66 protein-coding genes (2 of these 66 running past the window's edge) are annotated in these 54,011 nt (G+C 63.2%); 26 read left to right on the forward strand and 40 right to left on the reverse strand.

All coding sequences use genetic code 11. The features are described 5' to 3' along the window. Together HGI47_RS15325 and HGI47_RS15330 are read left to right on the forward strand one after the other, a co-directional pair. Positions 1 to 374, forward strand: partial view of a nuclear transport factor 2 family protein gene (locus HGI47_RS15325; protein ID WP_168853640.1) — the 3' portion only. The gene continues 79 nt to the left of window position 1, outside the view; 374 of the gene's 453 nt are visible here — the last part of the coding sequence; the start codon falls outside the window, past its left edge; it ends in the stop codon at positions 372 to 374. Between the two features lie 3 nt (positions 375 to 377). Then, positions 378 to 1,121: an SDR family oxidoreductase gene (locus HGI47_RS15330; RefSeq protein WP_168853641.1), complete on the forward strand. Its 744-nt coding sequence runs from the start codon at positions 378 to 380 to the stop codon at positions 1,119 to 1,121. On the opposite strand, the gene HGI47_RS15335 is transcribed toward HGI47_RS15330, so the two are convergent. The 9 genes from HGI47_RS15335 to HGI47_RS15375 all read right to left on the reverse strand — a co-directional run bounded on the left by HGI47_RS15335 (position 1,122) and on the right by HGI47_RS15375 (position 5,932). Then, complete coding sequence (locus tag HGI47_RS15335) at positions 1,122 to 1,331, reverse strand: hypothetical protein (protein ID WP_168853642.1); 210 nt, start codon at positions 1,329 to 1,331, stop codon at positions 1,122 to 1,124. It abuts the gene before it with no gap. Positions 1,332 to 1,340: 9 nt separating this feature from the next. After that, positions 1,341 to 1,700 carry a hypothetical protein gene (locus HGI47_RS15340; RefSeq protein WP_168853643.1) on the reverse strand — a complete coding sequence of 120 codons (360 nt, stop codon included), beginning with the start codon at positions 1,698 to 1,700 and terminating at the stop codon, positions 1,341 to 1,343. Between the two features lie 84 nt (positions 1,701 to 1,784). Continuing rightward, positions 1,785 to 2,225: an SRPBCC family protein gene (locus tag HGI47_RS15345; protein ID WP_168853644.1), complete on the reverse strand. Its 441-nt coding sequence runs from the start codon at positions 2,223 to 2,225 to the stop codon at positions 1,785 to 1,787. Positions 2,226 to 2,244: 19 nt separating this feature from the next. Continuing rightward, entirely contained in the window at positions 2,245 to 2,901 is a 657-nt protein-coding gene (locus HGI47_RS15350) for a glutathione S-transferase family protein (RefSeq protein ID WP_206066226.1), read from the reverse strand. Continuing rightward, a complete protein-coding gene (locus HGI47_RS15355; RefSeq protein ID WP_168853646.1) occupies positions 2,901 to 3,395 on the reverse strand; it encodes a VOC family protein in 495 nt (164 codons plus the stop codon). Before HGI47_RS15355 ends, HGI47_RS15350 begins: the two co-directional genes overlap by 1 nt. Further along, complete coding sequence (locus HGI47_RS15360) at positions 3,392 to 4,189, reverse strand: VOC family protein (RefSeq protein ID WP_370521747.1); 798 nt, start codon at positions 4,187 to 4,189, stop codon at positions 3,392 to 3,394. The genes HGI47_RS15355 and HGI47_RS15360 overlap by 4 nt, the downstream gene beginning before the upstream one ends. Next, the gene (locus HGI47_RS15365; protein WP_168853647.1) at positions 4,186 to 4,551 is read right to left on the reverse strand and encodes a DUF1428 domain-containing protein; all 366 of its coding nucleotides are present in this window, start codon (positions 4,549 to 4,551) and stop codon (positions 4,186 to 4,188) included. Before HGI47_RS15365 ends, HGI47_RS15360 begins: the two co-directional genes overlap by 4 nt. A gap of 6 nt (positions 4,552 to 4,557) precedes the next feature. After that, entirely contained in the window at positions 4,558 to 5,196 is a 639-nt protein-coding gene (locus HGI47_RS15370) for a TetR/AcrR family transcriptional regulator (protein ID WP_370521748.1), read from the reverse strand. 88 nt (positions 5,197 to 5,284) lie between these two features. Further along, positions 5,285 to 5,932 (reverse strand): glutathione S-transferase family protein, encoded by a 648-nt coding sequence (locus tag HGI47_RS15375; protein ID WP_168853649.1) that lies wholly within the window; start codon positions 5,930 to 5,932, stop codon positions 5,285 to 5,287. Positions 5,933 to 6,011: 79 nt separating this feature from the next. Between HGI47_RS15375 and cobS the strand changes: the two genes are divergently transcribed. After that, positions 6,012 to 6,992 carry a cobaltochelatase subunit CobS gene (gene cobS / locus HGI47_RS15380; RefSeq protein ID WP_168853650.1) on the forward strand — a complete coding sequence of 327 codons (981 nt, stop codon included), beginning with the start codon at positions 6,012 to 6,014 and terminating at the stop codon, positions 6,990 to 6,992. A gap of 59 nt (positions 6,993 to 7,051) precedes the next feature. Here cobS and HGI47_RS15385 read toward each other — a convergent pair whose 3' ends face one another. The 3 genes from HGI47_RS15385 to fmt are packed head-to-tail and all read right to left on the reverse strand — an operon-like array spanning position 7,052 to position 9,824. Beyond that, on the reverse strand, positions 7,052 to 8,167 hold the full coding sequence (locus HGI47_RS15385) for a zinc-binding dehydrogenase (protein WP_168853651.1): 1,116 nt from the start codon (positions 8,165 to 8,167) through the stop codon (positions 7,052 to 7,054). 2 nt (positions 8,168 to 8,169) lie between these two features. After that, positions 8,170 to 8,922, reverse strand: a complete 753-nt coding sequence (gene truA / locus HGI47_RS15390; protein WP_168853715.1) for a tRNA pseudouridine(38-40) synthase TruA — start codon at positions 8,920 to 8,922, stop codon at positions 8,170 to 8,172. Next, entirely contained in the window at positions 8,919 to 9,824 is a 906-nt protein-coding gene (fmt, locus tag HGI47_RS15395) for a methionyl-tRNA formyltransferase (protein WP_168853652.1), read from the reverse strand. Before fmt ends, truA begins: the two co-directional genes overlap by 4 nt. 51 nt (positions 9,825 to 9,875) lie before the next feature. Here fmt and recR point away from each other — a divergent pair, with 51 nt between their 5' ends. From recR to HGI47_RS15420, 5 genes are all read left to right on the forward strand, one after another. Continuing rightward, positions 9,876 to 10,472: a recombination mediator RecR gene (recR, locus tag HGI47_RS15400; RefSeq protein WP_168853653.1), complete on the forward strand. Its 597-nt coding sequence runs from the start codon at positions 9,876 to 9,878 to the stop codon at positions 10,470 to 10,472. 41 nt (positions 10,473 to 10,513) lie between these two features. Then, positions 10,514 to 11,080 (forward strand): peptide deformylase, encoded by a 567-nt coding sequence (def, locus tag HGI47_RS15405; RefSeq protein ID WP_168853654.1) that lies wholly within the window; start codon positions 10,514 to 10,516, stop codon positions 11,078 to 11,080. Positions 11,081 to 11,389: 309 nt separating this feature from the next. Next, on the forward strand, positions 11,390 to 11,551 hold the full coding sequence (locus HGI47_RS15410) for a hypothetical protein (protein WP_168853655.1): 162 nt from the start codon (positions 11,390 to 11,392) through the stop codon (positions 11,549 to 11,551). A gap of 86 nt (positions 11,552 to 11,637) precedes the next feature. Next, positions 11,638 to 13,128 (forward strand): DNA recombination protein RmuC, encoded by a 1,491-nt coding sequence (rmuC, locus tag HGI47_RS15415; protein ID WP_240950219.1) that lies wholly within the window; start codon positions 11,638 to 11,640, stop codon positions 13,126 to 13,128. Continuing rightward, the gene (locus HGI47_RS15420; RefSeq protein WP_168853657.1) at positions 13,125 to 13,895 is read left to right on the forward strand and encodes a hypothetical protein; all 771 of its coding nucleotides are present in this window, start codon (positions 13,125 to 13,127) and stop codon (positions 13,893 to 13,895) included. The genes rmuC and HGI47_RS15420 overlap by 4 nt, the downstream gene beginning before the upstream one ends. Here HGI47_RS15420 and HGI47_RS15425 read toward each other — a convergent pair whose 3' ends face one another. From HGI47_RS15425 to HGI47_RS15460, 8 genes are all read right to left on the reverse strand, one after another. Beyond that, entirely contained in the window at positions 13,896 to 14,291 is a 396-nt protein-coding gene (locus HGI47_RS15425; RefSeq protein ID WP_206066227.1) for an META domain-containing protein, read from the reverse strand. It abuts the gene before it with no gap. Between the two features lie 67 nt (positions 14,292 to 14,358). After that, complete coding sequence (locus HGI47_RS15430) at positions 14,359 to 15,162, reverse strand: RNA methyltransferase (protein WP_168853659.1); 804 nt, start codon at positions 15,160 to 15,162, stop codon at positions 14,359 to 14,361. A gap of 188 nt (positions 15,163 to 15,350) precedes the next feature. Beyond that, the gene (locus HGI47_RS15435; RefSeq protein ID WP_168853660.1) at positions 15,351 to 15,647 is read right to left on the reverse strand and encodes an HPr family phosphocarrier protein; all 297 of its coding nucleotides are present in this window, start codon (positions 15,645 to 15,647) and stop codon (positions 15,351 to 15,353) included. A 1-nt stretch (position 15,648) separates the two neighbouring features. Further along, on the reverse strand, positions 15,649 to 16,053 hold the full coding sequence (locus tag HGI47_RS15440) for a PTS sugar transporter subunit IIA (RefSeq protein ID WP_168853661.1): 405 nt from the start codon (positions 16,051 to 16,053) through the stop codon (positions 15,649 to 15,651). A gap of 166 nt (positions 16,054 to 16,219) precedes the next feature. After that, entirely contained in the window at positions 16,220 to 17,137 is a 918-nt protein-coding gene (rapZ, locus tag HGI47_RS15445; RefSeq protein WP_168853716.1) for an RNase adapter RapZ, read from the reverse strand. A 63-nt stretch (positions 17,138 to 17,200) separates the two neighbouring features. Continuing rightward, complete coding sequence (locus HGI47_RS15450) at positions 17,201 to 17,635, reverse strand: HPr kinase/phosphorylase (RefSeq protein WP_168853662.1); 435 nt, start codon at positions 17,633 to 17,635, stop codon at positions 17,201 to 17,203. Further along, the gene (locus HGI47_RS15455; protein ID WP_168853663.1) at positions 17,632 to 19,236 is read right to left on the reverse strand and encodes a stimulus-sensing domain-containing protein; all 1,605 of its coding nucleotides are present in this window, start codon (positions 19,234 to 19,236) and stop codon (positions 17,632 to 17,634) included. Before HGI47_RS15455 ends, HGI47_RS15450 begins: the two co-directional genes overlap by 4 nt. Further along, entirely contained in the window at positions 19,205 to 19,960 is a 756-nt protein-coding gene (locus HGI47_RS15460; RefSeq protein ID WP_168853717.1) for a response regulator transcription factor, read from the reverse strand. The genes HGI47_RS15455 and HGI47_RS15460 overlap by 32 nt, the downstream gene beginning before the upstream one ends. A 267-nt stretch (positions 19,961 to 20,227) precedes the next feature. Between HGI47_RS15460 and HGI47_RS15465 the strand changes: the two genes are divergently transcribed. After that, positions 20,228 to 21,832, forward strand: a complete 1,605-nt coding sequence (locus HGI47_RS15465) for a phosphoenolpyruvate carboxykinase (RefSeq protein ID WP_168853664.1) — start codon at positions 20,228 to 20,230, stop codon at positions 21,830 to 21,832. A gap of 73 nt (positions 21,833 to 21,905) precedes the next feature. Here the strand turns inward: HGI47_RS15465 and HGI47_RS15470 are convergent, their stop codons facing one another. Continuing rightward, a complete protein-coding gene (locus HGI47_RS15470; RefSeq protein WP_168853665.1) occupies positions 21,906 to 22,871 on the reverse strand; it encodes an adenylate/guanylate cyclase domain-containing protein in 966 nt (321 codons plus the stop codon). 155 nt (positions 22,872 to 23,026) lie between these two features. After that, on the reverse strand, positions 23,027 to 23,617 hold the full coding sequence (locus tag HGI47_RS15475) for a J domain-containing protein (RefSeq protein WP_168853666.1): 591 nt from the start codon (positions 23,615 to 23,617) through the stop codon (positions 23,027 to 23,029). 40 nt (positions 23,618 to 23,657) lie between these two features. On the opposite strand from HGI47_RS15475, the gene HGI47_RS15480 reads away from it, so the two are divergent. The 6 genes from HGI47_RS15480 (at position 23,658) to HGI47_RS15505 (ending at position 27,983) form a co-directional block, all read left to right on the forward strand. Continuing rightward, the gene (locus HGI47_RS15480; RefSeq protein ID WP_168853667.1) at positions 23,658 to 23,930 is read left to right on the forward strand and encodes a BolA family transcriptional regulator; all 273 of its coding nucleotides are present in this window, start codon (positions 23,658 to 23,660) and stop codon (positions 23,928 to 23,930) included. Beyond that, positions 23,923 to 24,369 (forward strand): NUDIX domain-containing protein, encoded by a 447-nt coding sequence (locus tag HGI47_RS15485; protein WP_168853668.1) that lies wholly within the window; start codon positions 23,923 to 23,925, stop codon positions 24,367 to 24,369. The genes HGI47_RS15480 and HGI47_RS15485 overlap by 8 nt, the downstream gene beginning before the upstream one ends. After that, positions 24,366 to 25,256 (forward strand): pirin family protein, encoded by an 891-nt coding sequence (locus tag HGI47_RS15490; RefSeq protein ID WP_168853669.1) that lies wholly within the window; start codon positions 24,366 to 24,368, stop codon positions 25,254 to 25,256. The genes HGI47_RS15485 and HGI47_RS15490 overlap by 4 nt, the downstream gene beginning before the upstream one ends. A 109-nt stretch (positions 25,257 to 25,365) precedes the next feature. Beyond that, the gene (locus HGI47_RS15495) at positions 25,366 to 26,133 is read left to right on the forward strand and encodes an aspartate/glutamate racemase family protein (RefSeq protein WP_370521749.1); all 768 of its coding nucleotides are present in this window, start codon (positions 25,366 to 25,368) and stop codon (positions 26,131 to 26,133) included. A 147-nt stretch (positions 26,134 to 26,280) separates the two neighbouring features. Then, positions 26,281 to 27,099: an SDR family NAD(P)-dependent oxidoreductase gene (locus HGI47_RS15500; protein WP_168853671.1), complete on the forward strand. Its 819-nt coding sequence runs from the start codon at positions 26,281 to 26,283 to the stop codon at positions 27,097 to 27,099. Beyond that, entirely contained in the window at positions 27,096 to 27,983 is an 888-nt protein-coding gene (locus tag HGI47_RS15505) for an alpha/beta fold hydrolase (RefSeq protein ID WP_168853672.1), read from the forward strand. Before HGI47_RS15500 ends, HGI47_RS15505 begins: the two co-directional genes overlap by 4 nt. A gap of 3 nt (positions 27,984 to 27,986) precedes the next feature. On the opposite strand, the gene HGI47_RS15510 is transcribed toward HGI47_RS15505, so the two are convergent. Together HGI47_RS15510 and HGI47_RS15515 are read right to left on the reverse strand one after the other, a co-directional pair. Next, the gene (locus HGI47_RS15510; protein WP_168853673.1) at positions 27,987 to 28,706 is read right to left on the reverse strand and encodes an extensin family protein; all 720 of its coding nucleotides are present in this window, start codon (positions 28,704 to 28,706) and stop codon (positions 27,987 to 27,989) included. 31 nt (positions 28,707 to 28,737) lie between these two features. After that, positions 28,738 to 29,793: a DUF2332 domain-containing protein gene (locus tag HGI47_RS15515; protein WP_168853674.1), complete on the reverse strand. Its 1,056-nt coding sequence runs from the start codon at positions 29,791 to 29,793 to the stop codon at positions 28,738 to 28,740. A gap of 42 nt (positions 29,794 to 29,835) precedes the next feature. Here HGI47_RS15515 and hisG point away from each other — a divergent pair, with 42 nt between their 5' ends. Genes hisG through nusB form a run of 3 tightly spaced genes read left to right on the forward strand, consistent with a single transcriptional unit; the run spans position 29,836 to position 32,239 of the window. Beyond that, positions 29,836 to 30,507: an ATP phosphoribosyltransferase gene (gene hisG, locus HGI47_RS15520; protein WP_168853675.1), complete on the forward strand. Its 672-nt coding sequence runs from the start codon at positions 29,836 to 29,838 to the stop codon at positions 30,505 to 30,507. After that, positions 30,507 to 31,796, forward strand: a complete 1,290-nt coding sequence (gene hisD / locus HGI47_RS15525; protein ID WP_168853676.1) for a histidinol dehydrogenase — start codon at positions 30,507 to 30,509, stop codon at positions 31,794 to 31,796. The genes hisG and hisD overlap by 1 nt, the downstream gene beginning before the upstream one ends. After that, positions 31,793 to 32,239: a transcription antitermination factor NusB gene (nusB, locus tag HGI47_RS15530; protein ID WP_168853677.1), complete on the forward strand. Its 447-nt coding sequence runs from the start codon at positions 31,793 to 31,795 to the stop codon at positions 32,237 to 32,239. The genes hisD and nusB overlap by 4 nt, the downstream gene beginning before the upstream one ends. Before the next feature lie 203 nt (positions 32,240 to 32,442). On the opposite strand, the gene fghA is transcribed toward nusB, so the two are convergent. From fghA to copC, 4 genes are all read right to left on the reverse strand, one after another. Continuing rightward, complete coding sequence (gene fghA / locus HGI47_RS15535) at positions 32,443 to 33,291, reverse strand: S-formylglutathione hydrolase (RefSeq protein ID WP_206066228.1); 849 nt, start codon at positions 33,289 to 33,291, stop codon at positions 32,443 to 32,445. After that, entirely contained in the window at positions 33,291 to 33,662 is a 372-nt protein-coding gene (locus HGI47_RS15540; protein ID WP_168853678.1) for a VOC family protein, read from the reverse strand. Before HGI47_RS15540 ends, fghA begins: the two co-directional genes overlap by 1 nt. Positions 33,663 to 33,758: 96 nt before the next feature. Beyond that, entirely contained in the window at positions 33,759 to 34,568 is an 810-nt protein-coding gene (locus HGI47_RS23125) for a CopD family protein (protein WP_168853679.1), read from the reverse strand. 37 nt (positions 34,569 to 34,605) lie between these two features. Further along, the gene (gene copC / locus HGI47_RS15550) at positions 34,606 to 34,977 is read right to left on the reverse strand and encodes a copper homeostasis periplasmic binding protein CopC (RefSeq protein ID WP_168853680.1); all 372 of its coding nucleotides are present in this window, start codon (positions 34,975 to 34,977) and stop codon (positions 34,606 to 34,608) included. Positions 34,978 to 35,121: 144 nt separating this feature from the next. Between copC and HGI47_RS15555 the strand changes: the two genes are divergently transcribed. From HGI47_RS15555 to HGI47_RS15575, 5 genes are read left to right on the forward strand one after another with little or no spacing between them, the layout of a single operon-like run. Beyond that, a complete protein-coding gene (locus HGI47_RS15555; RefSeq protein WP_168853681.1) occupies positions 35,122 to 35,376 on the forward strand; it encodes a hypothetical protein in 255 nt (84 codons plus the stop codon). After that, on the forward strand, positions 35,376 to 35,813 hold the full coding sequence (locus tag HGI47_RS15560; protein ID WP_168853682.1) for a Spy/CpxP family protein refolding chaperone: 438 nt from the start codon (positions 35,376 to 35,378) through the stop codon (positions 35,811 to 35,813). Before HGI47_RS15555 ends, HGI47_RS15560 begins: the two co-directional genes overlap by 1 nt. Before the next feature lie 26 nt (positions 35,814 to 35,839). Continuing rightward, complete coding sequence (locus HGI47_RS15565) at positions 35,840 to 36,403, forward strand: RNA polymerase sigma factor (RefSeq protein WP_168853683.1); 564 nt, start codon at positions 35,840 to 35,842, stop codon at positions 36,401 to 36,403. Positions 36,404 to 36,429: 26 nt separating this feature from the next. Next, the gene (locus tag HGI47_RS15570; protein ID WP_168853684.1) at positions 36,430 to 38,199 is read left to right on the forward strand and encodes a copper resistance system multicopper oxidase; all 1,770 of its coding nucleotides are present in this window, start codon (positions 36,430 to 36,432) and stop codon (positions 38,197 to 38,199) included. After that, positions 38,196 to 39,119, forward strand: coding sequence for a copper resistance protein B (locus HGI47_RS15575; RefSeq protein WP_168853685.1), 924 nt, complete (start codon positions 38,196 to 38,198; stop codon positions 39,117 to 39,119). The genes HGI47_RS15570 and HGI47_RS15575 overlap by 4 nt, the downstream gene beginning before the upstream one ends. A gap of 157 nt (positions 39,120 to 39,276) precedes the next feature. Here HGI47_RS15575 and HGI47_RS15580 read toward each other — a convergent pair whose 3' ends face one another. The 6 genes from HGI47_RS15580 to HGI47_RS15605 all read right to left on the reverse strand — a co-directional run bounded on the left by HGI47_RS15580 (position 39,277) and on the right by HGI47_RS15605 (position 45,923). Continuing rightward, entirely contained in the window at positions 39,277 to 40,425 is a 1,149-nt protein-coding gene (locus HGI47_RS15580) for a M20 aminoacylase family protein (RefSeq protein WP_168853686.1), read from the reverse strand. Position 40,426: 1 nt separating this feature from the next. Next, on the reverse strand, positions 40,427 to 40,924 hold the full coding sequence (locus tag HGI47_RS15585) for an Lrp/AsnC family transcriptional regulator (protein WP_168853687.1): 498 nt from the start codon (positions 40,922 to 40,924) through the stop codon (positions 40,427 to 40,429). A gap of 22 nt (positions 40,925 to 40,946) precedes the next feature. Further along, positions 40,947 to 42,374, reverse strand: coding sequence for an aspartate aminotransferase family protein (locus tag HGI47_RS15590; protein WP_240950220.1), 1,428 nt, complete (start codon positions 42,372 to 42,374; stop codon positions 40,947 to 40,949). A gap of 128 nt (positions 42,375 to 42,502) precedes the next feature. Next, positions 42,503 to 43,594 (reverse strand): tartrate dehydrogenase, encoded by a 1,092-nt coding sequence (locus HGI47_RS15595; RefSeq protein ID WP_168853688.1) that lies wholly within the window; start codon positions 43,592 to 43,594, stop codon positions 42,503 to 42,505. A gap of 14 nt (positions 43,595 to 43,608) precedes the next feature. Beyond that, complete coding sequence (locus HGI47_RS15600) at positions 43,609 to 45,063, reverse strand: NAD-dependent succinate-semialdehyde dehydrogenase (RefSeq protein ID WP_168853689.1); 1,455 nt, start codon at positions 45,061 to 45,063, stop codon at positions 43,609 to 43,611. Positions 45,064 to 45,065: 2 nt separating this feature from the next. Next, positions 45,066 to 45,923 (reverse strand): GNAT family N-acetyltransferase, encoded by an 858-nt coding sequence (locus HGI47_RS15605; RefSeq protein WP_168853690.1) that lies wholly within the window; start codon positions 45,921 to 45,923, stop codon positions 45,066 to 45,068. A 203-nt stretch (positions 45,924 to 46,126) separates the two neighbouring features. Between HGI47_RS15605 and HGI47_RS15610 the strand changes: the two genes are divergently transcribed. Genes HGI47_RS15610 through HGI47_RS15620 form a run of 3 tightly spaced genes read left to right on the forward strand, consistent with a single transcriptional unit; the run spans position 46,127 to position 48,165 of the window. Further along, the gene (locus tag HGI47_RS15610; protein ID WP_168853691.1) at positions 46,127 to 47,599 is read left to right on the forward strand and encodes an aldehyde dehydrogenase; all 1,473 of its coding nucleotides are present in this window, start codon (positions 46,127 to 46,129) and stop codon (positions 47,597 to 47,599) included. A 48-nt stretch (positions 47,600 to 47,647) separates the two neighbouring features. Next, positions 47,648 to 47,902, forward strand: coding sequence for a type II toxin-antitoxin system prevent-host-death family antitoxin (locus HGI47_RS15615; protein ID WP_168853692.1), 255 nt, complete (start codon positions 47,648 to 47,650; stop codon positions 47,900 to 47,902). Beyond that, entirely contained in the window at positions 47,899 to 48,165 is a 267-nt protein-coding gene (locus tag HGI47_RS15620; protein ID WP_168853693.1) for a Txe/YoeB family addiction module toxin, read from the forward strand. The genes HGI47_RS15615 and HGI47_RS15620 overlap by 4 nt, the downstream gene beginning before the upstream one ends. A 1-nt stretch (position 48,166) precedes the next feature. On the opposite strand, the gene HGI47_RS15625 is transcribed toward HGI47_RS15620, so the two are convergent. The 6 genes in view from HGI47_RS15625 to HGI47_RS15650 are tightly spaced (each overlapping or abutting the next) and all read right to left on the reverse strand, a layout consistent with a single transcriptional unit that may run on beyond the window. Next, positions 48,167 to 49,303 (reverse strand): FAD-binding oxidoreductase, encoded by a 1,137-nt coding sequence (locus HGI47_RS15625; protein WP_168853694.1) that lies wholly within the window; start codon positions 49,301 to 49,303, stop codon positions 48,167 to 48,169. Further along, a complete protein-coding gene (locus HGI47_RS15630) occupies positions 49,300 to 50,673 on the reverse strand; it encodes an NAD(P)/FAD-dependent oxidoreductase (RefSeq protein ID WP_168853695.1) in 1,374 nt (457 codons plus the stop codon). Before HGI47_RS15630 ends, HGI47_RS15625 begins: the two co-directional genes overlap by 4 nt. Further along, the gene (locus tag HGI47_RS15635; RefSeq protein ID WP_168853696.1) at positions 50,670 to 50,978 is read right to left on the reverse strand and encodes a (2Fe-2S)-binding protein; all 309 of its coding nucleotides are present in this window, start codon (positions 50,976 to 50,978) and stop codon (positions 50,670 to 50,672) included. Before HGI47_RS15635 ends, HGI47_RS15630 begins: the two co-directional genes overlap by 4 nt. Beyond that, positions 50,975 to 52,723 carry an ABC transporter ATP-binding protein gene (locus tag HGI47_RS15640; protein ID WP_168853697.1) on the reverse strand — a complete coding sequence of 583 codons (1,749 nt, stop codon included), beginning with the start codon at positions 52,721 to 52,723 and terminating at the stop codon, positions 50,975 to 50,977. The genes HGI47_RS15635 and HGI47_RS15640 overlap by 4 nt, the downstream gene beginning before the upstream one ends. Beyond that, the gene (locus HGI47_RS15645) at positions 52,720 to 53,544 is read right to left on the reverse strand and encodes an ABC transporter permease (protein WP_168853698.1); all 825 of its coding nucleotides are present in this window, start codon (positions 53,542 to 53,544) and stop codon (positions 52,720 to 52,722) included. The genes HGI47_RS15640 and HGI47_RS15645 overlap by 4 nt, the downstream gene beginning before the upstream one ends. Then, on the reverse strand, positions 53,541 to 54,011 hold the final stretch of the coding sequence (locus tag HGI47_RS15650) for an ABC transporter permease (RefSeq protein ID WP_168853699.1). 513 nt of this gene lie beyond the right edge of the window; only the last 471 of its 984 coding nucleotides appear in the window; the start codon falls outside the window, past its right edge — the gene reads right to left on this strand; the stop codon is at positions 53,541 to 53,543. The genes HGI47_RS15645 and HGI47_RS15650 overlap by 4 nt, the downstream gene beginning before the upstream one ends.

The raw sequence follows: 54,011 nt of genomic DNA on the forward strand, positions 1-54,011 counted from the left end.
AAGAGGTCGTCAGCCAGTTCATGGACGAGTTCTACATGCAGAAGAAGGTGCGCTCCTCCTTCGAAAAGTGGGTCGATCCCGGCTATATCCAGCACAACCCCTTTGCAGCCACCGGGCGCGATGCGGCGATTGCCTTTCTCGAACCGTTCGTGGCGAACAACCCTACGCAGAAAACCAAGATCCACCGGATCATCGCTGACGGCAACCTCGTCGCCGTGCATAGCCACGGGTGGAACGAAACGGGTGATGCGGCGGCCAAGCGCGGGTTTGCCGTGGTCGATATCTTCCGTGTGGAAGGGTGTAAGGTGATGGAGCACTGGGACGTGCTGTCTCCGGTGCCGGAAGCTTCGGCCAACACCAACACGATGTTCTGACCGGTGAAGCGGTTCGACAACACGTGCGTGGCGATCCTTGGCGGCACCGCCGGGATCGGCCTCGCCGCCGCGCGCATGTTCGCAGCTGAAGGGGCTAAGCTGGCGATCACCGGGCGTAATACCGACGCTCTGCGCGAGATTGCGGAGGAACTGGACGCCATCTGCATCCGCTCTGACATCGGAATCCTGAACGACACAGAGAACGCCCTGAACGACACCAAGGAGGCTTTAGGCGGCATCGATGTGCTGTTCGTGAACGCTGGCGTGGGCGGTTTTGCGATGGTGCCCGACGTCACGCCGGAGTTCTGGGACAATATCCACACGGTCAACTTGCGCGGTGCGTTCTTCGCCATCCAGAAGGCCCTGCCGATGATGCGCGATGGCGGATCGATCATCATCACCGGCTCCATCGGATCGATGGCGGCCGTGCCCGGCAATGTCGCCTATGCCGCCGCGAAGGCCGGTTTGCGGGCGATGGCGCGCATCGTGGGCAAGGAACTTCTGCCCCGCCGCATCCGCGTCAACATGGTCAGCCCCGGCCCGACCGACACCGAAATTTTCAAGCGCGATGCCAGCGACGCGGAAATTCAGGGGATGCGCGACATGCTCTCATCCGTCGTCCCCATCGGGCGCATGGGCACGAGCGAGGAAGTGGCGCGCGCGGTTCTGTTCCTCGCCAGCGAGGAAGCCAGTTTTATCAATGGAATAGACTTGTGCGTCGATGGCGGCTGCATCGAACTGGGGTAATTACGGCTGCGGCCCTGTCTGCGCGGCGCCGGCCAGCGTGCTGCCGCTCTTGTCGGGCAGGGTCCAGATGATCAGGTTCATCAGCATGACGCCCGCCAGCGTCAGCATCAACACAGGACGCTTGCGCTCTCCCCGCCGGAACAGGAACGCCGCGCCTGCAACAAGGGCGATGGCGGCGAGCATCAGCAGGGAGAGCGCAGTATCGAGCATCAGGGGCCGTTAGCTGCCGAAAATGCCCTTGGCCATACCGGCAAGGTCGTTCAGCGGATTGCCATCGCCGTCCTTGTCGAGAAAAGCCGTGACCTTGCTCAACGCACCCGGGTTCTGGCCGAGCATCGACGCAAAGTTGCCCAGTGAGCCTTCTCCGCCGATGTGGCCGACAATTTCCTGCAGCTTCGAGGCATCAAGGCCCGTGTTTGCCGCTGCCGTTTCAATCGTGTCGCCCTTTGACTGATGGCCGGCCGCCAGTGCCGCAATGGCGTTTTCAGCCATGTCGGGATCGATACCGACCTTGGCCGCGAGGTTCTTCACATCGACGTTTCCGGCCACCTGGCCAAGGATCGAATCAAACAGGCTCATTGCAGTTCCCTCCAAAGCGGAAGGCTGCAGCTTAGCGGCGACCTGTGCGTTTGCCAGCAAGGGATGGGGCCAAACCGGTCCGCTTCAGGCCTGCTCGCACAGCGCCTGCAACTGGTCGGCGCAGGCGTTCCAGCCTGCCTCGAAACCCATTTCGGCGTGGTTGTTCATCGCCTCTTCGGTCCAGTGCCGGGCGCTGGCAGTGTAGCGGGTGCCCTCACCTTCGGGCGCGATTTCCCAGATGCCGATCATGAAGGGGCCGGAAGGCTGAAAATCAGCCGTCACGGCATCGGTCGTGACAAAGCGCCGCCCTTCTTCCCAGGCCAGAAAAATGCCTTCCTGTGGCATTTCCTCGCCATCAGGACCGTGCATCACCATCGCGCTACGGCCGCCCGGGCGGCGATCCTGTTCGATCATGGTGATCCACCACGGTTTGGGGCACCACCATTCCTCCTGCCGATTGGCAAGGACGTCCCACACCTTTTCAGGCGAGGCGGCGATGTAGCGGGTGATCGAAAGCTCGTTCATCTTCAAAAATCCTGTCGGCTCAATCGCGATCGGGCGCGCCAAGCGGGAAGTAGTGGCGGAAGCGGCGTGCATCTTCGACACAGCGCGCAACAGGCGGCATGGCCAGAAGCTGCGCGCGCCATCCGCGCAACCGTGGGCAATCTTCGGGAATGGGCGTGACCCAATCGGCATAGAACAACGCCGGTGCCGCAGCGCATTCGATCAGGCTAACACTATCGGGCATGGCATAGGTGGCCAGCCAGCCTTCGATCCAGCGATAGGCCCGCGTTACCCTTTCATCCACCCGCGCCTGCGTTTCCGGCGAGACGGAGCCGGTGCTGATCGCTTCGTCCACACACTCCTGCATTGCGTTCATCACGTAGTTGTCAAACACGCGGTCGATCATGCGCGTGCGGATCGCCGCGTCAGGATCGGCAGGTATCAGCGGCGCTGCGCCGGGGTGGTGCAGCGCAAGATGCTCTATGATCGGGCTGGTTTCGAACACCTCGCGGCTACCATCCACCAACAACGGAAACTTGCCCATCGGGCTGACCTGCTGGACGCGGGCATAGGCCGTTGCCTGATCCGGGTTTTCCCCATCAAGGCTGTGGAACGTGAAATGCGTGCCGTTGGCATAGAGCGCTATCAGCACTTTCCACGTGTAGGACGAGAAGGGGTGACCATAAAGCTCGAGCATCACCCTTCCCCTCGCATCGCGGCTTCAATGGCAGCATGATCAATCTTGCGCATCGTCATCATCGCCGCAAAAACGCGTGCGCGCACGTCAGGATCGCGATCGGCCATGCCGGTCGTCAGCACGCGCGGCGTGATCTGCCAGTTCACGCCCCACTTGTCCTTGCACCAGCCACACGCGCTTTCCGCCCCGCCATTGCCGACGATGGCATCCCAGTAGCGGTCGGTTTCTTCTTGCGTATCGGTCGCCACCTGAAACGAGAACGCCTCGGTATGGGGGAACTGCGGGCCGCCGTTCAGCCCGATGCACGGCGCACCCAGCACGGTGAATTGAACCGTCAGCACCGTCCCCGCAGCGCCGCCGGGAAAGTCACCCGGCGCGCGGTGGATGGCATCAAGGCTGCTGTCGGGAAACGTCGCGGCATAGAAGCGCGCCGCCTCTTCGGCATCGCCATTGTACCAGAGGCACAAGGTCAGCGGGGGGACTGTCGCGGTCATGCGTCTTCTCCCTTGGGGCCGACAACGCCGAAGACGGCTCCATCAGGATCGGTGGCGACGATGATCCAGTCACCGCCAGGCACCTCGTGCGGTCCCATCATGACGGTGCCGCCCGCCGCCTCGATCGCAGATTTTGCCGCAAACGTGGACGGAACCCCGAAATAGACCAGCCATGACGGTGGCCTTGCCTTATCCATCTGGGGCATGATCGCGCCGAGTACATGCCCATCGAAATCGATGAAGTCGTAGTTGCCCATTTCGCCCATCGGCATGGAACTGTTGAATTCAAAGCCGAAATGCCGAGCATAAAAGGCCTTCGCTCCTTCTGCATCGCTGGTGGGCAGCTCGTTCCAGCGCACGTGCTGCACGCCGTCGGCTTTGAATGCATCGCTCTTTGCATCGGGACGGTCCGCAGGTGGGCGCGGCTGCATCAGGTAGAACGGCGCCCCTTGCGGATCGGTGACCATAGCAAAGCTGCCCTCGGCAATATCCGTCCGGGGCATCAGCACTTTGCCGCCATCGGCCTGCAAAGCCCCCAAACCGGCATCGATATCGGCAACCGCAAAATAGGGCACCCAGACCGGGCGGGCACCGCCTGCCCGCATCTGGTCCGTCAATTGCAACGCACCTCCGGTCGTGCCGCCATCGCTGCGCAGGATCATGCGATAATCCATCGGCGATTGCGGATCGGATTTGGAAAGGCGCCAGCCGATGACCTTGCCGTAGAAATCGGAGGCCACCGCGAGATTGCCGGTCATCAGTTCATACCAGCAGAATGGAACGGGGCGGCTCACCGGTCCGCTCCCAGAGAAAGGAACGTGTTGAAACCGCCCACGATCATGCGAGTGCCATCGAACGGCATCTCCATCGGCTTGGCCATTTCAGACATCAGTTTTTCCATCGCAGCATGAGCCGCATCGCGGCGCGCCTTGTCCGGCCATTCGGCCCAGCTGAACACGATGACCTCGTCGGCGGTTGCCTCGGTAGCGCGATAGAAATCGGTGCGCTTGCCGTGCTTCACATCGTCACCCCAGGCTTCGACCACGCGCAGCGCGCCATGCTCGATCATGATCGCGTCAAACTGGCGGGCGACTTCCTCGTACTTCTCACGGTTGGCGGTAGGGACCGCCAGAACGAACCCATCGATATAGGACATGACAACTTACTCCTCTCTGGCTTCCCTCCCGAACAACATCGCGAAATAGCGCCGCAAGTGCACAAGCTGCTCGCGTGCAACAGTGGCTGCGCTCTCCTCTGGTTGTGTCTTGGCCAGCACGAATGCACCCTGAATCACGGCCTGAACATGCCGCGCCAGACTTGCCCCTGTCGTGCCCGAAACGCCGCATCGTGCCACGGCTGCGTCAAGATCCGCCTCAAGCGCGCGGGCATTGCCCATGATGCTTGCTTCGGCGGCCACGCGGATGGCGGCGCTGGATCGGAATGCCTCCTGAACCAGTGTGCCGGCAACGCAACTGAAGGCTTCGGGCGGCCCACCGATGAGGGCAATGCGCAGATCGAGATAGCCCAGAACGCGGTCCACCGGATCGGGCAAGGCATGGAACGGCGCTTCAGCAAAGAAGGCGGCAGTGCTGACCGACCAATAGTCTGCCGCCGCCACGCCCAGCGCTTCTTTCGAGGCGAAGTGGTGGAAGAACGCGCCCTTGGTCACCCCTGCTTCGGCGCAAAGTTGATCGACCGAAGTCGCCGCAAAACCGTTTGAACGAATCAGCTTTACCGCCGCTTCCAGCAGTTTCTCCCGCGCGGTCACCGCCGGGGGGCGAAAGGAGCGATTCGGGATCACTTGAATATGCATACCGACCAGTTGGTATGCTGCAAGGGCGGAGCGATGGATCGAGGCGGCGCATGGGTGTGCCGCCTCTCACCTCACGCTACATCGCCATGATCCGCTGCGCGATCGGCGCTTCCTTTTCGGCCACAGCGGCCCACGCCGGACGCGCCGCCACGCGGTGATACCACGCCGCCGTTTTCGGGCGTGCCTGCGCATCGACCCCGTGGCTGACATAGGCCAGCGTGCGAAACATCGAGGCAACGGCGATATCGCCAATGCTGATGCTTTCGCCCAGCAGCCAGCCTTCATCGGGAACCACGCTTTCGAACCAGTCGATCCAGCGGGGCAGTTCAGCTTCGCCCTGCAAGGCAATGGCTTCGTCCCCGCCGACCTTGAGAAGTTTTGGGCCGACAAGGCGGTTGAACAGGATTTTCAGCCCGGTTGCTCCCAGCACCGTATCGGCAAATTCATCCCAGAACACGGCCTTGCCGCGCAGCTTCGGATCATCGGGGATCAGCTTGGGTTCGGGGTACTGCCCATCCAGATAGAAGGCGATGGCCGTCGAATCGGCGAGCGTGAAGCCTTGGTCATTGATCGCCGGAATCTTGCCAAGTGGGCTGACGCCGAGAAATTCGGGATCGCTGCTTCCGGGTCCGCCGCGTGCCAATTCCCAGGAAATTCCCTTTTCCGTAGCGATCACCGCCACCTTGCGGACGAACGGCGAAAGCAGCGCACCGTAGAGCTTCATCGAAAATCTCCCACTCCATTGGACAGGTTCTTGGAAACCTTATTGCAGCGCCGCGCCCGCGCGTATAGGCGGGGCGGTGATGAGCGAACTTCCGAACAGCCACGCGACGACGCTGCTCGCCGCGCCCGACACGCAAATCGATGTCCGTGAGACTTTCGGCATCGATATCGACATGAAAGTCCCCGCGTTCAGCCGCGCAGACGAGCGCGTGCCCGACGTGGACCCGACCTATGTGTTCGATCCCGACACCACGCTGGCGATTCTTGCAGGCTTTGCCTACAACCGCCGCGTGATGGTGCAGGGCTATCACGGCACTGGCAAATCGACGCACATCGAACAGGTTGCGGCACGGCTCAACTGGCCCTGCATCCGCATCAACCTCGATGCGCACATCAGCCGCATCGATCTGGTCGGCCGCGATGCCATCGTTTTGCGCGATGGCTTACAGGTGACCGAATTCCGTGAAGGCCTGCTGCCGTGGGCGCTGCAGACGCCGACCGCGCTGGTGTTCGACGAATACGATGCGGGCCGACCGGACGTGATGTTCGTGATCCAGCGCGTGCTGGAAACCGAAGGCAAGCTGACGCTGCTCGACCAGAACCGCGTGATCCGCCCGAACCCGCACTTCCGCCTGTTCGCAACGGCCAACACCGTGGGTCTGGGTGATACCAGCGGGCTGTATCACGGCACGCAGGCGATCAACCAGGGCCAGATGGACCGCTGGAACCTCGTCGTCGCGCTGAACTATCTGGCGCAGGAAACCGAGGTCGAGATCGTCACCAAGAAGGTGCCGGATCTGAACCCGCAGACCGTAGCCGACATGGTGCGCGTGGCCAACCTCACGCGGCAGGGCTTCATCAACGGCGATATCTCCACCGTGATGAGCCCGCGCACGGTCATTTCGTGGGCGCAGAACAGCCAGATCTTCAACGATGTGGGCTTCGCCTTCCGCCTTTCGTTCCTGAACAAATGCGACGAGACGGAGCGCGTGCTGGTGGCGGAATACTACCAGCGGGTGTTCGGCAAGGACTTGCCCGAAAGCGTCGCGCACCGGGGGTAAGCCCCTCAGGCGCTGAAATTGAAAAGGCCCCCGCAATTGCGAGGGCCTTTTTCGTTGGATCACCCGTTCGGTGTGATCAGATACTTCTCGCACGTGCGCCGTGCATTGTAATCCAGCGCTGCATCGCGGGTCAGCGCCTGCTCCAGCGTTACGCGCGCCTTATAGTTGCTGGCAAAGGTGGTCGTCAGTTCGGCCATCACCCGGCGGCGCATCTTGTCGACCACTTCGGCCCCCAGCTTGCCCATCCACGGTGCGAGCAGCCAGCCCGACACATCCCAGCTGAAGCCGAAGTTGCGCGTCAGCACCGTGGGCGAAAGATCGAGCGCGCCATAGATGAAAGCATGTTTGGGACTGTTGGAGCCATACCGGCTACAGGCTGCGCCCGAATTGGCCACCTGCTCCATCACCGTCATGATCTGACTGACGAGTTTGCCGCCGCCGATGGCATCGAACGCCATCGTCGCTTTGGTGGCCGCGACGGCAGCGGTCAGGTCCTGAAGGAACGTCTCCTTCGAACTATCGACGACATGTTCCGCGCCCAGCCCTTTGAGGATCGCCAATTGCGCATCATTGCGCACCACGTTGACCAAAGGGATGCCATCAGCCTGACAGATCTTTACCAGCATCTGCCCAAGGTTCGATGCTGCGGCGGTATGCACCAGCGCGCTGTGCCCCAAGTGACGCATGGTCTCGGTAAAGCTGAGCGCGGTCAGCGGATTGACGAATGCCGAAGCCCCCTGCTCTGCCGTTATGCCGTCAGCCAGTTCCAGGCACATCGCGGCATCGGCCACCGCCAGCGTCGCATACATGCCGCCGGGAAAGCAGGTCACACGCTTGCCCAGCAAGGCCTGTGCTTCCGGCGCATCCCCCGCCGCGATGACCGTGCCCGCCCCTTCGTTGCCCACCGGCATCGCTGCGCCGTGCCGCGCAGCCATTGCGCGGACAGCAGGTTCCGGCATCCGCGCGACGATCTTGCCGTCAGAGAAATCGCCGCTCTCAACATCGGCAGGCCCGAACAACAGGCCGAGGTCCGACGGGTTGATCGGCGTCGCTTCCACCCGGATCACCACTTGCCGTCCTTCGGGTGGCGGCAAAGTGAAATTCTCAAGGCTGACAGTAAGCGTTCCATCCGAATCAAGTTTGGAAACAATGCGCTGGCCGCTCAGGTCGGTCATTTCTACTCTCCGGGATATGTTGCGGAGACGAAGTATAGACCTTCCGGAGGCGCGTTAAGTCCTAATTTGCTACGGTCTTTTGCCGCAAGCGCTTCGGCCACCTGATCCACGCGCCATTGTCCTTGTCCGACCAGCGCCAGACACCCCACCATCGAGCGCACCTGATGATGCAAGAAGCTGCGCGCCGCCGCCTCGACGATGACGCGATCACCTTCACGCCGCACGTCCAGCCGGTCGAGCGTCTTGACCGGACTGGCTGACTGGCAGTGAACCGAGCGGAAGGTGGTGAAATCGTGGCACCCGACCAGCAGTTGCGCAGCTTCGTGCATCGCGCCTTCGTCCAGCGGTTTGGCAATCCGCCATGCCTTGCCCAGATCGAGCGTCAGCGGCGCACGGCGGTTGATGATGCGGTATTCATAGGCTCGGCCCACGCAGGAAAAACGCGCGTGCCAGTCCTCGGCCACCTTGATGCAGTTCAGGACCGCCACCGCGTGCTTTGCCAGCCGCAGATGCGCATTCAGCGCTTCGAACATGCGGAACGGATCAAAGCTGCGTGACAGATCGAAATGCGCGCGCATACCCAGCGCGTGAACACCGGTATCGGTCCGGCCCGCGGCGTGGACCGCCACCGTCTCGCCTGTCACCGAATGGACTGCATCTTCCAGCGCCTGTTGCACACTGGGGCCGTGCGACTGGCGCTGATAGCCCATGTACGCCGCGCCGTGCCATTCGAGGGTTAGGGCGAAGCGCATCAGCCGAGCTTTGTGCCCGCCGCAATGGCCCGCCCGCGCAGCAGCGCTGCGGCATCCATCGCCGGACGTCCCGCCCGCTGAATCAGCGTTGGCCGCACTGCATCCTGTCCGCAACCGATGGTCAGCGCATCGTCCAGCACCATACCTGCATCGCCGCTGCGCCCAACAACGTCAGCTGCCAGAACGCGATACCGCTCGCCCTCAAGTTCAAAGAACGCCCCCGGCGCAGGCGCAAAGGCACGCACCTGCCGCTCAACATCCGCCGCATCGCGCGTGAAATCGAGGCGGCTTTCGGCCTTGTCGATCTTGTGGGCATACGTGACGCCCTCGTCCGGCTGCACCACAGGCGGATGTGCGCCAAGGTCCGCCAGCACCGGCACCATCAGCGCAGCCCCCTGATCCGCCAGTTCCGCTGTCAATTCGCCTGCCGTCTTCCCATCGACCGGCGTTTCAACCTTGGCCAGCATCGGCCCGGTATCCAGCCCGCGCTCCATCTGCATGATAGTGACGCCCGTCATCGCATCGCCTGCAAGGATCGCCCGTTGCACCGGCGCAGCCCCGCGCCAGCGCGGCAGGAGAGAGCCGTGGACGTTCAGGCACCCCAAGCGCGGCGCATCCAGCACCGCCTGTGGCAGGATCAGGCCATAGGCCGCCACCACCGCCACATCGGCATCCAGCGCCGCAAATGCCGCCTGCTCGTCTGCGCCTTTCAACGTAACAGGCGTTCTCACGTCGATGCCATGCGCCTGCGCCGCCAGATGCACGGGCGAAGGTTGCAGCTTCTTGCCTCGCCCCGCCGGGCGCGGCGGTTGGCTGTAGGCGGCAATCACATCGTGCCCCGCCGCGACCAGCGCTTCGAGCGTTGGCACCGCGAAATCGGGGGTGCCCATGAAGATGATGCGCATAAGCTTGCAAATGGCCTTCCGTTTGTCGGCGTCGGCCCTATCTGTGCTGGCATGGCATCGCAAGAGATCGAGGCGCTTTCCGGCGCACTGGCGCGGCTTCCTGGGCTTGGCCCCCGCTCGGCTCGGCGCGCCGTGCTGTGGCTGATCAAGCGGCGCGAAACGGCGCTGCCCCAATTGCTGAACGCCTTGACGCAGGTTCAGGAGTTGCTGGTCGAATGCGACACCTGCGGCAATGTCGACACCACCAACCCCTGCGGCATCTGTGCCGATCCGCGCCGCGATCAGCGCGCGATCTGTGTGGTTGAGGAAGTGGCAGACCTCTGGGCGCTTGACCGCGCACGCCTGTTCACCGGCAAGTATCACGTGCTGGGCGGCAGGCTTTCCGCGCTGGAAGGCGTCCGCCCTGAAGATCTGACTATCGGCCAGTTGCTGGGCCGGGTAAGCCGGGGCGGCATTGATGAAGTGGTGCTGGCGATGAACGCCACGCTGGAAGGGCAGACGACCGCGCACTACATAGCGGAGCGGCTGGAAGGGATGGCCGTGCGGGTGACACAACTTGCGCATGGCCTGCCTGTGGGTGGCGAACTGGATTATCTGGACGAAGGCACCTTGGCACAAGCGCTGCGGGCGCGAAGGCCAGTGGCATAGCCACCCTTGCGACTCTGCCACATCTTCCTTATCTGCGCCCAATGGCCATCCGTGAAATCCTTGAAGTTCCAGACCCGCGCCTGAAGCAGGTCTCCGTCCCCGTCGAAAAGTTTGACGACGAGTTGAAGATGCTCGTCGAAGACATGTTCGAAACGATGTACGATGCCCCCGGCATCGGCCTCGCCGCAATCCAAGTGGGCGTGCCGCTGCGCGTGCTGGTGATCGATCTTCAGCCCGAAGACCCGGATGCTGAGCCGGTGCCGTGCAATCACGATGGCCACCACCATCATCACACGCCCACCAAGCGCGAACCGCGCGTCTTCATCAATCCCGAAATTCTCGAGCCTTCCGATGACCTTAGCGTCTATCAGGAAGGCTGCCTTTCGGTGCCGGAAATCTATGCCGAAGTGGAACGGCCTGCCCGCATCCGCGCGCGCTGGCAGGATCTGGATGGAAACACGCATGAGGAAGCGATGGACGACCTCATGGCCACCTGCCTCCAGCACGAGATGGACCATCTCGAAGGCATCCTCTTCATCGACCATCTGTCGCGCCTGAAGCGCAACATGGCGCTGAAGAAGCTGGAAAAGCTGCGTAAGGTGGCTTGAAGCAACTAGTGCAGGGCAAAACTTTTTTCTGCCCTTGCTGAATCCAACATTGATGATACGTTCTCAATCTGTTCACAGCAGAGGGAGAATCGTATCGACTGACTACTAACGCTCCGGGAGCGGATAATACCCGCATCTGCATTGGCTCAACGTCATACGCTCGACGCCAACCGACCTGAAGTCGCCAACGCCTGCAAAACCGGCAAAAGAACCGGAAAAGCATAGCAGTCGACAACGGTAACTCATGGCTGAAATGCATCCCTGACAGAGTCGGCAGAAGCCAAAAACTTATGCAAAAGGAGTCATGCCATGAAGGTATGGCAGTATCTTTTGCGTCAGGAACACGAGCTCTTTTTTTGGTGCATTATTTCTGGTGCAGGTCATCCGATCTGCCATTCCACGGTGGGCTTTCCTACTGCGGAAGAAGCTTTTGCGCACATGATGGGTTTCCATCCAAAAGAGCATTTTTGACGCGAGGTCGGTGGGGTGCACCCTCACCGACTTTGCGGAGACTTGGAATATCTATGCAAGACGCTTCAGGCCTGATTGTCTCAGTGATGGCTATGATCATTGGCTTAGCCATTGGCTGGTTTTTCGGCTCTCGACCCGCCAACGAATGGCGAGCAAGACATGACCAGCGCGATGCTGAGGCGAAAGCGCACGAAGGCACGGTCAAGGCGATGACCGTGGACCTTGCTGCGATGAGCGAGCGGGTGAAGGCGCTCGATGCCCTTGGCGCAGAACTCGCCACGATCCGGCTCGAACGGGATCAGCTCGCCCCGGCCCTTGCCGCCGCACGGCAAAGCGCGATGGATGCCGAAGCTGTGCGAATCGAACTCACGCGCGTGCGCGATGAACGCGACGGCTTCCGCACCGCGCTTGAACGCATGAAGGCCGATGCAGAGAACTTTGCCGAACAGAAGCGCCTGCTGATCGAAGCTCAGGAAGCGCTGCGCAAGGAGTTCGAGAACGCAGGCAACAAGGTGCTGGAAAAGGCACAGGAAACCTTCCTTGCGCGCGCGCAATCACGGTTCGAAGAAAGCGAGAAGACTAGCGCTGAACGGCTGAAATCCCTGCTTGCACCCGTAGATCAGCGGCTGCGCAGCTATGAGGAGCAGGTGCAGAGCCTTGAAAAGCAGCGCGTGGATTCGTTCGGCCAACTCACGGGCCTGATCCAGTCGATGCGCGATGGACAGGAAGCTGTCCGCGCCGCCGCCGCGCAACTGGGCAACTCGCTGCGCAACGGCCCGAAAACGCGCGGGCGCTGGGGCGAATTACAATTGCGCAACGTACTGGAACAGTGCGGCCTTTCCGAACACACCGATTTCGTCACCGAACATTCGGTCGAAACCGAAGAAGGGCGTCTGCGCCCCGATGCCATCGTGCGCGTGCCCGGCAACAAGCTGCTGGTGATCGACGCCAAAGTATCGCTCAACGCCTATCAGGATGCATTCGAGGCCCAGGACGATGATACGCGCAAGATCGCACTGAACGCGCACGTCCAGTCGATGCGTAACCATATCCAGACGCTGGGTGCGAAATCATATCAATCGCAGTTCGAAGAAGCGCCCGACTATGTGTTGATGTTCGTGCCGGGTGAGCATTTCATCGCCGCTGCGCTAGAACGCGATCCGCAGCTGTGGGACTTTGCCTTTGAACGCCGTGTGCTGCTGGCCAGCCCGACCAACCTCGTCGCCATTGCCCGCACTGTGGCGCAGGTCTGGCGGCAGGATGGCCTTGCGCGTGAAGCGCGGGAAATCGGCAAGATGGGCGGCGAACTCTACGATCGTCTGGCAGTCGCTGCCGAACATCTGAAGCGCGTCGGAAATGGGCTGGACAGCGCGGTGACCAACTACAACAAGTTCGTAGGCAGCTTTGAGCGGAACGTGCTTTCCGCCGGACGCCGTTTGCGCGAGAAGCATATCGAGATCGGCAAGCGCGAAGTGGAGGAAATCCCTCTGGTAGAATCCACGCCGCGTTATGCCGATGCGGAACCGGCGGCACTGGCAGCGGTTGCCAACGATGAAGGAGATGTGGCGGCGGAATGATTGCACGGCATCGGTCTTGCCTCGCTACACTGGCTGCGGCGCTGACGCTGACGGGGTGTGACAGCGAGCCAAAGGCTGAGCCGACTCCTGTTGCGGTGGCAGCGCCCTTGCCACAACCCGCCCCCAGCCCTGCCCCCCTGCCCGAACCGGAACCAAGCGCTTCCGCCGCGACAGCGATGGAAGAACCACCTGCGCTTGCCGGCATTCGCTACGCCCCGCGTGACGATTGTGCAGACAAGCCCGGATGGCCAGCATTCCGCAAAGCGCTCGTCACAGCGATCAAGGCCCGCGATGCCGATGCAATGGCGGCACTCGCCACGCCGGATATCGCACTCGACTATGGCGGTGGGAGCGGCACGGCAGAATTGAAGAAACGACTGGCCGATCCTGAGAGCGGACTTTGGCATGAACTCAGCACTATCCTGCCGCTCGGCTGCGCGGTCGAAGGTGGGTTGGCTGCGATGCCGTGGGTGTTCTGGAACGTGCCCGAAGCGGTCGACAGCTATAACGCCATGCTGGTTCTAGGTAATGAAACGCCCTTGCGCGAAAAACCCGGCGGAGAGGACATCAGCCCAGTTGGCTGGTTCATCGTCGGCATAGACCCTATGGATTTCGATCCGAAGGCAAATACGACCCGTGTCACGCTGGACAATGGCCAGAAAGGCTGGGTGGAAACAGCCAAGTTGCGCAGCTTGCTGGACTATCGCCTGATTGCGGAACCCAAGGATGGCGTGTGGCGCATAACCGCCTTTATTGCAGGCGACTGATCAGCCGCGCACAAGCTGGAGATCGAGTGCGTGGCCGCCCGAAACGAGCCGCATTGTCGATCCGCTGCGTTGCATTTCCGGCGCAGCGGAAAGCAGCGCGTTTACCGCTTCCTCCTGCTGCCACACCGGTCCTTCGCAGAACATCCGCGTGGCCATCAGCGGACCTGCCAGCAACCGTCCGCCTTCGACACGATAATCGCCGCCGATGCCATTACAGCCGACGTTGGCTGACAGACGGGCATCATCAAACCGCATCGCCGCCTTTTCGGGAACCGCAGGCACCGCGCCATCAATCCGCATGATCGTCCAATGCGTGCCAGCCAATCCCGCCGAGCCGCTGGGTGCGGTGGCACAGCCGCCCAACATGGCAGTAGCGGCAAGGGAGAGGGCGAACATCGAGCGCATGACGCTCTCATACACCGGTGCGACTGACCGAAGGATTAACCGCGCAGTACGTTCACGTTCACGCTTCGAGTGTTGCCAGCACTTCGTAAGCCAACACTGCCCCGGCGACCGCAGCGTTGAGACTGTCAGCAAGTCCCTTCATCGGCATGGTCACGCGAAGATCGCAGGCCATCTCGTAGTCTTCAGGCAGTCCGCGCGATTCATTGCCAACCATGACGAAGCAGGGTGCCGCATATGGCGCACCGCGATAGGGCACGGCTTCGCGCAAGGATGCCGCCACCAATTGGCCTTCGCTCTGGCGCAGCCAGTCAAGGAACTCGTCCCACCGCGCCTGCGCCAGTTGTTCGGTAAAGATCGCGCCCATGCTGGCGCGCACCGCCTCTACGGAAAACGGGTCCACGCAATCGTCGATCAGGATCAACCCGCCCGCGCCCACCGCGTCGGCCGTGCGCAACATCGTGCCCAGATTGCCCGGATCGCGCATCGCGTGCGCCACCAGCCAGATCGGCGCGGCATTGCGGCCGATCAGCGCGATGGATGTATCCCATTCGGCAAAGACGCCCGCCACCGCCTGCGGGTTTTCCTTGCCGGTCACTTTCGCAAGGATATCCAGCGGCAGTTCGATCACGTCGCCGCCAGAGCGCGCGACGTCTGCTTCCAGTTCGTCGAGCAGCGGATGCCCTTCACGCCCTTGCACCATCAGCAGGATTTCGGGCAAGCGCCCGCTCTCGCGCGCATCGGTCAGCAAACGCAGCCCTTCAGCAAGGAACTTGCGCTCGCGCCGCCGGTGCTTCTTTTCCCGCAAACTGCGGACGAACTTTACCGTCGGGTTGGAATAGCCAGTGATGATCTTGCGCGTCATGGTGCCCCCATGCGGCAGGCACGCCATCGCGGCAAGGGGAGCAACCGAATGCCCGGATTTTTCTTCAGCGCGTTCCGAGAATGGCTACTTTCGAGAACCGGCGCGCAGCGACCATTTGGGTCGTGAGCACCGGAAGCGCAGAAGGTGGCTGTTCGCAGGCCGCGATGGAGGAAAAGCCGGGCATTCGGTCAATCTTCTCCGAAGCCGTCCTTGATCAGCCCGGTCAGCTTCATCAGGATCGCATCGGCCTCACCCTCAGGCCCCGAAACGGTAACATCCACCGTATCGCCCTTGGCCGCGCCCAGCATCATCAAGCCGAGGATCGAACCACCCGCAGCGTCTGTGCCATCTTTGGCAACGGTAACGTCAAACCCAGCAGGCAGCTTGGCCACCGCATTCACGAATTTGGCACTGGCGCGCGCATGAAGGCCGCGCTGGTTGACAATCGTCACCGTTTCGCGAGTGACGTAACCCTGTTCAGCCATTTCATGCATCCTGTCCGAGAAATTCGGAAGCAATCGTTATGTAGTTGCGGCCGGCATCGCGTGCCGCCGCTGTCGCTTCCTTCACGCCCATGCAGCCGCGCGCCTTGGCAAGGCGGATCAGCATGGGCAGATTGATTCCGGCAATCACCTCGACCCTGCCCGCCTGCATCAGCGAAATCGCCAAGTTCGATGGCGTGCCGCCGAAAAGATCGGTGAGGATGATAACGCCTTCGCCGCTGTCCACGCGCTTTATCGCGTCGGCAATCTCTTTGCGGCGCTTTTCCATGTCATCGTTGGGACCGATGCACACGCCGATGACATCGCTTTGCCGCCCGACAACGTGCTCCATCGCATGGATGAATTCGTCGGCAAGCGCGCCGTGGGTAACCAGGATAAGACCGATCATGAAGGGGGCAGGCTCCGAAGTGCGGCCGAACATTCTGCCGCTTGCGCGATGAACGCAAGCTTGGCCGGAATGCCAGACACGCAAGACGACTGGGAATCGAAATGCATGGCTTCCAGTACTGCCTCACCCATTCTTCTTTTCCTGCGCGCCGTGAACGGGTTCTGTCTCAAGGCTTTTGCCCTTCGAGCAGATCTGCCGCGCGCGAAGCGAGGTTGCGATGCAGCAATGTGGGAGAAAATCCGCCTTCGCGCAAGGCGGAAGCGATCTGTTCGGCCATGAACACCGAACGGTGTTTTCCCCCGGTGCAGCCGAAGGCCACGTGGACATAGGCTTTGCCCTGTTCGCGATAGCGCGGCAGCAGCATCAACAGCAGATCGCGAATCCGCGCAAACGCCTCGGCAAAGGCCGGATCTTCGCGGATATAATCGCCCACCGCCGCATCGCGTCCGGTCTGTGGACGCAAGGCGTCCACCCAGTGCGGATTGGTCAGAAAACGCATGTCGAACACCAAATCGGCCAGCGGCGGCGTGCCACGTGAAAAGCCGAAACTGCTGATCGTCAGCGTCGGCTCGGCCGCACTTTGACCGCCGAACTGCGCGCGAATCGCTGCTTGCAGATCGTTGCTGGTAAAGCTGGTGGTGCTGATCACCACGTCCGCCCAGCGGCGCAGCGGTTCCAGCAGTTCACGCTCGGCCATGATGCCGGTGGCGGCGGGCTTGTCCTCGCTCATCGGGTGGCGACGGCGCGTTTCGTTGTAGCGGCGCTCAAGTTCCGCACCGGCACAATCGAGGAACAGCGCGGTGATCTGCAGGTCGCGGCGCTGCGACAGTTTCTTGACCAGTTCGATAGTCCGCGCCGGATCGAACCCGCGCGTACGTGTGTCAAAGCCGATAGCCATCCGCGCACCCGATTCGGCGCGCGCCGATCCCGGCTCGGTTTCCAGCAGACGGTCGAGCAGGCGGATCGGGAAGTTGTCAATCGCCTCCCAGCCCAGATCCTCCAGCGTCCGCAGCGCGGTGGTCTTGCCCGCGCCAAGCAGGCCGGTAACCAGAAGAATGCGTTGCGGGGCGGATTCCTGCGTCATGGTCATTCAGCTTTGCGCCCTCTCGCAGCGCTTGGGAAGTCCGCAGTTCTTCGCTGTCCCTATTCAGGAAAACGCGCCAAACGTCTTGCCGTATTTCCGCAGCGCGAGTTCGGCACGCAAGGCAAGCATCGTACCGCCCGGCCAGAGCCGCACCAGTGGCAGATCTACACCCAGAACCTCAACGCGCTCCGCCACGTCGATAAAACGTGGAGCTTCATCATCGAGCCGCAACACGAGCGCTACCGGGACGGGCACCGAAACCGGAAAGTCCACCAACCCCACGTTGCGCACTTCCAGCTTTCCAGCGATGCGCGGATGCGGCGCGGCAATCAGACCCCCGCCCCGCGTTTCCAATATCACGCCATCATCGCCCACCAGCATGGCGCCGCGATCGATCAGTGCCAACGCAAGGCTCGATTTGCCCGCGCTCGGCACACCATCAATCAACACGCCGCACCCACCGATTGCCACGCAGCCGAATTGTTTGGCTTCGCTCATTCCTCATCTTCCGCTTCGAGCGGCACGCTCAGCACCAGCCACGCTCCGGGCCTGCCATCGGGCCTGTCGCCAATGGCCAGCGTCCCATCATGCGCTTCTGCAATTGTGCGCGCAATGGCAAGGCCAAGCCCGCTGTGTGCGCCGAACACCTCCTCGGCGGGACGCACGGAATGGAACCGCTCGAACACTTTCTCGCGCTCGGCCACGGGTATACCGGGGCCTTCATCGGCCACGCCAACATGCGCTGCCTCGCCATCGCCCCACACCACCAGTTCCACCGCGCCGCCCACAGGCGAAAACGACACGGCATTGTCGAGGAGATTTTCCAGCACCCGCTCCAGCCGTGCGGCATCGCCGGGAACCACGGCATCACCGCTTTCCCGGCGCAGGCGAATGGGGATGGAACCCCGCGTGCGCACGTCACGCGCGCCGACTACCTGCGATGCCAACGCCGCCAGATCCACCGCCACAAATGTCGCACGGCTCAGTTCAGCATCGATCCGACTGGCGTCGGCAATCTCGGTAATCAGCCGATCAATTCGCTGCACGTCATGCGCCGCGATATCGGCCAGTTGGCGGCGCAGTACAGGGTCATCCACCCGCTCCATCGTTTCCAGCGCGCTGGAAAGCGAAGCCAGCGGGTTCTTCAGTTCGTGCGCCACGTCGGCAGCGAACGTCTCGACCGAATCGATGCGTTGGCGCAGCGCCGTGGTCATGTCTGAAACCGCGCGGGCCAGCAGGCCGATCTCGTCACCGCGATCAGGCAGGCGCGGCACCACCACCTCGCGTTCGCGCCCCAGCCTTACGCGCACTGCCGCCCGCACCAGCGCGCGCAGCGGCTGTACGATAGTCCGCGCCAGAAACAGCGAAAGCTGCACCGAAAGAAGCAGCGCCAGCCCGATGATGATCACCAGAGTCTGCCGCGCATCACGCACCGATTGTGTCACGTCGAGCGCATTGCGCAAGCTCAGCAGCACTTCGCCCTTGTCCCCAACGGGCGTGGCAGCCGTGATCACTGGCGTTCGATCAGGTGCATAGCGCAGGTAAACTTCGGTCCGCCCCGATGCGCGCGCGGCCTGAATCTCTGGCCAGCTTCCTGCCGGGCGCTCTGCCGTATCGCTGTAACGCTCGATTGTCGGCGCGTTGACGATGAAGTCCACGCCCCGGTCCAGCAGCCGCGCGGCCTGCTGATACCAAGGCTCGCTTTCGGGATCGATCAGCCGGAACGATGGCGGTGCTTCCAGAAAGCTGTCGGCAAGTAGGTGGCTTTTCGCGTCATAAAGGCGCAGCCGCAGCGCCTGTTCGCTGCCGATACGCGCCAGCAGCGCCTTGCGCGCCTCCATGTCGTCATCGGTCAGGCCATCGGCAGCGATTTCCACTTCCGCCCGCGCCAGCTTGAAGCGCTCCTCGATCAACTGTTTACGATAACTGTCGAGGTAGAAGAACCCGCCCGCCAGCAGCGCCAAGGCAATGACGTTGACGAACAGGATACGCGTGGTGAGCGAGACGCCCCTTATCCGCCAAAGATTGCGCAACCTTCGCCTGGGTGCGCGATAAGGCGTGCCGCGATCATTCGTCGGCAAAGCTGTAGCCCGCGCCATAAAGCGTTTCTATAGCGCCGAACCTGCCGTCCACCGCGCGGAACTTGCGACGCAGGCGCTTGATATGACTGTCGATCGTGCGGTCATCGACGAACACATCGTCATGATAGGCCGCGTCCATCAACTGGTTGCGCGTCTTGACCACGCCGGGCCGCATCGCCAGGGCCTCAAGGATCAGAAATTCCGTCACCGTCAGCGATACCGCAACCCCATCCCAGGTCACAGCATGGCGTGCCGGGTCCATCACCAGCCGCCCGCGCCGGATCGGTTCGGGCAGAGGTTCACCATCCGGCTCTTCTTCCTCAGCCTCGCGCCGCACGATATCGCTGCGGCGCAAAATGGCCTTGATCCGCGCTACGAGCAGACGCTGACTGAACGGCTTGGCGATATAATCGTCGGCCCCCATCGAAAGGCCCAGCGCTTCATCAGCCTCATCGTCCTTGCTGGTAAGGAAGATAAGCGGGAGGTCGCTTTTCTCGCGCAGGCGGGCAAGCAGTTCCAGCCCGTCCATCCGTGGCATCTTGATATCGCACACCGCCAGATCGGGCGGATTGTCCAGCAGCGCTTTCAGCGCGGTATCGCCATCGTTGTAAAGCCGCGTGGCGAAGCCTTCGGTTTGCAGCGCGATCGAAACAGTTGTTAGGATGTTGCGATCATCGTCGACCAGCGCAATCGTGCGCGGGGCATCGGGCGCGTCCGGGCGGGCGGGCTGCTGGCTGGCCATTGCAGCAATGCATCTACCGGTCACACGCAATCCTTGCAACTTTCCAGCAATTTCGTCGCCATTTTTCCAGCCATTCCCGCTGCAATGCAGCATTTTCGCGATTGCATGGCGTGCAACTTGCTGCGCAAAAAACTTCGTTGTCGCGTGTCATTTGACGCAGCAAAGGCAGGTGACTATGCGCAGGTCGAGAATCAGTGCATTCGTATTCGCAAACCGTGCGCCGCAGGGCAGTCCAGCCCTTCCGGTGCCACTAACGGGAGGCCAGAAGTGTCCGATACCAGCCTGAACGTGTCCCTTGCCAGCCAGGGTTTCCCGCAGCCGGCAGAACTGTTCGCCAACCTCGGCACTGCGCCTCTTGTCGAACATGCGGTTCGCAATGGTGAAGGCCTGCTCTGCGTTGATGGTCCGCTTGTGGTCGAAACCGGCAAGCACACAGGTCGCAGCGCCAAGGACAAGTTCATTGTCCGCGATGCCGAAACCGAAAACACCGTGTGGTGGGGCAAGACCAATGTTCCGATGACCCCGGAACACTTCGCCAACCTCAAGGAAGATTTCATCAAGGCGCTGGGCGCGAAGGATCGCCTCTATGTGGCCGATCTGTTCGGCGGTTCGCAGCCCGAACACCGCGTCAACGTTCGCGTGATCAACGAATTTGCATGGCACAACCTGTTCATCCGCACCCTACTGGTCCGTCCGACCACGGATGAACTGGCCTCGTTCGCGCCCGAATACACCATCATCGATCTGCCCAGCTTCCGCGCAGACCCTGAACGCCACGGCAGCCGCAGCGAAACCGTGGTTGCGGTCAACTTCACCGAAAAGCTGATCCTCATCGGCGGCACCGCCTATGCGGGCGAAATGAAGAAGTCGGTCTTCGGCATCCTCAACTATCTGCTACCGGCAAAGGGCGTGATGCCCATGCACTGCTCGGCCAACGTAGGCCCCGATGGCAAGACGGCTGTGTTCTTCGGCCTTTCGGGCACCGGCAAGACCACGCTTTCGGCAGACGCCAGCCGCACCCTTATCGGTGATGACGAACATGGCTGGTCGGACACTGCCGTGTTCAACTTCGAGGGCGGCTGCTACGCCAAGATGATCCGCCTTTCGGCAGAAGCAGAACCCGAAATCTTCGCCACGACCAAGCGTTTCGGCACCGTGCTGGAAAACGTCGTGATCGATCCCGTCACCCGCACGATCGATCTTGATGACAACTCGCTGGCTGAAAACAGCCGTGGTTCCTACCCGATCGATTTCATCCCGAACTGTTCGGAAAAGAACCTCGGCCCGGTCCCGGCCAACCTCATCTTCCTCACCGCTGACGCCTATGGCGTGCTGCCTCCTATTGCGCGCCTCACGCCCGATCAGGCGATGTACCACTTCCTTTCGGGCTACACCGCGCGCGTTGCCGGCACCGAAATCGGCGTGACCGAACCCGAAGCCACGTTTTCCACCTGCTTCGGCGCACCGTTCATGCCGCGCCATCCGTCGGTCTATGGCAATCTGCTGAAGGAACGCATCGCCAAGGGCGGCGTGAAGTGCTGGCTGGTCAACACCGGTTGGTCCGGCGGCAAGGCCACGCAGGAAGGCATCAAGCGTATGCCGATCAAGGCCACCCGCGCACTGCTCAACGCCGCGCTCGATGGCAGCCTGAACAGCGCCACTTTCAAGAAAGACCCGAACTTCGGCTTCGAAGTGCCGGTCGAAGTGCCCGGCGTGGATACGAAACTGCTCGATCCGCGCGGCGCATGGTCCGATGCGGAAGAGTATGACAAGACCGCGCAGGAACTCGTGCGCAAGTTCGTCGACAACTTCCAACAGTTCGCTGAACACGTCGACCAGTCGGTTCGTGACGCGGCACCCGTCACGGCCTGATAGAACAGACCAAGACAAAACGTTTCGAGGCCCCCATCGCGGGGCCTCGTTTCGTTTCAGGCCAGTGAAAAGGTCAGGCTGCCAGAAATGCCTCAAGGAATCGGCCAACCCCGCCGAAATTCATCGGCAGTGCGGCAACCGGGCGGTCATACCCTTTCAAGTCCACGTCGATCATCTGGCCGGGAGTGAACCGCACATCGCCCAGCGCGCTGAACACATCGCCCGCCACAAGGATATCGCAGCCCGTTTCCTTCGTCGCGGTTTCCAGCCGGAACGCGGTGTTCACCGCTTCGCCCATCGCGGTAAAGTCTGCCACTGCGCCGCTGCCGATATTGCCTACAGAGGCAGTGCCCGCATTGTACCCGCAGCCAAAGCGCAGCAGAGACGGCGGTTTGTGGCGCTTCTCCGCCAGCCGGAAGATTTCCTGATAACCGCTGATCACGTCCAGCACGGTCACCACATCACGGCGTGAAAGCGCATTGGCCGGGTGCAGCCAGATTGCCATGATCGCATCGCCGATGAACTTCACCGACCACGCGCCCGCCGCATCGAGCAATTGCCCAGCCTCGCGATTGATGTCGCTCATCATCGCCGCAATCGCGCGTTCGCCCATCGCCGCCGAAAGCTGGGTAAAGCCGCGAATGTCGATGACCATCGCGCTGACCAGTTGCTGGTCCATGAAGAACTGCGTGCGCCCCGCCATCGGATCGGGCAGTTCCACAGGCGCTGCCGCCTGCACGAATTCGATGATCTGGCGACCGATCTGGATGCGGTCGCCCGATTTGAGCTGCGTGGGTGTTTGCACCGGGCGTCCGTTCAGCCAGGTGCCATTCGTGCTGCCCAGATCGTTCAGCGTGCAGTGGCCGCTGGCGTTGCGACGGATCATGGCGTGTTCACGCGATGCGAGATTGTCCTCCAGCACAACCGTGTTGGACGGTGCACGACCAAAGCCGCAAATGCCCAGACGGGCTACAGGGATCTCGCGAACGGCGCCCCCAGCCTCCATCCGCAGGTACGTATCGCAATCGTCGGTCGCCACAGCCCCCTCCGCAGATCGACAAGCTTTGTAACGATCCCGCAAGGCTTGGAATGTGCCGTATGGCACGCCTTTACCGTTTTTGTATCAATCCGGGATGGCAGGACGGGCGCGAATCTGCAAGCCTCAAAGGCCAAAAGTCCCAAAATCAGGCAGTCTCAGGCGAAAAGAGCGCTACTTTTTAGCAGGTTGTACGCTTCCACCACCTCCTGCAACCGACCTTCAAAAGTGCGATCCCCGCCGTTCCGATCAGGATGATACTTGCGCACCAGTTCGGAATAGCGGCTGCGCAACGTGCGTCGGTCTGCGTCATAGCCAAGGTGCAGCGCGTCATAGGCTTTGCGCTCGTCCGGGCTGATGCCCCGCTGCGCCGCATCCGCCGCGCGTTGGTGATCGGCCCGGCGCGCCTTTGCCCGCTGCGCTATGGCCTCCAGCGGATCGGCAAAGTCGGCCCAGCGCGGTGCAGAATCGATTCCCGCATCGGGCCGGAACGCCCGCGTCTCACGCTCCCATCCGGCGATGGGCGATTGCGCGCGCAGGATTTCCTCCGGCGTCATCCCGGCAAAGAAATCGTAGCCTGCATTGAATTGCCGCACGTGATCGAGGCAGAACCAGCGATAGTCCCCCGGCCCGTCGAAACCTGATCCCCGCACACCGGGCGCACGAAATTCCCCCGCCTCGTCGCAACCGGGGGCATAGCAAATGCGCCCGGCACCGTGGACGCGACCGTGGAACTTGTCGTTACGCATGTGGCTTTCACATGGCGACGAACGCGCTAGAAGAAAACCCATGACCGGACCAATCGCACAGGAAATCGAACGGCTTCTGACAGAAGCCCTCACCCCCACCCGCCTCGCGGTAATCAATGACAGTGCGAGCCACGCCGGCCACATGGGCGATGATGGCACCGGCGAATCGCATTTCACCGTAGAGATCGAAAGCGCCGCCTTCATCGGCCAGTCGCGCATCGACCGCCAGCGCATGGTCAACAAGGCACTGGGAGACCTCCCCGGCCAGCGCGTCCACGCTCTTGCGATCAAGGCCAAAGCGCCGGGTGAGTGAGCGCCGCATCCGCCGCGCCGCGCGCATCCTGCTGATGGACGAGCATGACCGCCTGCTCCTCATCCGCTTCGCCCCCAAGGACCGCCGCCCGTTCTGGTGCGGCGTCGGCGGTGAATGCGATCCGGGCGAAGATTTCCCCGCCGCCGCAGTGCGCGAGCTCTTCGAGGAAACCGGCCTGCGCGTGGAAAGCTGCGGCCCGCAAATCGCCGCCCGCGCCGATGATTACCTGACGCTCGAAGGCGAACCCATCACCTCTGACGAACGCTTCTTCCGCGTCATCACTCGCAGCTTCACGCCCGACACCACCGGCCACACCCAGATCGAGCGCGAACTTATCAAGGAATTTCGCTGGTTTACCCGCGCAGAACTGGCAAACTGGCACGAACCGCTGTTCCCCGTGAACATCCTCGACCTGCTCGATCTTGAGGCTGCACAGTGACCGATCCATTTATCCAGACTATCACCCCTGTCGCCCACGATCTCGGTGCTTTCGAAGTCCGCCGCGCCATCCCCTCGCGCCAGCGCACGATGGTCGGCCCGTTCATCTTCGTCGACCAGTTCGGCCCCGCGCACCTGCCGCCGGGCACCGCGATGGACGTGCGCCCCCACCCACACATCAACCTCGCCACCGTCACCTGGCTGTTCGAAGGCGCAATCGATCACCGCGACAGCCTGGGCTCCTTCGCCACGATCAGGCCGGGCCAAGTCAACCTGATGACCGCCGGCAGCGGCATCGTCCATTCCGAACGCTCGCCCGAAACCGAACGCCCCGGCGGCCCGCACCTCTACGGAATGCAAACCTGGCTTGCGCTCCCTGACGGCAAGGAAGAAATCGCCCCCGCCTTCGAACAGGGCACCAACCTGCCGGTGGTAGAAGACGTCTGCGTCAGCGCCCGCGTGATCATGGGCACCCTATGGGGCCAGACCGCCCCGACAACCCAACACGCCGCCACCATCTACGCCGAGATCCTGCTGGCCCCCGGTGGCAGCCTACCCATCGATGCAGAGGCCGACGAACGCGCCGTCATGCTCGTAGGCGGCGTGGCAACCATCGACGGCCACCCGCTGGCCCTCTACGACCTCGTCGTTCTCGCCCCCGGCGCCGTGCTGAAACTGCAATCCGAAACCGGCGGCCGCGTGATGCTGATGGGCGGCGAAGCCTTCACCACCAAACGCCACGTCTGGTGGAACTTCGTCAGCTCCAGCCGCGACCGGATCAATCAGGCCAAGATTGATTGGCAGGCAGGCCGGTTTCCGAAAGTGCCGGGCGATGAGGCGGAGTTCATCCCGCTGCCCAAGGTGGCGACTACGGTGAGTTATCCTTGATCGTCTGATTGTCGCGCGAAAGGCATTCCTTCCCTGTGATAATTGATATAATGTTAGATCAATTATCACAGGGAAGGAGGCAAGCTTGCAGATCGGACTTCTCGGCACGGTGCGAACCATCAATCCAGCCGTTCGCCCGGAAATCGGCGCAGCACTGCCATCAGGCATCGAATTATCTGCCTGGCCTTCACGGATTGGTGCATTTCCGGCGACGCCCGTGGAAATGGCGATGCAGGCGATCGGCCATCTCGAAGCGGGCCTCAGCGCGGCAGAAGCCGGTGCACACGCCGCCGTCATCGACAGTGTAGCTGACTACGGCATCGACGCACTGCGCGCAGCTCTTGCCATTCCCGTTGTGGGATCGGGCGAAGCAGGCCTTACTGCAGCCGCGGGGCACGGTCGCTTTGCGATCATTACGGTTTGGCCAAAGTCCATGAACTTCGTCCCCGAACAACTGCTTCGGCAACATGGACTGGAAGCGCAGTGCCTCGGTATCCACAATGTGGCTGAAGAAGGCGTATTGGATGCGATTGCCGGACCTGACGGATATCTCAACCGCATCAATCGTGCAGATCGCTCCGTGTTCGACAAAGTGCTGGCAGCCGTCAATCGGGCGATAGAGGAGGGCGCACAAGCAATCATGCTTGGCTGTACCTGCATGTCGGGTATGGCAGCCAAAATCGCAGCCAATACCAGCATTCCCGTGATCAACCCATTGTGGGAAGCGGCCAAAATGGCCGTCGCTCTCGCCCATAGCAGCGACTCCACGGGCATAAAAACGGATCGAGCAGATTTGGTGCGCCGTATGGTCAACGCTGTTGCGGGAGAAGTGGACGAAAACTGCCCGGTCTGCGTAGCGGCTGACGAGTTTGACTAAGGGCAAAGCCTGCCACCTATCGGCATGATTACGATTGTTTTCCTGTAAGGCTGATTTGAAGGAAACTGCCCCTTCCCTCTCCCACCAAACCCTGACACCATGCCCTTTAATGGGTCGATTAAGACTCATCCAACGGAGAACATGGGGATGGCATTTGCAGGGCAGGCGGTGTGGATCACCGGGGCGTCTTCCGGCATTGGCGCGGCAATGGCGCGAGCCTTGGGGAGCCAGGGCGCGCGGCTGATCCTTTCGGGGCGGAACGAAGCAGCGCTGAACGATCTCGCAGCACAATGCCAAGACGCACTGGTCCTGCCGTTCGAGGCGACCGACTACGACGCTGCCGCCCGCGCTGCCGATAGGGCGTGGCAACACTCCGGCGGCATCGACATGCTGGTCAACAACGCCGGCATCTCGCAACGCTCGCTCGCCGTGGATACCGCGTTCGAAGTCTATGACCGCATTGTCGCGGTCGATCTGCTCGCCCCCATCGCACTCACGCAAGCCCTGCTGCCCCGCATGGCAGAGCGCGGGTCCGGGCGCATCGTCATGGTTTCCAGCATTGCGGGCAAAGTCGGCTCGCCCATGCGCACCGCCTATAGCGCGGCGAAGTTCGGCCTGTTCGGCTATGCCGATGCGCTGCGCGCCGAAGTGGCGGGGCTGGGCCTGAAAGTCCACGTCATCGCCCCCGGATCGATCCGCACCAATGTTTCGCGCAATGCTTTGGCTGCCGATGGATCAGCGCGCGGGGTAAGCGACAAGGCCATTGAGAACGGCCTTGATCCCGATGCCGCCGCGCAGACGATGCTCGACGCCATCGCCGCCGACGAGCGCGAAATCATCATCGGCACCGGCATGGAAAAGCAGATCGGAGAACTGCGCCGCACGCCCGATGCCCTGCACGATCAGATGGCTGCCGTCGTCGCCAGCGGCTATGTGAAAAAGATGGAAGAGGGAGCCTCCAAATGACCGACCTGCAACGTGTAACACTCGCCAGCGGCATCGAAATCGATGTGCTGGACACTGGGCCAAAGGACGCTCCCACCCTCATCTTCCTCCACGGTTTCCCCGAAAGCCACCGCACCTGGCGGCACCAGATCGCGCACCTTTCCACCCGCTTCCGCTGCATCGCGCCCGACCAGCGCGGCTATCGCGGATCGTCGAAACCGCAGGACGTCGCCAGCTATACCCCTGACAAGTTGATCGGTGACATCTTCCAACTCGCCGACGCTCTAGGTGTCGGGCAGTTCACCATCCTGGGTCACGACTGGGGCGGTGCCATCGCGTGGGGCGTTGCCCTGCTGGGCCAAGGAACCCGCGTCACCCGCGCGGTCATCGCCAATGCGCCGCACCCCGTCCTCTTCCCCCGCCTGCTCTGGACAGACCGCCAGCAGCGCGAAGCCAGCCAATACATGCGCGCCTTCCGCGATACCGGCAACGATGCGCTGGTGCGCGAACATGGCCTTGGCGCATTGCTGATGAAAGCGCTGAACTGGGAACGTGCGCCCACGATGGAAGAGGAGGAACGCGCCGCCCTTTTCAAGGATTGGTCCAACCCCGATGTCGCCATCGCCATGCTCAACTGGTATCGCGCCAGCCCGATGGCCGTGCCCCCGATGGACGCGCCGTTCGAACTGCCCGCTGGCTATCAAGACGCACGCGTCCCGCCGCTCACCATCCCCACGCTGGTGATCTGGGCAATGGACGACATGGCCCTGCCGCCCTGTAACCTCGACGGAATGGACCAACTGGTCACCCAGCTAACGCTCGAAAAAGTCCCCGATTGCGGCCACTTCGTCCCGTGGGAAGCGCCGGGCAAAGTCAACGCCGCGCTAGACCGCTTTCTGGCCTGAACCTCACCGACACGCTGCCCATCCGCCGGTCCTCCGCGCTTGATCCAGGTGCAGGTGGTCGGCGTGGGCGGCATTGTAATCAGGTGAAAGGACGGTCGAGAAACTGTCGCAAGCCGCATCGCGCGCAGCGCGCAGGAACGCAGCCTTGTCGCCTTTATCCCCCCAATCTTGCAGAACACCGATCCGCCGCCCATCCTCCAGCACAAAAGCGGCAATATCGATGGCGTTGCCAGTCGCATGTTCGCTCCAGTTCCCGGCAGATCCCCCGCCAATCCGCCGGCAACTGTTCGTGCCGAGATGCTCGATCCGCGCCACTTGGCTACCCAGAATCCGCTGCGCCGCCGGTTGCACGCCGTGCCGCAACCAAAGCGCCAGCCCCGCATCCACCGCACACGTCGCCTGCACCCCGCGCGGAGTCAGCGCCACATCGGCCTGCGCCGCGCTTGCCAGCACTTGCCGGTCATCACGCAAACACTGCCCCTCCCCCGCAGGCGGCAAGGCCTCGGCAACGATCAGGCTGCGGTCCAAAAACGCGCGACATTCGGCCCGATCCGCGCGCAGCGCCCTCACTTTCATGCTGGTCGCCCAGCCCGTTGGATCGGTCAATACGAGCGGCGCCCACGGATCGTGTTCCGGGTGGTCCTTCAGCCACACAAATCCCGCTGCTCCTAAAGAAGCCGCACAAAGCAGGCCCACCACGGAGCGGATAACGGATCGGCGCATTCCTGGATAACCGCGCAACCCGCCTTTCGTTTCAGCCGAACCACTCCACCCACGCCCCATGCGCATGGGCGGTGCCAAGCACCACCGGCTCTTCACCGCCCGGCCAGTACCGCACCGTCAGTTCATGGCGGAAGGTCTGGCGGTTCGTCTCCAGCATGACCCACGCCAACCGACGTTGCGCATCGGCCTTTGCCCCCGCCTCGGCCATAGCCGCTTCGATCCGCGCGCGGGTTTCGGGCGGCAGGTATTGCCAGACGATGGAATGGAAAATCACGCGGGTCGTATCGTCTTCCTGCGCCGCCGCCAGCCGCGCGTCCACAAAGTCCGCCGCGTCCATCTGCACCACATCGGGAGCCTTCTCCCCGGCAAGCGCAATAGCCGCATCGATCCGCCCGATCCGCTCCGTCACTTCCGCCCAGACATAGGCCTTCAGCCGCAAGGCCGCCTCGGCATCAGCCAGATTTACCGGCGCCCGGTCGCACCCCTTGATGCCAACAATCTCCACCGCCCCTTCCGGCGGAGGCGACCCACGCCACTCCGGCACGATCCGCATGGGCGATCCTTCCGGCCCCACCTCTGTCCCACCCAGATCAAAGCGAAACCGCTCCATCATCGTGTTCACACCCGCGCTCGCGCCCAGTTCGTTCAGTTCGAACCGTGGCCCCACCCGCTGCGCCAGCCACAACAATGCCGCCATGATCGAGGCAGACCGCCCCGCCTCATTGGTCTGCGGCGGCCCGTCCAGCCACGGCAGCAGCGCCGCGTCATGATCTCGTGTAACGGCCAGAACCAGCGCGTCCACCTCGGCCTGATCGGTCACCTGCCCGCGATAGACCGGTGCCAGCCGGGCATCCGCCCCCTTCAGCACCAAATAGTGAAACCCGCCCGCCAGCCGCAGCGGCAGCGCGTCTTCCAAAGGCTTGCCCGGCCACGCAGCGATTCGCCTCCCGACCTGCGTCGCGCCGTCAAGCAGTGCCAATTGCGCCCGCACCACGCGCCCCGTGCAGGGTGCCCCATTGTTCGTGGCATGGTCTGCCTGCCATTCGATGGCTTTTGCGACCTCATCGATCTCCATGATCGGGTTCATTCGGTTGCCCTTTGCGCTGCTGTGCCATAAGGGCGGCGGGTTATGACAACCGCCGCACCGCTCGTCTTCGCCCTGCCCAAGGGCCGCATTCTTGAAGAGGCCCTGCCTCTGCTCGAGAAAGCCGGTATCGTGCCCGAAGCCGATTTCTTCAACAAGGCCTCGCGCGCCCTCTCCTTCGCCACCAACCGGCCCGATGTAAAGCTCATCCGCGTGCGAGCATTCGATGTGGCGACATTCGTGGCCCACGGTGCGGCGCACGCAGGCGTGGTCGGGTCCGATGTGATCGACGAATTCGACTACGCAGACCTCTACGCGCCGGTCGATCTCAACATCGGCCACTGCCGCCTGTCGGTGGCAGAGCCGGTCACGATGGTCGAAAGCGGGGCCAACGCGCGCGAAAGCCATGCCCGCGTTGCCACCAAATACCCCAACCTCACCCGCCGCCACTTCGAAAAGCTGGGCGTGCAGGCAGAGGTGGTGAAGCTGAATGGCGCGATGGAACTCGCGCCCTCGCTGGGTCTTGCCAGTCGCATCGTCGATCTCGTCTCCACCGGCCGCACGCTGAAGGAGAACGGCCTTGTGGAAACGAGCCAGATCCTGCCGGTTTCGGCCCGCCTGATCGTCAATCGCGCCGCCTTAAAGACCGACAGCGCCCGCCTCGGCGCGCTGGTCGACGCTTTCCGCGCGCTCGCTACAGAAAGGCAGGCCGCCTGATGCTTCGCCTCAAATCCAGCGATCCCGATTTCGCGCGCGCTTTTGCCCGTCTGGTAAAGGACCGCCGCGAAAGCGACGAGAACGTCGCGCGCGACGTACAGACCATCATCGAAGACGTGCGCCTGCGCGGTGATGAGGCTCTGGCGGAATATACCGCCAAGTTCGATGGCCACGCGCCAGTCGAAGACGCATGGCGCATCAGCCCGGAGGCCTGCCGCGAAGCCTTCGACGCGCTCCAGCCAGACCTTCGCGCCGCGCTGGAACTCGCCGCCCAGCGCATCCGCGAATATCACGCCGCGCAACTGCCCGAAGATCGTGACTACACCGACGCCAGCGGAATGCGCCTCGGCGCGCGCTGGCGCGCAGTCGATGGCGCGGGGCTGTACGTGCCCGGTGGCCGCGCCGCCTACCCCTCATCGCTGCTGATGAACGCCATCCCGGCCAAAGTCGCGGGCGTCGAACGCCTCGTCGTCGTCACCCCCACGCCAAAGGGTGAGGCAAACCCGCTGGTCCTCGCCGCCGCGCATCTTGCCGGCGCTGACGAAGTGTGGCGCGTCGGCGGTGCACAGGCCGTAGCAGCGCTTGCCTATGGCACAAAGCGGATCAAACCGGTCGACGTGATCACCGGCCCCGGCAACGCATGGGTAGCCGAAGCCAAGCGACAGCTTTTCGGCGTGGTCGGCATCGATATGGTCGCCGGGCCGTCCGAAATCCTCGTGATTGCCGACAGGAACAACGATCCGCAGTGGATCGCCGCCGATCTGCTCAGCCAGGCCGAACACGATCCCGTCGCGCAGTCTATCCTGATTACCGACGATGCGGCCTTTGCCGATATGGTTGCGGATATGGTCGGCGTCGAAATCGCCATGCTGCCCACGGCCAAGGTCGCCAAGGCAAGCTGGGACAATCACGGCGTAATCATCGTCGTCGATTCGCTGGATGAAGCACCCGCGCTCGCCAATGCGCTCGCCGCCGAACACGTCGAAATCGCCACCGACGATCCGCAAGTCCTGTTCGACCGCATCCGCCACGCCGGATCGGTCTTCCTCGGCCGGATGACTCCCGAAGCCGTTGGCGATTACGTCGCCGGCCCAAACCACGTCCTGCCCACCGGGCGCCGCGCGCGCTTCTCGTCGGGCCTCTCCGTTCTGGATTTCATGAAACGCACCAGCTTCATCGCGGCTTCCGACGCGGCGCTTGCCGCCGTCGGCCCTGCCGCCATCGCCCTTGCCGAGGCGGAAGGCCTTGCCGCCCACGCCCGCTCCATCGAACTGAGGCTCGGCATATGACCCAGATTTCAGGCAAGGCCCGCGCCGCCTCGCGCCTCGCTGCCGTGCAGGCGCTCTACCAGATCGACATGGAGCAAACCCAGTTGCATCTGCTGCTGGACGAGTTCCACCAGCACCGTCTGGGCGCAGAGATCGAGGACGTCGAATACATGAAGGCCGACGTGCCTTTCTTCGACGATCTGGTCAAAGGCACGGACGCCCGCCGCAACGAGATAGACCTTCTGCTCTCGGCCAAGCTGGCCAAAGGCTGGTCGCTTGCGCGGCTCGACAAGACCATGCTGCAAATCCTGCGCGCCGGTTCCTACGAACTGCTCGCCCGCAAGGACGTGCCCGTCGCCACCGTCATCACCGAATATGTAGATGTCGCGCACGCCTTTTTCGAAGAGCGCGAGGCGAAGTTCGTCAACGGCGTGCTGGATGCGGTGTCGAAGGACGTGCGGTAAGCATAGAAAAATCCTCCCTGTTTTCGCGAAGCGCAAACGAGGAAGTGGCATTCGCACCAGCGAATGACGGAGCGGCCTATTACCTCTCACATTCGTCACCCCCGCGCAGGCGGGGGGCCAGCGTACAAGAAAGTCGCCGCAATGCGACGGCCTTCATCTCACTGGATTCCCGCCTGCGCGGGAATGACGAAGTTGTTCAGAACCTACAACCGCTCCGCGTGCCAGCGGATATGGTCATCCATGAAGGTCGAGATGAAATTGTAGCTGTGGTCATAGCCCGGCTGTAACCGCAGCGTCAGGTCCACACCCGCCGCCTTGCACACCGCATCCAGCAGTTCTGGCCGAAGCTGTTCGGCAAGGAACCCGTCCGCCTCGCCCTGATCCACCAGCACAGCGCCTGCGGGCCGCTTGCCATCCTCGATCAGCGCCACAGCATCATGCTTGCGCCATGCTGCCCGGTCATCACCCAGATATCCGCCCAGCGCCTTGTGACCCCACGGCACCTGCCCCGGCGCCACGATCGGCGCAAAGGCGGACAGTGACTTGAACTTATCTGGATAGGTCAGCCCCAGCGTCAGCGCTCCGTGCCCGCCCATCGAATGGCCGGTGATGCCCATGCGATCCAGATCGACCGGGAAGTTCGCCCCCAGCAGCGCGGGCAGTTCTTCGGCGATATAGTCCCACATGCGGTAATGCTGCGCGAAGGGTTCCTGCGTGGCGTTCACATAAAAGCCCGCGCCCAGCCCGAAATCATAGGCCGCATCCGCATCATCGGCCACGCCTTCACCGCGCGGGCTTGTGTCCGGCGCAACAAAAACGATGCCGAGGTCAGTGCAGGCCTTCCGATATTCGCCCTTGTCGGTCACGTTGGCGTGGGTGCAGGTGAGGCCCGAAAGGTAGACCAGCACCGGCAGCTTCGCACCCGCTTCCGCCGCCTGAGGGGGCAGGAAAACCGAAAAGGTCATTCCTGTCCCGGTCGACGTGGACTCGTGCTTGTAGACACCCAGCGTGCCGCGGTGCGCTTTCGAAGTCGAAACCGTTTCCAGTGTCATCAGGCGATAATGTCCAATGCGCACAGCTTGTTGCCCGCAGGATCGCGCAGATAGGCGAGGTAGTAGGGCGAACCTTCACGCGGTCCCGGCGGATCTTCGCACGCCGTGCCGCCAGCAGCCACGCCAGCTTCGTACCAGGCATCTGCCTGTTCGGGCTTCATGCGGAAACCGATGGTGCCGCCATTCGCACCGCAGGCAGGATCGCCATTGATCGGCTTGGTCACGATGAACATCCCGCCATTGTGCTGATAGATCAGCCGCCCTTTGGGATCGGTAATCGCTTCCGGCCCGCCAAAAGCCTTGAACGTGGCGTCGTAAAACGTCTTGGCAGCGTCGATATCGTCGGCGCCCACCATCACATGGCTGAACATTCGCACTCTCCCATACGGATTGCATTGGCAAGAGAGCTAAGCGAATGCCGTGGTGGGTCAAGCGTCCATGCGGGAATTCTTTGTTGCCAATTGGCCTCAAGCTGCGGGATCGAGCACGCCGAGTATGGCGACCACGGCCACTACCCCCACTCCCGCTGCAAGCTCCAGCAACAAGGAACGCCGCAGGCGCGCTTCCGCCCCTGGCTCGCCACGCACCAGCCCAGGCACGATGCGCCAGCGATTGCCCGCCGCCAGCGCCAGCATCAGGCCGAAAAGCGCGATCTTCACCGCCAGCAACAGCGTCCAACCACTCTGCCAGACCGGCGGCAATCCGGCGATGGCCAACGTGTTGACCGCACCGGTCAGCACCAGCACCGCCACCACCACGCTACCGGTCCGTGCAAAGCGCGCTAGCGCTTCAACATCTGCCTTGCCGAACAGCGCATCAGCCAAAAACGCAACAAGCGCCCCGATCCACAGCGCCGCCGCGATCAGGTGCAGCCCATCGGCCCAACGGTGCAGTGCCCATTCGCTCGCCCCGGCATGGCCGGTCAGCGCCATCGAGCAGAGCGCCACCGCGCCTGCCAGCGCCATCACCGGCGCGCGCAGCACTTTCAGCGGCACGATTGCGGCAATGATCACACTGGCCAACGCAGTCAGTCGCCATTCCATGACGGCACCCAGCGGCGTTGCGGCCAGCACGGCCTCGGCGGTCGACTGATCGAGTTCGGCCAGCGGCACCCCGGCCATCGCGGCAACGCTTTCCAGCGCCCACCAGACAGAAGCTGCCCCGGCCATCAGCGCCAGTACGCCAAGCGCCCCCCGCATCCGGCCAGAAAGCGCACGCCCGGCAGCCAGCGCCTGCAACGGCAGCCCGGCCACAAGCAGCAGCGCAATATACGCCACCGCTCGCGCCGCGATGAGTGCCCCCGTTTCCAAAGGCTTAGCGGACGGTAAAGGCGTACTGCCCTTCGATGCGGTGCTGGTCACCCGCCACCGCGTGCCACTTCAGGTTATAGGTTCCGGCAGGCAGGGCGCGCGGCAGTTTCACGGTCAGAACCTTGCCCTTGGTTTCGCTCTTGAAGCCCTTGATCGGCATCGGTGCGTGGTTGGCCATGCCGGGCATTCCGGTCATCACCAGCTCAATGCCCGAAAGCGGCCCGACCAGATCTTCGGAAAAGGTCAGCGACAGCGTGGTGGGCTTGGCCACTGCGGTGTTGGCCGCCGGGGTCGAGGACACCAGCTTGGGATGGGCAAAGGCCGTGCCGGGCAGTGCGAGCAGGAGCGGAGCGGCAAGAAGGGCGAGACGGCGCATGGGAAAAGTCCTTTCGGCTTGGGATCTTGACGGGTTTACGCAAGGCGCAGGCCGATCCCTCAACCTGCAGCGAAATTTTATCTTGAGGGATTTGCCCAAGCCGCGCGTAATAGAACTGCCTGCAACAAGGGAACCCAGTCCGCGATGGCAGACATCGACGATCTTCTCGGCGCGCTTGCCGCCAAAGCCCCCCCGGCTTTCTCGACGCTGGAAAGCGACGTTTTCCAAGGCCTTGCCCGGCAGCGTGAACAAGCCACAGCGCGGCGCGGCATGGTGCTGGCGCTGGGCGTGGCGGCGATGGTGGGCATTGTGGGGGCCATCGCCCCCGCCGCTCCGGCTCAGGCAGAACCGCTGTTCGGCGTGCCGCAATCGGCACCATCGCACCTGCTGGCAGATTGATGGCCCCCGCTCTGCGCCATATCCTCGTCGCGGTTCTTTCCGCCGCCGTGGCTCTTGCTGCCAGCCACTTTGCGCGAGGGCTTGTGCCCGCCCGGCATGGCAGCGAATTGCACCAGTTGATGCATGACCGGCTCGATCTGACAGCGGAACAGCAGACCAGGATCGACCAGTTGGAGAAGGACTTTTCCAACCGACGCAAGGCACTCGACGCGCAGCTTCGGGCATCCAACATCGCGCTGGCGCAGGCGATTGAGGCCGAGCAGCAGATCGGCCCGAAAGTGGGCGCAGCGGTCGATGCTTCGCATATGGCGATGGGGGAATTGCAGAAAGCAACACTGGCGCACGTCTTTGCCATGCGCAGCGTGCTAACCCCTTCGCAACAGGCAATTTTCGACCAGGAAATCGCGCGTGCGCTGACAAGTCCGAACAACACCTAGATGCACCTAACAGCACCTAGACGCACATGACCGACCCCAAGGCGCCCGCAACAGACCGCGAACTGGTCCTGCGCGCGCTTGGGCAGCACCAGCCCTCTTTCCGCGAATTGATGGCGCGCCATCGCGAGGCGGTTTACCGCGTCGCCCGCCATCACACCGGCGATGAGGGTGAGGCGATGGACGTGACCCAGGAAGCGTTCATCTCCGCCTTCGCTTCGCTGAACAGGTTCGATCCCGACCGCCCGTTTCGCGCGTGGCTGCTGCGCATCGTCATCAACAAATGTCGCGATTGGGCACGTCGCCGCGCGGTGCGCCGCCTGTTCCGCATGGCCAAGCCGCTCGACGATGCCGTCCACATCGCAGACGAAGGGCAAGACCCTGAATCCGCAGCCATTTCTGCGCGCGAACTGGCGCGGATTTCCGCCGCCGTCTCCGCCCTTCCCGCCAACCTCAAAGACCCGCTGATCCTGTGCCGTCTTGAAGGGATGAGCATGGCGGAAGCAGGCCAAGTTCTTGGCATTTCGGAGAAAGCCGTCGAAACGCGCATATACCGCGCACGGCAGAAATTGTCGGAAATTCTTGAGGGATAGCGCCGTTTGCTGCGTATCAGCAGGCAATGGACAAGACGCTTCTCCTCAATCGCCGCCGCCTCCTTGCCGGAGCAGGCTCGCTCGCTGCAACGCCGCTTTTTCCCGCATGGGCGCAATCTGGTCACGGTGGCCATGCGCGCCATGCCGGAGCTATGGCGGGTCGCAATTCGGGCGGCACTTTATCGGGCGATAACATTGCCTTGAGCATTGGCGCGGCGAAGTTCGCCGTGGGTGACCGCTCAGCCGCCGCGGTGGCCGTCAACGGTTCCATCCCCGCCCCGCTGATCCGCCTGCGCGAAGGCCAGCGGGTGCGGATCGCGGTGACCAACACCTTGAAAGAACAGAGTTCCATCCACTGGCACGGATTGCTCGTGCCGTTCCAGATGGACGGCGTGCCCGGCCTGTCCTTCCCCGGCATCGATCCGGGCGAGACGTTCATTTATGAATTCCCAATCCTCCATTCCGGCACGTTCTGGTATCATTCGCATTCGGGAATGCAGGAGGCCGTCGGGCTTTACGGCCCCATCGTGATCGACCCGGCAGAGCCTGATGCCGCCGCCCCGTTCGACCGCGAATATGTGCTGATGCTGGCTGACTGGAGCCCGGTCGATCCGCACAAACAACTCAGCAATCTCAAGACGATGGGCGGCTATTACAACTGGCAGCGGCAGACCGTGGGCGGGCTGCTGAAAGGCAAGGATCAAAGCCTCAAGGACCGCCTCGAATGGGCGAAGATGCGCATGGATGCGACCGATATTTCGGACGTGACCGGCGCGACATATTCCTATGTCATCAACGGGCATGATTCCGCCGCCAATTGGACCGCGCTGTTCCGCCCCGGCGAGCGGGTAAAGTTGCGGATCATCAATTCCTCGTCGATGACCAACTTCAACGTCCGCATTCCCGGCTTGCCGATGACGGTGGTGGCCGCCGACGGTTGCGATGTGCAGCCGGTGGAGACCGACGAATTCCAGATCGGCATTGCCGAGACCTATGACGTGATCGTGCAACCCGCTGAAAACGCCGCATTTGGCATCATCGCGGAAGCTATCGACCGTTCGGGCATGGTGCGCGCAACGCTTGCCCCGCAAATCGGCATGGCAGGCGCCATCCCGCCGCGCCGGGCACGTCCGATTCTGACCATGCGCGACATGGGCATGGACATGAGCGGGATGGATATGGGCACCGGCGGCGAGATCGATCTGTCCCAGCCCGCGAACGAAAGCATGGAGGGCCACTCCATGAAAATGCGCGACCTTTCGCTGGCCCCCGGCGTCAAGCCGGGACCGGGCGTGGCGACGATATCGCCGATGCCGGCAGACCGCCTGGCCGACAGGCCGACAGGCCTTGAGGACGTGGACCACCGCGTGCTGACTTATGCCGACCTGCGTTCGCGCAAACCCAATCCCGATCCGCGCACGCCCAGCCGCCAGATCGACGTGAACCTGACCGCCAACATGGAACGCTACATGTGGTCCATCGATGGCGAGACGATTTCCGGCGGCGCGCAGCCGATCCCGTTCCGCACCGGGGAGCGGGTGCGGGTGAACCTGATCAACCACACGATGATGCCGCACCCCATCCACCTGCACGGCCACTTCTTCGAACTGGTGACGGGCGAGCCGGGCAACCGGCCGCGCAAGCATACGGTGAATGTCCTGCCCGGCGGCAAGGCCAGTTTCGATCTGACGGCGGATGCGGAAGGAGACTGGGCATTTCATTGCCACATGCTGCTGCACATGCACGCCGGGATGATGCGCGTGGTGACTGTTCGCGCGGCGGGAGATGCGGCATGAAGGCGGTGTTTTTCGCCGGAGCGGCGCTGCTGATGTCCGCGCCTGCACTGGCGCAGGAAGCCGATCCGCACGCCGGGCACGACATGGGCCAGATGGACCATTCGGCACAGCAGATGCCGCAGGCCGAGAGCGCAGACCTTCATGCCGGGCACGCGATGCCGGCCACCGTGTCGGACAGCGAAGTCGGCAACGCTCCCCCGCCGCCGGTGCCGACCGACCATCCCGCCGACCAGTTCTGGGACAAGCAGCGCATGGCGCAGGCCCGCGCCGATCTGGCCAAGGAAGGCGCGTTCTTCGGCAACGCCTTGATTGCCGACCGGCTGGAATACCGCCCGCGCAATGGCAAGGATGGCTATGCATGGCAGATCATGGGCTGGGTGGGCGGCGATATCGACCGGCTTTCGTTTGAAACCGAGGGCGAAGGCGCATTTGGCGAATCCCTGGAAACCGGCGAAGTGCGCGCAGCATGGCGGCGGGCCATCGATCCGTGGTGGAATTTCGAACTGGGCGCGCGGCAGGATTTTGGGGCTGGGCCGGACCGCACCTATGGCGTGATCGGTATCGAAGGGCTTGCCCCCTATTGGTTCGAAGTGGGCGCGCACGCTTTCGTTTCAACCAAGGGTGACGTGCATTTCCGGCTTGAGGCCGAACACGACATGCGGCTGAGCCAGCGGCTGATCTTGCAACCTTCGGTGGAGATCGACGCGGCAGCACAGGACGTGCCCGAACTGGGCATTGGCGCAGGGTTCGAGAAGGTCGAACTGGGCGCGCGGGTGCGGTATGAATTCGCGCGGGAATTTGCGCCCTATGTGGGCGTCCACTGGGAACGCAAGCTGGGCGAAACGGCACGACTGGCACGTGCGGATGGGGAGCAGGCTTCGCAGGTTAGCGCGGTGGTTGGAGTGCGGATGTGGTTTTGAGGAACTGCTGATCCTCCCTGTTTTTGCGAATGCACAAACGGGGAGGTGGCAGTCGCCGCAGATGACTGACGGAGGGGTTCTGGCTTTTACCCCTCCACCACCAGCTTCGCTGGCGGTCCCCCTCCCCATTTGTCCTGCGGAAAAATGGGGAGGAATTTTAAGTTAGCCAATGTCGAGCCAGCGCAACGTGCAGGCGCACGCCGGTTTCCATCACCGTATCGTTGAAATCGTAGTGCGGGTTGTGGAGCGGGGCCGCGTGGTCTGCGGTGCCTTGGCCAAGCCAGATATAGGCGCCGGAGCGCTGTTGCAGCATGAACGAGAAGTCTTCGGATGTGGGCGCGGGTTCGGGGGCGAGTTCGGCTTTTCCAACCGTGGCGGCCACTTCCAGCGCGTCCGCAGCAGCTAGCGGATCGTTGATCGTGGCGGGATAATAGCGGTCATAGTCCAGCGTGCATTGCACTTCAAAGCTGGCTTCGATGCCTTTCAGCATGGCGCGCATACGCTCTTCGATGCGGTCCTGAACCGCCGGGTCGAAAGTGCGGACGGTGCCGCCGACCATGACCTCTGCCGGGATCACGTTGTGCGCGTGGCCGCCGTGGATTTCAGTGATCGAAAGAACTGCCGCTGCATAAGGCGGCACCGCGCGCGATACGATGGTGTTCAATTGCTGGACCAGCGATGCAGCGGCGAGGATGGCGTCGGGGCTGTCCTGCGGGATGGCAGCGTGGCCGCCCTTGCCGGTGACGGTAATGCGGAACTTGTCTGCCGCGCCCATGATCGCGCCGGGGCGGGTGCTGATCGTGCCTGCAGGCAGGCCGGGCCAGTTGTGCAGGGCATAGACGCGATCACAGGGGAAGCGGTCGAACAGGCCTTCCTCGATCATCACGCGCGCGCCGCCCTGCCCTTCTTCGGCGGGCTGGAAGATGAAGTTCACGGTCCCGGCAAAATCGAGGTCCGCCGACAGCACCCGCGCCGCGCCCAGCAGCATGGCCACATGGCCATCGTGACCGCAGCCGTGGAAAGTGCCGGGGGTCTTGCTGGCCCAGGGCAGGTTTGTCTGTTCGTGAATCGGCAGCGCGTCCATATCGGCGCGCAGACCCACGCTGCGGGTGCCTTCCCGCCTGCCTTTCAGCACGCCGACAAGGCCAGTGGTGCCGATGCCTTCGTGAACCTCGATCCCCAGCGCGCGCAGTTCTTCGGCAATCCGTGCCGCCGTGCGGTGTTCGCAAAAGCCGAGTTCGGGGTGCGCGTGGATATCGCGGCGCAGCGCGACGAGATCGGGCAACAGGTCTGCAATATCGGTCATGTCAGGTGTGGGTCTGGCCGAAGAGGTTCTGGATCGGGAAATGATGCTTGATGAACGGCGATTTGATCACGACGTAGGAGAAGTATTTCTCGATGCCGTAATCGCTTTCCAGCATCCCTTCGATGATCGACTGGTAGTGCGAAACGCCGCGCGCCACGAATTTCAGCAGGTAATCGTAACCACCTGAAACAAGGTGGCATTCCACGATCTCGTCGATCTTCACGATGCGGCTTTCGAAGCGGGAAAAATCCCCCCGGCGATGTTCGCTGAGCGTGACTTCGGTGAAGACCGTGAGGAATTCGCCCAGCTTGTTGAGGTTGATATGCGCGCCATAGCCGGTGATGTAGCCCGCCTTTTCCAGCCGCTTTACCCGCGTCAGACAGGGGCTGGGTGAAAGGCCGACCGCATCGGCCAGTTCCACGTTGGTGATCCGCCCCTCCTGCTGGAGCTTGGCGAGGATCTTGAGGTCAATCCTGTCGAGCTTGGGTCCGGGCAGCATGGCGTTTGTTCCCCCGTCAGTATCAGGCGACGCCAGCCGCAAGGGCCGCGCGAATGTCAGGCTGTTCGAGCAACTGGTCGAGCGAACGTTCCACCCGATCGAAGATCATGTCCATCTCCTCCAGCGTGCAGCACAGCGCGGGCGCGAAGCCCAGCACGGCGTTGGCAAAGCAGCGGACGATGACGCCGTTGCCATAAGTCAGCTTCGAAAGCCTGCCGCCGATATCAAGCGCCGGATCGAACACGGCCTTCGTCGCCTTGTTGGGCGTGAGTTCGATGGCACCGAGAAGCCCGCGATAGCGCACATCGCCCACCAGCGGATGCGCCTTGATGCGTTCCATGTGCTGGGCGAACCGTTCCCCGGTCTTGCGGCCATTTTCCAGCAGACCGCCTTCGCGGTAGAGCCGCAGCACTTCCAGCGCCACGGCGGCGGCAACGGGGTGGCCGGAATAGGTCTGGCCGTGGCCGATAGGCAGTGCGGGCGATGCGCCATCGGCGATGGTCTGATAAACGTGATCGGCCATGAACATCGCGCCCATCGGAATGTATCCGGCGGTCAGGCCCTTGGCCGTCGTCATGAAATCGGGCGAAACGCCTTCGTCCTCGCAGGCGAAAAGCGGGCCGGTGCGGCCAAAGCCGGTGATCACTTCATCCACCAGCATCAGAATGCCAAGGCGGGTGCAGGCTTCGCGCAGCGCTTTCAGCCAGCCGCGCGGCGGCACGATCACCCCGCCCGACCCCTGGATCGGCTCGCAGCAGAACGCTGCCACGTTGTCCGCGCCCAGTTCCGCCACTTTCGCTTCCAGCGCGGCGACGGTGGAGGCGATCACCGCCGCGTCGTTATCGCCTTCGGGGTGGCGATAGGGATAGGGCGAGGCGATGTGGTGCTGCCACGGACGCGGCAGATCGAAATTTCGGTGGAAATTGCCCAGCGCGGTAAGGCCAGCGCCAAGGCTGCTCGATCCGTGATAGCCCCATTCCAGCGCGATGAAGTGCTTCTTGTCGGGCTTTCCGGCAGCGTTCCAGTAGTGAACGATATAACGGATGGCGCTGTCCACCGCATCAGACCCGCCCTGCGTGAAGAACACGTGATCAAGGCCATCGGGCGCGGCGGCGGTCAACTCTCCGGCAAGGCGGATGGCCGGTTCGCTGGCGAAGTGGAAATAGCCGGTGGCATAGGGCAGGCGGCGCATCTGCTCTGCCGCCACTTCAACGATGCAATCCTGCCCATAGCCGACGTTGACGCACCACAGGCCCGCAAAGGCATCGAGCACGCGATTGCCTTCGGCATCGGTCAGCCACATGCCCTTGCCCGATTCCAGCACGATCGCGCCGTGCTGTTCGTGCCCACGGAACGAGGTGACCGAGTGGATCAGGTGATCGCGGTCGATATCGACCAGCGAGCGGTTGGTCAGCGCAGGTGAAAGGGCGTTCATCGCAGGCTCGTCCATTGGTGTATCAATGAAGCGAGCCTAGGCCGGCGGCAAGAGCGGGTTTGGCCGAATGTGGGGGACGAAGGGTGGTTGGGCCGCATTCAGGCCGGTGGGCGCAGCATATTATGCCGCGCCCTTTTTGATCATCAGCCCAGCGCCTCGGCAATGGCCTTGCCGCAAGCATCGGTGCTGGCCGCGCCTTTCAGATCGCGCGTGCGGGCAGATGGCGTGGCGAGAACCTGTTCCACCGCGCGCATGATGGCGGCGGCAGCTTCTGCTTCGCCCAGATGTTCGAGCATCATCGCGGCGGACCATATCTGGCCGACCGGGTTGGCGATGTTCTGCCCGGCGATATCGGGGGCGGAACCGTGGACCGGTTCGAACAGCGAAGGGTGCGTGCCTTCGGGGTTGATATTGCCCGATGGCGCAACGCCGATGGTGCCGGTGCAGGCCGGGCCAAGATCGGAAAGGATATCGCCGAACAGGTTCGATCCGACCACCACATCGAAGCGATCCGGGTTCAGCACGAACTGCGCGGTCAGGATATCGATGTGATACTTGTCGTGGGTCACGTCGGGATATTCTGCGCCGATGGCTTCGACGCGCTGGTCCCAATAGGGCATCGTGATGGCGATGCCGTTCGACTTGGTGGCGCTGGTCAGGTGCTTCCGCTCGCGCTTCTGCGCAAGGTCGAAGGCATAGCGCAGCACGCGGTCCACGCCCACGCGCGTCATCACCGTTTCCTGAATCACCACTTCGCGGTCGGTATTGGGGAACATGATGCCGCCAACAGAGGAATATTCACCCTCGGTATTCTCACGCACCACCCAGAAATCGATATCGCCAGGTTCCCGGCCCACCAGCGGGCATGGCACGCCCGGCATCAGGCGGACGGGGCGCAAGTTCACGTACTGATCGTATTCGCGGCGGAATTGCAGCAGAGAACCCCACAGCGAGATGTGATCGGGCACCGTATCGGGCCAGCCCACCGCGCCGAAGAAGATCGCATCGGGGCGGCCGATCTCTTCCTTCCAGTTGTCCGGCATCATCTTGCCGTGGCGCGCATAGTAATCGCAACAGGCGAAATCGTGCCACTTCTGCTCGATCTCGAAGCCATAGAGTGCGGCGGCCTTTTCCAGCACGCGCATCCCTTCGGGCATGACTTCCTTGCCGATGCCGTCGCCGGGGATGACCGCGATGGTGTGCTTGCGGGTGTTGCCCAAAGTGTTGCTGCTCATCTGTGCCCCCAACGTCAGATCTTCAGGCCGCCGATGTGGAAGGCCTTGGTTTCCAGATATTCCTCGATGCCCAGCGTCCCGCCTTCGCGGCCAAGGCCCGATTGCTTGATCCCGCCGAACGGGGCCATTTCCATCGCGATGGACCCGGTGTTGAGCGCGATCATGCCCGCCTCCAGCGCCTCCGCCACGCGAAACGCGCGGTCGAGGCCGGATGTGTAGAAGTAGCTGGCAAGGCCATAAGGCGTATCGTTGGCCAGCGCCAAAGCCTCATCCTCCGTCTCGAACCGGAACAGCGGGGCGACCGGACCGAAGGTTTCCTCCGAAGCGAGGCGCATGTCTGCATTGGCTTCACCGATCACCAGCGGACGCAGGAAATTGTCGCCTTCGCGGCCCTTGCCGGAGAACAGCACTTTGCCGCCCCGCGCAATCGCATCCTCGACATGGGCCGAAACTTTATCGACCGCCGCCCGGTTGATGAGCGGGCCGGTGGTGGCATCGGCGTCCATGCCATTGCCCACATTGAGCGCCGAGACAGCCGCGCCCAGCCGCGCGGCAAATTCGTCATAGACCGGCGCGTGCACGAGGATGCGGTTGGCGCAGACGCAGGTCTGGCCAGCGTTACGGAACTTCGATGCCATCGCCGCCTTCACCGCCAGATCAAGGTCGGCATCGTCGAACACGATCAGCGGCGCATTGCCGCCAAGTTCAAGGCTGAGGCGTTTGATCGTATCCGCGCTCTGCCGCATCAGCAGCGCACCCACGCGGGTAGAGCCGGTGAACGAGAGCTTGCGCACCACCGGACTGGCGGTGATCGCCGCGCCGATGGCCTGCGGCATCCCGGTGAGCAGATTTATCGTGCCCTTGGGGAAGCCTGCGCGCATCGCCAGTTCGACCAGCGCCAGCGCTGTGAACGGCGTCATTTCCGAAGGCTTGATCACCACGGGGCACCCCGCGGCCAGCGCGGGCGCGCATTTGCGGGTGATCATTGCGGCGGGGAAGTTCCACGGCGTGATCGCGGCGGAAACGCCGACCGGTTCGGTCATCACGATGATGCGGCGGTCCCGCTCTGGCGATGGCACGTTGCGCCCACCCACACGGCGGCCTTCTTCGGCAAACCATTTGATGAACGTGGCGGCATAGCGCACTTCGCCCTGCGCCTCAGCCAGTGGCTTGCCCTGTTCGGCGGTCATGATCCGGGCAAGATCATCGAGATTGGCCAGCACCAGCGCGTGCCATGCTTCGAGCAGCGCAGCGCGTTCGTTCGCGGTCCGGCGACGCCATTCGGGCCATGCGGCTTGCGCAGCAGCAATCGCTGCGTCGGCTTCCTCTGCGCCGCAATCAGGCACGGTACCGATCACATTGCCCGTGGCAGGATTGGTAACGTCCAGCGTGGGCAAAGTGCCCGCGATCCATGCACCGTCAATCAGCGCGGCCTGCCGCAGCAGGGTGGGGTCATTCAGGTTCAGCATGTTCACCCCAGTGCCTGTGCTGCAATGGCAAAGACTTGCGCCGCATCGCCCGGCACCGGCGCAGCGCCATGCGCCATCATCGTCACGCGGCCCACTTCGGGCAGCCCCAGCTCTTCCAGCCAAGGGCCAAGGCCGCTGCTTTCGGGAATGTCGATGCGGCAGAAGCTGCCCGATTGCGTGCCCAACCAATGCGCGATCAGCGCCTGCGCGCCGGTCAGATCGGGCGCGACGACTGGCGCTATGGCCCAGCCGCGCCCGAAGCGGCGCAGCACGGCAAAGCCGGTCTGTTCATGTTCGCGGCACAGCACCACCGTTTGCCCCTCGGCCTGAAAGGCATCGAGCACTGCCTTGCGATCCATGCCGGCAGCCGCCGCATAAAGCGCTTCCAATGCAGCACCATCGGCGGCCCCCATCGGGCGCACGCGCTCCCCGGGCCGGAGCTGGACCAGCGGTTGCGCGGGCGCGATGGCCTGATGCTGGCACACCGTGCCGAGCTCAACGAAGCCCAGCTTGCGATAGAGCGGCAGGCCTTCCTCGGTGGCATTCAGGATCACTGTGCGGCCCTGCAACCGGTCGAGCATCGCATCCATCAGCCTGCGCCCAAGGCCACGGCCCTGCATCGCCTTGCTCACGATCACCATGCCCAGCGTGGCGAAGCTCTCCCCAAAGCGCCAGCCCATGATCGTGCCGACAACCTTGCCGTCTACCTCGGCCACCACGCCTTCGCCGATGGACAGGAACAGCGCCAAGTCCTCTTCGCGGTGCGGCCACTGCTGTTCGAAGCAGAGTTCGGCGGCGGCATGAATATCCTCGCCGGTCATGTCGCGCATGACGATCTGCGCCGCGTCCTGAACTGCCATCGGTTGCTCCCGGATCAAACTGGAGAGTGGGTACGCAAGGCACCCTTTGCAGCTTCAGGGTCTAAACAGCCGCCACCAACATGAGGTGCCGGTTTTGCATTTTATTCGGAACATTATCGCGCCGCATAGCGCCCTATTGCCGCACCGATTGCGCAAAGCACGGCATAGACTGCCGCATCCCCTGCACAACCGGAACACCTTCGATGAGCCTGTTCGATCCCGATAGCATCCGCCCCGCGCTGGCCGCCAATTTCATCGGCGGAATGCCGGTTGTCGGGCGCGGCCACAGCTTCATGGTCACGCGCCCATCGGACGGCGGGATGCTGGGCGAATTGCGCTCCGCCGATATGCAGCAACTGGCCGATGCGGTGGGAAATGCCGCGCTGGCACAGAAAGCCAGCGGTTGGGGCACGATGGAACCGCGTGGGCGAATGCGCCTGCTGCGCCGGTGGGCCGACCTGATCGAAGCCGACGCCGATACCCTCGCCCCGCTGGAAGCTGTGGGATCAAGCCGCACGCTGGCTGAAATCCGTAGCTGGGACTTGCCCTATACCGCCGAATGCATTCGCTTCTTTGCCGAATTTGCCGACAAGCACGGGGGCGAAATCGGCGCGACCACGCCTGATAAACTCGGCTTCACCCTGACCCAGCCCTATGGCGTGGTGGGGGCGATTGCGCCGTGGAACCTGCCGCTGGTCATGGCTGCATGGAAGCTCGGCCCCGCGCTGGCGGCGGGCAATGCGGTGGTGCTCAAGCCATCCGAACTCACCCCGTTTTCGGTGGTGCGCCTTGCCGAACTGGCGGTGGCGGCGGGCCTTCCGGCGGGCGTGTTCAACGTCGTTCAGGGCGGCGGCGCGGATGTGGGCGATGCACTGGTGCGGCATACGGCGGTGGGCAAGGTCAGCTTCACCGGCTCCACCCGCACCGGCCGCGCCATCATGGCCGCCTGCGCCCAAACGGGACCAAAGCCTTCGACACTGGAACTTGGCGGAAAAAGCCCGCAACTGGTCTTTGCCGATGCCGATCTGGCCAAGGCATCGGCGCTAGTCGCGCGCGCCATCACGCTCAACGCCGGGCAGGTCTGCGTGGCGGGATCGCGCCTGCTGGTGCAGGACAAGGTGCGCGATGAAGTGGTGGACCGCCTGACCGCCGCGTTCGAAGCGCACCACTTGGGCACGACATGGGATCAGGGCACCACGATGGGGCCGATCATCTCGGAAGGCCAGCTTGCCCAGATTGACGGCATCGTCCAGCGCGCCCGTGCTGCCGGGGCAGAAGCGGTGACCGGCGGCGCGCGGGCAACATCGCCCCAATCGGGCAGCTTCTATCAGCCCACGCTGCTGGCTGGCGTGGCAGCAGACAGCGAAGCCGTGCAGGGCGAAATCTTCGGCCCGGTGCTGACCGTGCAGTCCTTTGCCGACGAGGAGGAAGCCATCGCGCTGGCCAACGGCACCGCCTATGGCCTTGCCGCAGGCGTCCACACCAACGACCTGTCGCGCGCAATGCGTGCGGTGCGAGAGCTTGAAGCGGGCACGGTATGGGTCAACCGCTATGGCCGCTCGGACGATTTCATCCTGCCCACCGGCGGCTTCAAGCAATCGGGCGTGGGCAAGGATCTGGGCCGCGACGCCTATCTCGCATCGTGCAAGGTCAAGACTGCGCTGATCCAGATCTGATTGCATTTGTACAAAATTTGGTACATAAACGCAGCAAGGAGACTTGCCGTGGACGTGATCAGCTATTCCGATACCCGTGCGCATCTGAAGGACGTGATGGACCGCGTGGTGGAAGATCGCACGCCCGTTGTGATCTCCCGGCAAAAGGCGGAATCGGTCGTGATGATCTCGCTGGCGGACTGGAATGCCATCGAAGAAACGATGCACCTGCTTTCATCGGCAGGCAACGCGGCGCGGCTCAAATCCGCCATTGGCCAGCTTGACGCCGGAAAAGGCCAGACACGAGAGCTGATTCAGCCGTGAAACTGGTTTTCGCGGATGCAGCCTGGGAAGATTACCTGCACTGGCAAGCCACCGCGCCCAATGTGTTGCAGCGGGTGAACGATCTGATCAAGGAATGTCAGCGCACCCCATTCAAGGGCACGGGCAAGCCGGAACCGCTGAAAGGCGATCTCAAGGGCTGGTGGTCACGCCGGATCACGCTGGAAGACCGGTTGGTCTATCGCGTATCCGGCAGTCTGCCCGATCAGCAGTTAGAAATCGCGCAGTGCCGGTTTCACTACTGAATTACGCAAACCGCTTGATCGAATAGCCCTCAATCGGAATGTCGGTATGCCCCGTGGCGATCAGTTCGGCCATCGTCTCGCCCACGCCGGGGCCGATCTGGAACCCTGAGCCGGAGAAGCCGAAGGCATAGAACAGGCCGGGCACGGTGCCGCTCGGCCCCATCACCGGCAGGCTATCGTCGGTATAGCCTTCGATGCCCGACCACACGCGGATCACCTGCAATTTCGCCAAAGCAGGCGCAAGGCGGCGCAAGTGGTGGAACTGGGTCATCGTGTTCTGCGGCATTACATAGGCGCGATATTCGTCCGGGTAAGAAGGAGCGCGCGTGGAGCCGCCCAGCACGATATTGCCGCGTGCGACCTGCCGGAAATAGACGGTTTCCACCTCGTCAGGCGTCATCACCCCCACGGCGGGCAGGATGGCGTAGGGCACAGGTTCGGTCACGCTCATCGTCGGCGCGCGGGGGGTCAGCTTCACCGGCTCGCCAAACTGGCTGACGATCTTGCCGGCCCATGCACCCGCCGTCACCAGCAGCGTCGGTGCGCGGAAGCGGCGGCCATCTTCGGCTTCCAGTACGAAGTCCTCACCGATCTTGGCGGCGTGAACGATCTTCGTATCCTCAACCACCTGCGCCCCCAGCTTCATCGCCGCGCGGGCAAAGGCGGGTGCGGCAAGGCGCGGGTTGGCGTGACCATCCAGCGCGGAATGCGATCCAGCCAGCACGTCTGCCCCCAACCACGGAAACCGCTCGCGCAGCACGTTGCCCGACAGCAGCTCAAGATCGAGGCCTTCTTCGCGCGCCTGCGCGGCGTATTCCTCCATCTTGCCGACGTTTTCGGGCCGATCGCGGAAGCACACGCGGATGTGGCCGTTCTGCAGGTATTCGACGTCCGCGCCGAGCAGCTCGTTGGCGCTGCGCCAGATACGGCTTGCCCGGTTGGCCAGCGGCAACTGGCTGATCGGACGGCCTTGACGGCGCACGTTGCCAAAGTTGGTGCCGCTCGCCTGCCGCCCCACTTTGTCGGTTTCCAGCAGGACCACCGAAAGCCCGCGCTGCGCAAGGAAGAACGCGGCGGAGCAGCCCATCAATCCGCCACCGATAATCGCAACGTCTGCGGTACTTTCAGCGGCACTCATACGTCGGTCCTCGCTGTGCCAACAGGGATCGGTTTGACCGGTGCCTGCCCGCGCAAGCGCCCGGCGCATTCCACCGGCTCCCCGCGCAAGGCAGCGACGATTTCCGCCGAAGCATTGCCGCAATAGCGCCCCTGACAGCGCCCCATGCCCACGCGGCTGAACGCCTTGGCCCGGTTGGTTTCGGTAGCATAGGCCTCGCTCACGCTGGCGCGCAGCGTGGCGGCGGTCACGCCTTCGCAACGGCAGACCACCGTGCTGTCCGCCGTATCGGCAACGAACTGGTGCGGCCAGGGGAATGCCTCGGCCAGCCCTTGCGCAAACCGCACATAACGCACGCGTTCTGCGCGCAGGTGACGGCAACGGTCCTTGTCCACTGCCACGCCCATATCGGCCAATGCCGCCAGCGCAGCCAGTTCCCCGGTCACTTCGGCTGATCGCGCGCCCAGAACTTTCGCGCCATCGCCCGCAAGGTACAGCCCCGGCACATGCGCGCGGCCATCGCCGTCGATTTCCGGCAGCCACTGCCGCGTCGCCTTGTCGAAGGCGAAGCTGGCGCGGGCGAGGTCGGCAATCTGGGTTTCTGGCCGCAAGTGCCAGCCCATCGCCACGGCATCGCATTCGAAATGCCGCAGCGTGCCCGATGCGGTGCGGATGGTCACGCCCGATACGCCGGTTTCAGGATCGCCGGTGATCTCGGCAGGAGTCATGCCCGAAAGCACCGTCACGCCCGCACGCTTAAGCGCCAGCGTCAGCTTCATGCCCTGCCACAACAGGTCGGGCTGCTCCGCCAGCTTGGGCAGCGCCTTAACCCGGCCCGCAAAGGGCGAGGTATCGAGCACGGCCACGACATTCGCGCCCGCCTTCACATACTGCGATGCCACCAGATAGAGCAGCGGCCCGGTGCCCATGAACACCACTGCCCCGCCAATACTGCATGCCTGCGCTTTGAGCGCCACTTGCGATCCGCCCAGCGAATAGCATCCCGCAAGCTGCCAGCCGGGCACCGGAGCCAACCGGTCAGTCGCGCCCGAACAGACGATCAGCCGATCATAGGGGATCGCTTCCGTCTCCCCCGCCCGCGTGGCCCAGACGTGGCCTTCCGCAACATTCCACACCAGCGTTTCGGGGCGATAGTCAATATGCGGCAACAGCGCATCGAACGCTCGGTGGACGGCAGCCGCGCGATGGGCTTCGGAGCCATAGAGCGTATCGTAGCTACGCTTGAAATGGTCAGGCTGGCGGCGATATATCTGCCCGCCCGAACGGCGACCTTCGTCGATCACGACCGGGAGCACGCCAGCTTTCACCAGCGCTTCTGCCGCGCGCACGCCCGCAGGCCCCGCGCCCACGATCACTACCTGTCCGTTCATGGTGCCACCGCCCAGTCCGCCGTCAGCGGCTGCGTCGAAATTGCAAGGCCCTCGGCCACCTCGGTCGAACAGGCGCGAAAGGCATTGCCATCAGCATCGCGCACCCAGCAATCCTGACACGCGCCCATCAGGCAAAAGCCCGCCCGCCGCTCCGGCCCGAACTCCGCGCTGCGCAGGGCATGGCCATTGGCGAGCATCGCCACCATCAGCGTATCGCCCGTCAGCGCGGTAATGTCGCTGCCATCGACAGTCAGCCGCACCGGCGCGCGGTCAGTCTCGTCAAGGCGGCGGAAGCGGCCGGTCATGCGGTCAATTCCTCCAGATCATGCAGTTCGTGATGGCACAGCAGGGCAAGGCCGTCTGCGGTCCTGACGAGCGGCGGCTCGGCATTGCACTTCCCACTCACCGCCACCGGACAGCGCGCAAGGAAGCGGCAAAGATCATCCCCCGCCTGCCCCGGCAGAACGCCCGCACGCGGGCTGGCGTGTTCCAGCCATCCGGCGCGCATTTCCGGTACAGAGGCCATCAGCAGGTCCGTATAGGGATGGTGTAGCCCGCGTGCGAAAGCCGCCGCGTCTGCCTGCTCCACCGCCGTCCCGCCATAAAGCACCAGCACGGAATCGCAGAAGGCGCGCACCGTGGAAATGTCGTGGCTGATAAACACCGTGGCGATGCCCAGATCGCGGCGCAATTCGTCGATCAGTTCAAGGATCGCTGCGCCCACCACCGTATCAAGCGCCGATGTCACCTCGTCACACAACAGCACATCGGGCCGGGCGGCCAGCGCGCGGGCAAGGTTCACGCGCTGCTTCTGCCCGCCCGAAAGCTGGCGCACGTTGCGATCCGCCACGCTTGCCGGAAGGCGGATCAGATCGAGCAGGCGGGCAACTTCGGCCTGCGCCTCTGCCCCTTTCAGCCCGTGATAGAACGCCAGCGGACGCGCAAGCGTCTGCCCCACCGTATGCACCGGATTGAGCGCGGTATCGGCGTTCTGGAACACCAGTTGCACGCGGCGAAACTGTTCGCGCGTGCGGCCTTCCAGCCCTTTGGGCAATTCCTGCCCATCGATGCTGACAGACCCCGCACCGCGCGGCAGCAGCCCCGCAATCACGCGCGCCAGCGTGGATTTGCCCGAACCCGATTCCCCGATCACCCCCAGCGTCGCGCCTTTGGCAAGGGTTAGCGAAATGTCGCGCAGCACCGGCACTTTACCATAAGCGGCGTGGACACCTTCGACCTTGAGCAAGGGCGTCTGGTCCGCCATCGCAGGCGCGATGCGCGCATGGGGCCGCGCCGCCGCCATCAGCGTGCGTGTGTAATCGTCAACCGGGGCATGAAGGATCTGCTCTGCCGCGCCCTGTTCGCGCGTGCGCCCCTGATTCAGCACCAGAATGCGGTCTGCCATCTGCGCCACCACGGCCAGATCGTGGCTGACATAGATCGCCGTTGCGCCCACCGCGCTGATCGCGGCCTTGAAGGCTTTGAGCACTTCGACTTGCGTGGTCACGTCCAGCGCGGTGGTCGGCTCGTCCAAGATCACCAGTTCGGGCCGCGTGATCAGCGCCATCGCCGCCATCAACCGCTGCAACTGCCCGCCCGAAAGCTGGTGCGGATAGCGCGCGCCGATGGTGTCCGCGAACGGCAGCGCCAGTGCGCGAAACAGCTCGACCGCGCGGGCCTCTGCTTCCGCCTTCGAGGCCAGACCATGCACCAGCAGCGGTTCAGTCACTTGCGCCATGATCGTGCGCGATGGGTTGAACGCCGAAGCCGCGCTTTGCGCAACATAGGCCACCCGCCGCCCGCGCAAGGCCTGAAGCCCCGCCTCGTCAAGCTGGTCCACCCGCGTTTCGCCCAGCCGCACTTCGCCGGTGATCGTCGCGCCAAAGCGGGAATGGCCCATCAGCGCCAGCGCGATGGTCGTCTTGCCCGAACCTGATTCCCCGATCAGCGCCAGCACCTGCCCGCGCTCGATCTCGAACGAAACGCCATCAACGATGGCCTTGTCGCCCGCAGTGATGCGCAAGTCCTTTACCGAAACATGCGGGCTCATCCCTGCTTCTCCGCAGGTTTCAGCGCATCGATCAGCAGGTTGGCCCCCACCGTCAGCGTGGCGATGGCAAGGGCGGGCACGATGATCGCGGGCGCGCCATCGGTCAGCCCCGAAATATTCTCGCGCACCAGCGATCCCAGATCGGCGTGCGGCGGTTGCACGCCAAGGCCAAGGAACGACAGGCCCGACAGCAGCAGCACGATGAACACGAACCGCAGGCCGAAATCCGCCAGCAGTGGATGGATCATGTTCGGCAGCACTTCCCGCAAGGCAATGTGCAGGCCCCCCTCACCCCGCGCCCGCGCTACGGTCACGAAATCGAGCGAGACGACATTCACCGCCAGCGCCCGCGCGATGCGGAAGTTGCCGGGGACATAAGTGATCGCGGTGATGGTCAGCAGCAGCCCCAGCGAAGACCCGAAGGCCGCGACCATGACCAGCGCGAAGATCTTCGACGGGATCGAAATCAGCGTATCCATCGCCCGCGAAAGCACCTCGTCCACCCAGCCCCCACGCACCGCAGCGGTCAGCGCCAGCGACGTGCCGATGGCGCAGGCCAGCAGCGCCGCGCCAACGCCGAGAAACACGGTGTAGCGCGCCCCCCACAACAGGCGGCTCAGCACATCGCGGCCAAGGTAATCGCTGCCGAGGAGGAATCTGGCCGAGAAGCCGGAGAACACATCGTAATCGACGAAGGCTCCCACCGGATGCGGCGCGAACAGCGGCCCGAGCAGCGCTGCCGCCAGCCAGAACAGCACCAGTCCCAGCCCGATCCGGCCCGAAAGCGGCAGCCCCTTGGCAAAGGCGATGAACCGGCTCATTGCGCGCGCAGCCTTGGGTTGGCGAGGATCGCCACAACATCGGCCACCAGCACCAGCGCCAGATAAATGCCGCAGAAGATCATCGCGCAGGCCTGCAACAGCGGCATGTCGCGGCTTGTCACCGCGTTGACCATCAGGCTGGCAAGGCCGGGGAAATTGAAGATCGTCTCCACGATGATCGCCCCGCCAAGCAGATAGGACAGCGAAAGCGCCACCGCGTTGACGATGGGCCCGACGGCATTGGGCATGACATGGGCCATCACCACGCGGCGGAACGGCACGCCCTTCAGCCGCGCCATTTCCACATAGGGGCGGTCAAGCTGATCGGCCACCGCAGCGCGCGTCATCCGCGCCATCTGCGCCACGACGACCACGGCCAGCGAAAGCACCGGCAACGCGCACGACCGCATCGTGTCCCACAGGCTCGCTTCCTCGCTCACCAGCGCGATGGACGGCAGCCACAGCAG

Origin of the sequence: Novosphingobium sp. ERN07 (assembly GCF_012641335.1) — a bacterium.
Taxonomy (GTDB): Bacteria; Pseudomonadota; Alphaproteobacteria; order Sphingomonadales; family Sphingomonadaceae; genus Novosphingobium.

Coding starts and splice junctions, on each gene's coding strand:
- HGI47_RS15335 (WP_168853642.1), bottom strand. CDS start 1,331: ATGCTCGATACTGCGCTCTCCCTGCTGATGCTCGCCGCCATCGCCCTT.
- HGI47_RS15340 (WP_168853643.1), bottom strand. CDS start 1,700: ATGAGCCTGTTTGATTCGATCCTTGGCCAGGTGGCCGGAAACGTCGAT.
- HGI47_RS15345 (WP_168853644.1), bottom strand. CDS start 2,225: ATGAACGAGCTTTCGATCACCCGCTACATCGCCGCCTCGCCTGAAAAG.
- HGI47_RS15350 (WP_206066226.1), bottom strand. CDS start 2,901: ATGCTCGAGCTTTATGGTCACCCCTTCTCGTCCTACACGTGGAAAGTG.
- HGI47_RS15355 (WP_168853646.1), bottom strand. CDS start 3,395: ATGACCGCGACAGTCCCCCCGCTGACCTTGTGCCTCTGGTACAATGGC.
- HGI47_RS15365 (WP_168853647.1), bottom strand. CDS start 4,551: ATGTCCTATATCGATGGGTTCGTTCTGGCGGTCCCTACCGCCAACCGT.
- HGI47_RS15375 (WP_168853649.1), bottom strand. CDS start 5,932: ATGAAGCTCTACGGTGCGCTGCTTTCGCCGTTCGTCCGCAAGGTGGCG.
- cobS (WP_168853650.1), top strand. CDS start 6,012: ATGAGCGAACTTCCGAACAGCCACGCGACGACGCTGCTCGCCGCGCCC.
- HGI47_RS15385 (WP_168853651.1), bottom strand. CDS start 8,167: ATGACCGACCTGAGCGGCCAGCGCATTGTTTCCAAACTTGATTCGGAT.
- fmt (WP_168853652.1), bottom strand. CDS start 9,824: ATGCGCATCATCTTCATGGGCACCCCCGATTTCGCGGTGCCAACGCTC.
- recR (WP_168853653.1), top strand. CDS start 9,876: ATGGCATCGCAAGAGATCGAGGCGCTTTCCGGCGCACTGGCGCGGCTT.
- def (WP_168853654.1), top strand. CDS start 10,514: ATGGCCATCCGTGAAATCCTTGAAGTTCCAGACCCGCGCCTGAAGCAG.
- HGI47_RS15410 (WP_168853655.1), top strand. CDS start 11,390: ATGAAGGTATGGCAGTATCTTTTGCGTCAGGAACACGAGCTCTTTTTT.
- rmuC (WP_240950219.1), top strand. CDS start 11,638: ATGGCTATGATCATTGGCTTAGCCATTGGCTGGTTTTTCGGCTCTCGA.
- HGI47_RS15420 (WP_168853657.1), top strand. CDS start 13,125: ATGATTGCACGGCATCGGTCTTGCCTCGCTACACTGGCTGCGGCGCTG.
- HGI47_RS15425 (WP_206066227.1), bottom strand. CDS start 14,291: ATGTTCGCCCTCTCCCTTGCCGCTACTGCCATGTTGGGCGGCTGTGCC.
- HGI47_RS15430 (WP_168853659.1), bottom strand. CDS start 15,162: ATGACGCGCAAGATCATCACTGGCTATTCCAACCCGACGGTAAAGTTC.
- HGI47_RS15435 (WP_168853660.1), bottom strand. CDS start 15,647: ATGGCTGAACAGGGTTACGTCACTCGCGAAACGGTGACGATTGTCAAC.
- HGI47_RS15440 (WP_168853661.1), bottom strand. CDS start 16,053: ATGATCGGTCTTATCCTGGTTACCCACGGCGCGCTTGCCGACGAATTC.
- rapZ (WP_168853716.1), bottom strand. CDS start 17,137: ATGACGCAGGAATCCGCCCCGCAACGCATTCTTCTGGTTACCGGCCTG.
- HGI47_RS15450 (WP_168853662.1), bottom strand. CDS start 17,635: ATGAGCGAAGCCAAACAATTCGGCTGCGTGGCAATCGGTGGGTGCGGC.
- HGI47_RS15455 (WP_168853663.1), bottom strand. CDS start 19,236: ATGGCGCGGGCTACAGCTTTGCCGACGAATGATCGCGGCACGCCTTAT.
- HGI47_RS15460 (WP_168853717.1), bottom strand. CDS start 19,960: ATGGCCAGCCAGCAGCCCGCCCGCCCGGACGCGCCCGATGCCCCGCGC.
- HGI47_RS15475 (WP_168853666.1), bottom strand. CDS start 23,617: ATGCGTAACGACAAGTTCCACGGTCGCGTCCACGGTGCCGGGCGCATT.
- HGI47_RS15480 (WP_168853667.1), top strand. CDS start 23,658: ATGACCGGACCAATCGCACAGGAAATCGAACGGCTTCTGACAGAAGCC.
- HGI47_RS15500 (WP_168853671.1), top strand. CDS start 26,281: ATGGCATTTGCAGGGCAGGCGGTGTGGATCACCGGGGCGTCTTCCGGC.
- HGI47_RS15505 (WP_168853672.1), top strand. CDS start 27,096: ATGACCGACCTGCAACGTGTAACACTCGCCAGCGGCATCGAAATCGAT.
- HGI47_RS15510 (WP_168853673.1), bottom strand. CDS start 28,706: ATGCGCCGATCCGTTATCCGCTCCGTGGTGGGCCTGCTTTGTGCGGCT.
- HGI47_RS15515 (WP_168853674.1), bottom strand. CDS start 29,793: ATGAACCCGATCATGGAGATCGATGAGGTCGCAAAAGCCATCGAATGG.
- hisG (WP_168853675.1), top strand. CDS start 29,836: ATGACAACCGCCGCACCGCTCGTCTTCGCCCTGCCCAAGGGCCGCATT.
- hisD (WP_168853676.1), top strand. CDS start 30,507: ATGCTTCGCCTCAAATCCAGCGATCCCGATTTCGCGCGCGCTTTTGCC.
- nusB (WP_168853677.1), top strand. CDS start 31,793: ATGACCCAGATTTCAGGCAAGGCCCGCGCCGCCTCGCGCCTCGCTGCC.
- fghA (WP_206066228.1), bottom strand. CDS start 33,291: ATGACACTGGAAACGGTTTCGACTTCGAAAGCGCACCGCGGCACGCTG.
- HGI47_RS15540 (WP_168853678.1), bottom strand. CDS start 33,662: ATGTTCAGCCATGTGATGGTGGGCGCCGACGATATCGACGCTGCCAAG.
- copC (WP_168853680.1), bottom strand. CDS start 34,977: ATGCGCCGTCTCGCCCTTCTTGCCGCTCCGCTCCTGCTCGCACTGCCC.
- HGI47_RS15555 (WP_168853681.1), top strand. CDS start 35,122: ATGGCAGACATCGACGATCTTCTCGGCGCGCTTGCCGCCAAAGCCCCC.
- HGI47_RS15560 (WP_168853682.1), top strand. CDS start 35,376: ATGGCCCCCGCTCTGCGCCATATCCTCGTCGCGGTTCTTTCCGCCGCC.
- HGI47_RS15565 (WP_168853683.1), top strand. CDS start 35,840: ATGACCGACCCCAAGGCGCCCGCAACAGACCGCGAACTGGTCCTGCGC.
- HGI47_RS15570 (WP_168853684.1), top strand. CDS start 36,430: ATGGACAAGACGCTTCTCCTCAATCGCCGCCGCCTCCTTGCCGGAGCA.
- HGI47_RS15575 (WP_168853685.1), top strand. CDS start 38,196: ATGAAGGCGGTGTTTTTCGCCGGAGCGGCGCTGCTGATGTCCGCGCCT.
- HGI47_RS15580 (WP_168853686.1), bottom strand. CDS start 40,425: ATGACCGATATTGCAGACCTGTTGCCCGATCTCGTCGCGCTGCGCCGC.
- HGI47_RS15585 (WP_168853687.1), bottom strand. CDS start 40,924: ATGCTGCCCGGACCCAAGCTCGACAGGATTGACCTCAAGATCCTCGCC.
- HGI47_RS15590 (WP_240950220.1), bottom strand. CDS start 42,374: ATGGACGAGCCTGCGATGAACGCCCTTTCACCTGCGCTGACCAACCGC.
- HGI47_RS15595 (WP_168853688.1), bottom strand. CDS start 43,594: ATGAGCAGCAACACTTTGGGCAACACCCGCAAGCACACCATCGCGGTC.
- HGI47_RS15600 (WP_168853689.1), bottom strand. CDS start 45,063: ATGCTGAACCTGAATGACCCCACCCTGCTGCGGCAGGCCGCGCTGATT.
- HGI47_RS15605 (WP_168853690.1), bottom strand. CDS start 45,923: ATGGCAGTTCAGGACGCGGCGCAGATCGTCATGCGCGACATGACCGGC.
- HGI47_RS15610 (WP_168853691.1), top strand. CDS start 46,127: ATGAGCCTGTTCGATCCCGATAGCATCCGCCCCGCGCTGGCCGCCAAT.
- HGI47_RS15625 (WP_168853694.1), bottom strand. CDS start 49,303: ATGAGTGCCGCTGAAAGTACCGCAGACGTTGCGATTATCGGTGGCGGA.
- HGI47_RS15630 (WP_168853695.1), bottom strand. CDS start 50,673: ATGAACGGACAGGTAGTGATCGTGGGCGCGGGGCCTGCGGGCGTGCGC.
- HGI47_RS15635 (WP_168853696.1), bottom strand. CDS start 50,978: ATGACCGGCCGCTTCCGCCGCCTTGACGAGACTGACCGCGCGCCGGTG.
- HGI47_RS15640 (WP_168853697.1), bottom strand. CDS start 52,723: ATGAGCCCGCATGTTTCGGTAAAGGACTTGCGCATCACTGCGGGCGAC.
- HGI47_RS15645 (WP_168853698.1), bottom strand. CDS start 53,544: ATGAGCCGGTTCATCGCCTTTGCCAAGGGGCTGCCGCTTTCGGGCCGG.